Origin of the sequence: Peribacillus sp. NPDC046944, from assembly GCF_050272735.1 — a bacterium.
Classification (GTDB): domain Bacteria; phylum Bacillota; class Bacilli; order Bacillales; family DSM-1321; genus Peribacillus.
In genome coordinates this window covers 172,231-229,901 of the sequence record NZ_JBNNML010000001.1, presented here as the reverse complement: position 1 = coordinate 229,901, position 57,671 = coordinate 172,231, and the positions used below count along the sequence as shown (strand labels likewise).

At 40.2% G+C, this 57,671-nt stretch carries 54 protein-coding genes (1 of these 54 running past the window's edge); 37 read left to right on the top strand and 17 right to left on the bottom strand.

Annotated elements, in window-relative coordinates; genetic code table 11:
• The first annotated feature begins 105 nt into the window (after positions 1-105).
• The 4 genes from ACQKIC_RS01175 (at position 106) to ACQKIC_RS01160 (ending at position 2,713) form a co-directional block, all read left to right on the top strand.
• The gene (locus ACQKIC_RS01175) at positions 106-351 is read left to right on the top strand and encodes a hypothetical protein (RefSeq protein WP_402873921.1); all 246 of its coding nucleotides are present in this window, start codon (positions 106-108) and stop codon (positions 349-351) included.
• A 173-nt stretch (positions 352-524) separates the two neighbouring features.
• Entirely contained in the window at positions 525-962 is a 438-nt protein-coding gene (locus ACQKIC_RS01170) for a GNAT family N-acetyltransferase (RefSeq protein ID WP_402986902.1), read from the top strand.
• Positions 963-1,025: 63 nt separating this feature from the next.
• Positions 1,026-1,814 (top strand): class I SAM-dependent DNA methyltransferase, encoded by a 789-nt coding sequence (locus tag ACQKIC_RS01165; RefSeq protein WP_427590768.1) that lies wholly within the window; start codon positions 1,026-1,028, stop codon positions 1,812-1,814.
• Positions 1,815-1,882: 68 nt separating this feature from the next.
• Complete coding sequence (locus tag ACQKIC_RS01160) at positions 1,883-2,713, top strand: DUF1835 domain-containing protein (protein ID WP_427590766.1); 831 nt, start codon at positions 1,883-1,885, stop codon at positions 2,711-2,713.
• 106 nt (positions 2,714-2,819) lie between these two features.
• Here ACQKIC_RS01160 and ACQKIC_RS01155 read toward each other — a convergent pair whose 3' ends face one another.
• From ACQKIC_RS01155 to ACQKIC_RS01140, 4 genes are read right to left on the bottom strand one after another with little or no spacing between them, the layout of a single operon-like run.
• On the bottom strand, positions 2,820-3,500 hold the full coding sequence (locus ACQKIC_RS01155) for an N-acetylmannosamine-6-phosphate 2-epimerase (RefSeq protein ID WP_427590765.1): 681 nt from the start codon (positions 3,498-3,500) through the stop codon (positions 2,820-2,822).
• Entirely contained in the window at positions 3,494-4,378 is an 885-nt protein-coding gene (locus tag ACQKIC_RS01150; protein WP_402986895.1) for an ROK family protein, read from the bottom strand. Before ACQKIC_RS01150 ends, ACQKIC_RS01155 begins: the two co-directional genes overlap by 7 nt.
• Positions 4,379-4,388: 10 nt before the next feature.
• Positions 4,389-5,060 carry a FadR/GntR family transcriptional regulator gene (locus tag ACQKIC_RS01145; protein ID WP_402873557.1) on the bottom strand — a complete coding sequence of 224 codons (672 nt, stop codon included), beginning with the start codon at positions 5,058-5,060 and terminating at the stop codon, positions 4,389-4,391.
• Positions 5,047-5,748 carry a FadR/GntR family transcriptional regulator gene (locus ACQKIC_RS01140; protein WP_402873560.1) on the bottom strand — a complete coding sequence of 234 codons (702 nt, stop codon included), beginning with the start codon at positions 5,746-5,748 and terminating at the stop codon, positions 5,047-5,049. Before ACQKIC_RS01140 ends, ACQKIC_RS01145 begins: the two co-directional genes overlap by 14 nt.
• Before the next feature lie 173 nt (positions 5,749-5,921).
• Between ACQKIC_RS01140 and ACQKIC_RS01135 the strand changes: the two genes are divergently transcribed.
• The 11 genes from ACQKIC_RS01135 to ACQKIC_RS01085 all read left to right on the top strand — a co-directional run bounded on the left by ACQKIC_RS01135 (position 5,922) and on the right by ACQKIC_RS01085 (position 16,865).
• Entirely contained in the window at positions 5,922-6,791 is an 870-nt protein-coding gene (locus ACQKIC_RS01135; protein ID WP_402873563.1) for an N-acetylneuraminate lyase, read from the top strand.
• A 169-nt stretch (positions 6,792-6,960) separates the two neighbouring features.
• Positions 6,961-8,499 (top strand): sodium:solute symporter, encoded by a 1,539-nt coding sequence (locus tag ACQKIC_RS01130; RefSeq protein ID WP_402986893.1) that lies wholly within the window; start codon positions 6,961-6,963, stop codon positions 8,497-8,499.
• Positions 8,500-8,652: 153 nt separating this feature from the next.
• On the top strand, positions 8,653-9,846 hold the full coding sequence (gene nagA / locus ACQKIC_RS01125) for an N-acetylglucosamine-6-phosphate deacetylase (RefSeq protein WP_427590982.1): 1,194 nt from the start codon (positions 8,653-8,655) through the stop codon (positions 9,844-9,846).
• 1 nt (position 9,847) lies between these two features.
• Positions 9,848-10,585, top strand: coding sequence for a glucosamine-6-phosphate deaminase (nagB, locus tag ACQKIC_RS01120; protein ID WP_427590764.1), 738 nt, complete (start codon positions 9,848-9,850; stop codon positions 10,583-10,585).
• A 125-nt stretch (positions 10,586-10,710) separates the two neighbouring features.
• Positions 10,711-12,105: a right-handed parallel beta-helix repeat-containing protein gene (locus tag ACQKIC_RS01115; protein ID WP_427590763.1), complete on the top strand. Its 1,395-nt coding sequence runs from the start codon at positions 10,711-10,713 to the stop codon at positions 12,103-12,105.
• 141 nt (positions 12,106-12,246) lie between these two features.
• Positions 12,247-13,020 (top strand): class D beta-lactamase, encoded by a 774-nt coding sequence (blaOXA, locus tag ACQKIC_RS01110; protein ID WP_403122627.1) that lies wholly within the window; start codon positions 12,247-12,249, stop codon positions 13,018-13,020.
• Between the two features lie 90 nt (positions 13,021-13,110).
• Complete coding sequence (locus ACQKIC_RS01105) at positions 13,111-13,818, top strand: DNA alkylation repair protein (protein ID WP_427590762.1); 708 nt, start codon at positions 13,111-13,113, stop codon at positions 13,816-13,818.
• Between the two features lie 443 nt (positions 13,819-14,261).
• The gene (locus tag ACQKIC_RS01100; RefSeq protein ID WP_403122410.1) at positions 14,262-14,849 is read left to right on the top strand and encodes a DUF3997 domain-containing protein; all 588 of its coding nucleotides are present in this window, start codon (positions 14,262-14,264) and stop codon (positions 14,847-14,849) included.
• A 147-nt stretch (positions 14,850-14,996) separates the two neighbouring features.
• Positions 14,997-15,782, top strand: a complete 786-nt coding sequence (locus ACQKIC_RS01095; protein ID WP_402957641.1) for an SDR family oxidoreductase — start codon at positions 14,997-14,999, stop codon at positions 15,780-15,782.
• 112 nt (positions 15,783-15,894) lie between these two features.
• Positions 15,895-16,371, top strand: coding sequence for a hypothetical protein (locus ACQKIC_RS01090; protein ID WP_402986886.1), 477 nt, complete (start codon positions 15,895-15,897; stop codon positions 16,369-16,371).
• Between the two features lie 137 nt (positions 16,372-16,508).
• Entirely contained in the window at positions 16,509-16,865 is a 357-nt protein-coding gene (locus ACQKIC_RS01085) for a hypothetical protein (protein WP_427590761.1), read from the top strand.
• A gap of 224 nt (positions 16,866-17,089) precedes the next feature.
• Here the strand turns inward: ACQKIC_RS01085 and ACQKIC_RS01080 are convergent, their stop codons facing one another.
• The 5 genes from ACQKIC_RS01080 to ACQKIC_RS01060 are packed head-to-tail and all read right to left on the bottom strand — an operon-like array spanning position 17,090 to position 22,015.
• The gene (locus tag ACQKIC_RS01080) at positions 17,090-18,511 is read right to left on the bottom strand and encodes an MFS transporter (protein ID WP_427668500.1); all 1,422 of its coding nucleotides are present in this window, start codon (positions 18,509-18,511) and stop codon (positions 17,090-17,092) included.
• Positions 18,450-19,598, bottom strand: coding sequence for a galactonate dehydratase (dgoD, locus tag ACQKIC_RS01075; protein WP_427590758.1), 1,149 nt, complete (start codon positions 19,596-19,598; stop codon positions 18,450-18,452). Before dgoD ends, ACQKIC_RS01080 begins: the two co-directional genes overlap by 62 nt.
• A 42-nt stretch (positions 19,599-19,640) precedes the next feature.
• Entirely contained in the window at positions 19,641-20,267 is a 627-nt protein-coding gene (locus tag ACQKIC_RS01070; protein WP_427590757.1) for a bifunctional 4-hydroxy-2-oxoglutarate aldolase/2-dehydro-3-deoxy-phosphogluconate aldolase, read from the bottom strand.
• 15 nt (positions 20,268-20,282) lie between these two features.
• Positions 20,283-21,236 (bottom strand): sugar kinase, encoded by a 954-nt coding sequence (locus ACQKIC_RS01065; protein ID WP_427590756.1) that lies wholly within the window; start codon positions 21,234-21,236, stop codon positions 20,283-20,285.
• 23 nt (positions 21,237-21,259) lie between these two features.
• Entirely contained in the window at positions 21,260-22,015 is a 756-nt protein-coding gene (locus ACQKIC_RS01060; RefSeq protein ID WP_427590755.1) for an IclR family transcriptional regulator, read from the bottom strand.
• A gap of 457 nt (positions 22,016-22,472) precedes the next feature.
• Between ACQKIC_RS01060 and ACQKIC_RS01055 the strand changes: the two genes are divergently transcribed.
• Positions 22,473-22,706 carry a YkvA family protein gene (locus tag ACQKIC_RS01055; RefSeq protein ID WP_427668498.1) on the top strand — a complete coding sequence of 78 codons (234 nt, stop codon included), beginning with the start codon at positions 22,473-22,475 and terminating at the stop codon, positions 22,704-22,706.
• A gap of 91 nt (positions 22,707-22,797) precedes the next feature.
• On the opposite strand, the gene ACQKIC_RS01050 is transcribed toward ACQKIC_RS01055, so the two are convergent.
• Together ACQKIC_RS01050 and ACQKIC_RS01045 are read right to left on the bottom strand one after the other, a co-directional pair.
• Positions 22,798-27,123, bottom strand: a complete 4,326-nt coding sequence (locus ACQKIC_RS01050; RefSeq protein WP_427590754.1) for a S8 family serine peptidase — start codon at positions 27,121-27,123, stop codon at positions 22,798-22,800.
• Positions 27,124-27,532: 409 nt separating this feature from the next.
• The gene (locus tag ACQKIC_RS01045; RefSeq protein WP_427590981.1) at positions 27,533-27,928 is read right to left on the bottom strand and encodes a BclA C-terminal domain-containing protein; all 396 of its coding nucleotides are present in this window, start codon (positions 27,926-27,928) and stop codon (positions 27,533-27,535) included.
• Positions 27,929-28,129: 201 nt separating this feature from the next.
• On the opposite strand from ACQKIC_RS01045, the gene ACQKIC_RS01040 reads away from it, so the two are divergent.
• Positions 28,130-28,855 carry a ZIP family metal transporter gene (locus ACQKIC_RS01040; RefSeq protein WP_427590753.1) on the top strand — a complete coding sequence of 242 codons (726 nt, stop codon included), beginning with the start codon at positions 28,130-28,132 and terminating at the stop codon, positions 28,853-28,855.
• Positions 28,856-29,023: 168 nt separating this feature from the next.
• On the opposite strand, the gene ACQKIC_RS01035 is transcribed toward ACQKIC_RS01040, so the two are convergent.
• Both ACQKIC_RS01035 and ACQKIC_RS01030 read right to left on the bottom strand, forming a co-directional pair.
• Positions 29,024-29,368 carry a DUF2178 domain-containing protein gene (locus ACQKIC_RS01035; protein WP_402873601.1) on the bottom strand — a complete coding sequence of 115 codons (345 nt, stop codon included), beginning with the start codon at positions 29,366-29,368 and terminating at the stop codon, positions 29,024-29,026.
• Positions 29,358-29,621 carry a helix-turn-helix transcriptional regulator gene (locus ACQKIC_RS01030; RefSeq protein ID WP_402873604.1) on the bottom strand — a complete coding sequence of 88 codons (264 nt, stop codon included), beginning with the start codon at positions 29,619-29,621 and terminating at the stop codon, positions 29,358-29,360. The genes ACQKIC_RS01035 and ACQKIC_RS01030 overlap by 11 nt, the downstream gene beginning before the upstream one ends.
• 229 nt (positions 29,622-29,850) lie before the next feature.
• On the opposite strand from ACQKIC_RS01030, the gene ACQKIC_RS01025 reads away from it, so the two are divergent.
• Together ACQKIC_RS01025 and ACQKIC_RS01020 are read left to right on the top strand one after the other, a co-directional pair.
• A complete protein-coding gene (locus ACQKIC_RS01025) occupies positions 29,851-30,264 on the top strand; it encodes a DUF2500 domain-containing protein (protein ID WP_402873607.1) in 414 nt (137 codons plus the stop codon).
• A 28-nt stretch (positions 30,265-30,292) separates the two neighbouring features.
• Positions 30,293-30,496 (top strand): zinc ribbon domain-containing protein, encoded by a 204-nt coding sequence (locus tag ACQKIC_RS01020; protein ID WP_402873610.1) that lies wholly within the window; start codon positions 30,293-30,295, stop codon positions 30,494-30,496.
• Between the two features lie 162 nt (positions 30,497-30,658).
• Here ACQKIC_RS01020 and ACQKIC_RS01015 read toward each other — a convergent pair whose 3' ends face one another.
• The gene (locus tag ACQKIC_RS01015) at positions 30,659-31,270 is read right to left on the bottom strand and encodes a TetR/AcrR family transcriptional regulator (RefSeq protein ID WP_427590751.1); all 612 of its coding nucleotides are present in this window, start codon (positions 31,268-31,270) and stop codon (positions 30,659-30,661) included.
• A gap of 524 nt (positions 31,271-31,794) precedes the next feature.
• Here ACQKIC_RS01015 and ACQKIC_RS01010 point away from each other — a divergent pair.
• The 5 genes from ACQKIC_RS01010 to sfnG all read left to right on the top strand — a co-directional run bounded on the left by ACQKIC_RS01010 (position 31,795) and on the right by sfnG (position 37,375).
• Complete coding sequence (locus ACQKIC_RS01010) at positions 31,795-33,237, top strand: 4-hydroxyphenylacetate 3-hydroxylase family protein (protein WP_427590750.1); 1,443 nt, start codon at positions 31,795-31,797, stop codon at positions 33,235-33,237.
• An 87-nt stretch (positions 33,238-33,324) separates the two neighbouring features.
• Positions 33,325-33,675: a hypothetical protein gene (locus ACQKIC_RS01005; RefSeq protein WP_427590749.1), complete on the top strand. Its 351-nt coding sequence runs from the start codon at positions 33,325-33,327 to the stop codon at positions 33,673-33,675.
• A gap of 31 nt (positions 33,676-33,706) precedes the next feature.
• On the top strand, positions 33,707-34,894 hold the full coding sequence (locus ACQKIC_RS01000; RefSeq protein ID WP_427590748.1) for an acyl-CoA dehydrogenase family protein: 1,188 nt from the start codon (positions 33,707-33,709) through the stop codon (positions 34,892-34,894).
• A 111-nt stretch (positions 34,895-35,005) separates the two neighbouring features.
• A complete protein-coding gene (ssuD, locus tag ACQKIC_RS00995) occupies positions 35,006-36,133 on the top strand; it encodes an FMNH2-dependent alkanesulfonate monooxygenase (RefSeq protein WP_427590747.1) in 1,128 nt (375 codons plus the stop codon).
• A 177-nt stretch (positions 36,134-36,310) separates the two neighbouring features.
• Entirely contained in the window at positions 36,311-37,375 is a 1,065-nt protein-coding gene (sfnG, locus tag ACQKIC_RS00990) for a dimethylsulfone monooxygenase SfnG (protein ID WP_402873627.1), read from the top strand.
• Positions 37,376-37,647: 272 nt separating this feature from the next.
• Here the strand turns inward: sfnG and ACQKIC_RS00985 are convergent, their stop codons facing one another.
• On the bottom strand, positions 37,648-38,025 hold the full coding sequence (locus tag ACQKIC_RS00985; RefSeq protein ID WP_402986876.1) for an FAS1-like dehydratase domain-containing protein: 378 nt from the start codon (positions 38,023-38,025) through the stop codon (positions 37,648-37,650).
• Positions 38,026-39,033: 1,008 nt separating this feature from the next.
• On the opposite strand from ACQKIC_RS00985, the gene ACQKIC_RS00980 reads away from it, so the two are divergent.
• Complete coding sequence (locus tag ACQKIC_RS00980) at positions 39,034-39,708, top strand: nitroreductase (protein WP_402873635.1); 675 nt, start codon at positions 39,034-39,036, stop codon at positions 39,706-39,708.
• 104 nt (positions 39,709-39,812) lie between these two features.
• On the opposite strand, the gene ACQKIC_RS00975 is transcribed toward ACQKIC_RS00980, so the two are convergent.
• Positions 39,813-40,703 (bottom strand): LysR family transcriptional regulator, encoded by an 891-nt coding sequence (locus tag ACQKIC_RS00975; RefSeq protein ID WP_427590746.1) that lies wholly within the window; start codon positions 40,701-40,703, stop codon positions 39,813-39,815.
• A gap of 134 nt (positions 40,704-40,837) precedes the next feature.
• Here ACQKIC_RS00975 and ACQKIC_RS00970 point away from each other — a divergent pair, with 134 nt between their 5' ends.
• The 11 genes from ACQKIC_RS00970 (at position 40,838) to ACQKIC_RS00920 (ending at position 55,018) form a co-directional block, all read left to right on the top strand.
• The gene (locus ACQKIC_RS00970; RefSeq protein ID WP_403122378.1) at positions 40,838-41,539 is read left to right on the top strand and encodes a CoA transferase subunit A; all 702 of its coding nucleotides are present in this window, start codon (positions 40,838-40,840) and stop codon (positions 41,537-41,539) included.
• 27 nt (positions 41,540-41,566) lie between these two features.
• The gene (locus ACQKIC_RS00965) at positions 41,567-42,220 is read left to right on the top strand and encodes a 3-oxoacid CoA-transferase subunit B (protein WP_427590980.1); all 654 of its coding nucleotides are present in this window, start codon (positions 41,567-41,569) and stop codon (positions 42,218-42,220) included.
• A 233-nt stretch (positions 42,221-42,453) separates the two neighbouring features.
• Positions 42,454-43,437 carry a ring-cleaving dioxygenase gene (locus tag ACQKIC_RS00960; RefSeq protein ID WP_427590745.1) on the top strand — a complete coding sequence of 328 codons (984 nt, stop codon included), beginning with the start codon at positions 42,454-42,456 and terminating at the stop codon, positions 43,435-43,437.
• 139 nt (positions 43,438-43,576) lie between these two features.
• On the top strand, positions 43,577-44,521 hold the full coding sequence (locus ACQKIC_RS00955) for a ring-cleaving dioxygenase (protein WP_427590744.1): 945 nt from the start codon (positions 43,577-43,579) through the stop codon (positions 44,519-44,521).
• Positions 44,522-44,542: 21 nt separating this feature from the next.
• Positions 44,543-45,148, top strand: a complete 606-nt coding sequence (locus ACQKIC_RS00950; protein ID WP_402986864.1) for an alpha/beta hydrolase — start codon at positions 44,543-44,545, stop codon at positions 45,146-45,148.
• A 345-nt stretch (positions 45,149-45,493) separates the two neighbouring features.
• Positions 45,494-47,356, top strand: coding sequence for a ribonuclease YeeF family protein (locus ACQKIC_RS00945; protein ID WP_402986862.1), 1,863 nt, complete (start codon positions 45,494-45,496; stop codon positions 47,354-47,356).
• Between the two features lie 20 nt (positions 47,357-47,376).
• Positions 47,377-47,682: a contact-dependent growth inhibition system immunity protein gene (locus ACQKIC_RS00940; protein WP_402986861.1), complete on the top strand. Its 306-nt coding sequence runs from the start codon at positions 47,377-47,379 to the stop codon at positions 47,680-47,682.
• Positions 47,683-48,548: 866 nt separating this feature from the next.
• Positions 48,549-49,949, top strand: a complete 1,401-nt coding sequence (locus ACQKIC_RS00935; protein ID WP_427590742.1) for an MmgE/PrpD family protein — start codon at positions 48,549-48,551, stop codon at positions 49,947-49,949.
• Between the two features lie 326 nt (positions 49,950-50,275).
• Positions 50,276-51,571 carry an MFS transporter gene (locus ACQKIC_RS00930; RefSeq protein WP_427590741.1) on the top strand — a complete coding sequence of 432 codons (1,296 nt, stop codon included), beginning with the start codon at positions 50,276-50,278 and terminating at the stop codon, positions 51,569-51,571.
• Positions 51,572-52,102: 531 nt separating this feature from the next.
• Positions 52,103-53,578 carry an MFS transporter gene (locus ACQKIC_RS00925; RefSeq protein ID WP_402986855.1) on the top strand — a complete coding sequence of 492 codons (1,476 nt, stop codon included), beginning with the start codon at positions 52,103-52,105 and terminating at the stop codon, positions 53,576-53,578.
• Between the two features lie 456 nt (positions 53,579-54,034).
• The gene (locus ACQKIC_RS00920) at positions 54,035-55,018 is read left to right on the top strand and encodes a VOC family protein (protein ID WP_402986854.1); all 984 of its coding nucleotides are present in this window, start codon (positions 54,035-54,037) and stop codon (positions 55,016-55,018) included.
• Positions 55,019-55,108: 90 nt separating this feature from the next.
• On the opposite strand, the gene ACQKIC_RS00915 is transcribed toward ACQKIC_RS00920, so the two are convergent.
• On the bottom strand, positions 55,109-56,905 hold the full coding sequence (locus ACQKIC_RS00915; protein WP_427590739.1) for a V4R domain-containing protein: 1,797 nt from the start codon (positions 56,903-56,905) through the stop codon (positions 55,109-55,111).
• Between the two features lie 343 nt (positions 56,906-57,248).
• Between ACQKIC_RS00915 and ACQKIC_RS00910 the strand changes: the two genes are divergently transcribed.
• Positions 57,249-57,671: the beginning of an alpha/beta fold hydrolase gene (locus ACQKIC_RS00910; protein ID WP_402986850.1), read on the top strand. Its footprint extends 489 nt past the window's final position; 423 of the gene's 912 nt are visible here — the first part of the coding sequence; the start codon lies at positions 57,249-57,251; its stop codon lies beyond the right edge, outside the window.

Sequence of the window (57,671 nt, the reverse complement as noted above, 5' to 3'; positions counted from 1 at the left end):
TTCATAAAGAAGTATCTAAGAAAGGAGCTGGTTTACTTGGAACTAAAAGAAGTGACTTATCAAAAGAAGCATGGGGTCATTAGTATAACTTCAATTGTTCTAGGAATGATTTGTTTTTTTATAGTTTTTATCACGCCCACAAGAATAGCGAATATTGGTAGTTTGATTGGTGATTATCTAACATTTTTCCTTACTGGTTTAGGTATGATCATTTCTATTGTAGGTATCGTAAAGAAAACAGAAAAGAATACGCTCCCGATTATTGGGTTAATTCTGTCATCATCTTTTTTTATTTATTGGGTTATTATTATAATCATGCTGTTCACAGGTCAGATTGAATTTGGGCCATGATCCTATAAAAAAAGAGATAGTTCCCGAAACTATCTCTTTTTGGTTTATACGATCATCTCCAACACCGATTCGGGGTCTGTTAGCCGGATAAGGAATATTATGTGGTAGAATAATCCATATATAAACGACTAAGGTGGTTTTAATCATCCATTCAGCGATAAGGAGAATGTACCTTGGAATTTAAACGATTAGAAAAAAAGGACTTAATTAAGTGTACGGAAACATTTATGGAAGTATTCAATGATGCGCCTTGGAATGATGAGTGGATATTTACAAAGGCTGAAAAATATTTACTGAGTTTTTATGAGACACCCGGATTTTTAGGCGTTTTAGCGGTAGAAAACGAAGAAATTCTCGGCTTTATTTTGGGTGTAAATAGAGTATGGTGGAGCGGAGATGAGTTTTTCATTAATGAAATGTGTGTAAAAACACCATATCAAAATAAAGGTATTGGAAGAGCGATGTTAAATCATTTAATAAAGGAGCTTCATGGCAGGAATATAAGTAACATTACACTTCTCACAGATAGAGGTATACCTGCGGAAGAATTTTATAAGAAAAATGGTTTTGAAGAAATAGAAAGAATCATTTTCTTGCATAAGAACATTTAAACTAGAGGAAGAATGTACGTAAACTAAATATTAGTAATCTGCTATTTCTTGAAGGAGGCATGTATGGAGAATATAAATGGAAATACTGAAGAGTACGATGATCCGATTTTATATGATAAGGAAAATGAGTCCTATAGGCAAGACCTTCCTTATCTATTGAAATGGGCTTCGAAAACCGAAGGCCCCATCATCGATTTAGCTTGTGGGACAGGGCGGGCGACCATTCCTTTAGCGATTAAAGGATATGAACTTATCGGTGTGGATGTCCATAAAGGAATGCTAGACGAAGCAAAAAGGAAGTCGTTGGACTTGAATGTACATATTGAATGGATCGAACAGGATGCTAGAATGCTTACCTTGAATGTAAGAAGTCATTTGATCTTTTCAGTCGGGAATTCCTTTCAGCATTTTCTTACAAACGAAGATCAGGACGGATTCTTATCATCTGTAAATAAACATTTAGAACTTGATGGGCTATTCATCTTTGACACGAGGTTTCCAAGCACAGAAGAATTACTCCAACCTGACACGGAAGAATACTGGAGAACCATTGAAGATAAGGATACGCAAAAAAGGATCGATGTTTATACGAAAAGCACCTATGACTCACTCAGTCAGGTCCAACATTACACAACGATCAGAAAGTATGTAGATCAAAGTGGGGAAATAGTAGATGAACATAGAACGAACATACGGTTACGATACGTGTTTCCTAAAGAAATGGAACGCATTCTATCGAGTAACGGACTGGAGATTGTCCAAATCTTCGAGGATTGGAATGAAATACCTGTGATGAATGATAGTTATGGGATGGTCTATGTTTGTAAGAAAACAAGGGATATACGTAGATAGAGGGATGTGTATTTCTTCAAGCGTGGGTGGACGTATACAGGAGTGTAGGATAACGGAGGGGTTTTCCAGTGAAGCATATCTTATTTAATCAAGCAGCATTCGGTGCATTGAGCCATGCATTAAAAAGAGAAAATGTTGAGATCATCACGTTTCCGAATTTCTTTGGTGAAGGCCCCATCCATCGTTTATTAACGGAGAAAGGTTTTCTAGATAGGATGAAATGGCTACAGGAAGCCTATCGGTTTGATAAGAAGATGAGTGAACAGTATGTGGTCTTGTTTCATGATGCACTTAAAAGTCTTCAACAGATTAAAGAAGGCGAGCAAGTGATTGTTTGGACGTGTGAAAATGCGGCGGAACAATTTGGGTTACGCTTAGTAAGCCATCTATTGTCAGGCAAAAAATGTTCGATTTCCGTGTGCAATACATACTTTCCCATGCTTTATTTCCATGAAGATGAACATACACAATATGATATTCGCCATTCTGGTGATGTTAGCCCTTCGCAGATGAAGCGAATGCTAAAGCTGAATTTACTAGATCCACTTACTGAAGATGAGCTCGTTCTTTTACAGGCAGAAGCGCTTCAATTAATGGAGGGGCATTCAATAGTTCGTACATGGTTTAGGGGAAGGATTATCGAGGATGACGAGTCCAGGGATGATCAAGAGATTATCCGGTATGCTAGTGACATGCAATCCGAATACGGTATCGATAATTTTTACAACGCTGTTCGCTTGATTGGACATGTTTTAGGATGGAGTGAGCATGACATCAACGATACATGGATTGATTACCGTTTACGTATGTTGATAAAGAAAGGCGTCTTTGCATCTATCGGTCATTTACGTGAGATGCGTTCCTATCAAGTTCGATTGAACACTAGCCAAGATAAATGATATGTCCTTCGTAATAGAAGATGCTAAATAGTTATCATCGCACACCCAACCCTTTATGCACCAATGGGTTGAATGTGCGATGTCCACTTCAAACAGGTAAAGCCTATCATCCTTGAACTTGATTAACAAAAAGCTGTGTGATGTCTTTTGGACGTGTGATGGCCCCTCCGACGACACTTGAATGGGCGCCCAATTCCATGCACCTTTTATACATGTCGGGTGTCATGACATTTCCTTCCGCAATAACGGGGATGTTCACATGCTGGAGAACCTGTTTCAAGAATTCAAAATCATCATGATAGAGTTTCTTTCCATGTGTTTCTTCGGTGTAGCCATGTAATGTAGTGGAAATACAATCGAATCCGAGTTTTTCCGATTGTATGGCATCCTCTAAAGTAGCGATATCCGCCATGAGTTGAATGCTAGGATTCTTTTCTCTTACATAGTTGACCAGATCGCTTAAAAGAAGATTCTCCGGTCTTGTCCGATGGGTGGCATCCATGGCAATCATCTCGCAGCCACTAGCCAGTAACTCATCGATTTCCTTGCAAGTGGCGGTAATGAACACGGAGCTATCGTCATAGTCGCGTTTAACGATGCCGATAACGGGCAGGTCCACTTCTTTTTTTATCGCGATGATATCCACCTTGGAGTTTGCACGGATTCCTTTTGCACCGCCTTGTTTAGCGGCCAACGCCATTTTCGACATGATCAATGAGCTATGTAGAGGCTCATTTGGTAGGGCTTGACAAGATACGATTAATCCACCTTTAACTTCGTTTAACATTCTATATTTCCCCCTTTGAAAAATGGATGGACCGCCCCGAATAGGGAGGCATCATTATATAATTGAGCAATTTTTATTTCTGTCTTCAAAAAATCAGTAGGAAGATAAGTGGTGAGCTGCTTTTGGATATGGTTCAGTAAAAAGTCGCCTTGGCGGGAAATGCCGCCTCCTATCAGGATACACTTCGGATCGACTAACAGGATGATTTGCGCCAATCCCCTAGCCACTTCCTTACTCCATGCCTCAATCAAGGCTATGTATGGCTCTTCACCGAGTCTTGCTTTCTCAAAGACTTCCTTCGTGGAGACACCTTTACCAAACTCTTTTTCAATCGTTCTATTTAAAGCGGTTGTGGATGCTCTCATTTCATAATTCGTTTTTGTTTCTGGATCGTATAATAGATAGCCGACGGAGTTTGCCTGATGATGGGTTCCATCCATGATTCCGTCATGATAATAGGCCCCGCCGATGCCTGTCCCTAAGGTAATGCAAAACACATCGTTTTCCCCTTGGGCAGCGCCTTGCCAAAGCTCGCCGATCAAAGCGGCATTCACATCATTTTCTACAGAAATGGGGAAAGGGAATGTACGGGATAAATGGGCTTTGAATGCGGTACCTTTATAGTCCCGGATAGTGGGCCCCGCAAAGATGATTTCCCCTTTTTCCCGGTCGACGATCCCGGCAGTGCTGATGCCCACGCCGTTAATGGCCGTCTCATTGGAAACAGCGGAAATGATGGACTCCACCTGTTTCAGTATAGCCTGGTCGATGTTTTCTTTTGTTTTCACTTGTTGATGCCCATGCAGATGTTTCTGATCGTCCAAGAGGGCATATTTAATAAACGTACCGCCGATATCAATCGATAAATAATCAGCCATGGATATCCTCCTACACTTTCGTTTGTTTAATATGTTGAATGAGAAGTGTTTTTGCCTCATCGGCATTCCCCATCAGTAGCGCTTCGACAATATTCCTGTGTTCCTGGATGAGGCCTTTGAATTCTTCTAGGGAGAGATGGATATGTTGCACTTGGAAAAAATAACTGGTGATCATATTCGTCATTTGTATAAATAAATCATTATTCGTGGCTTGCAGAAGCTGCTTATGAAATAGGGTATCCGCTTCTTTGAATTCCTCTTGGGTCGTTGCCTTTTCGCTTTCTTCGACCACTTCCTTCAACATGTCCAAATCATCCATACTCTGATTTTTTACAATTTCATCAATGGCACTTGATTCAAATAGAATTCTCAAACCCAATATATCCCGGATATTCCCGCTGTTTATTTGCCATAAAAAGAAGAAGTTATCCAAAAGGTTTTCTATATTGGATTCATTGAGAAAAGCGCCCTGGCCCTGTCTGATGCGTATGACATCCGTATTTTCAAGGTAGCTCAACGCTTCCCTCACTACGGACCTGCTTACGCCAAACATTTCCGTGAACTTGCGCTCCGTTGGGAGTTGATCGCCCGCTTTTAAGTTTTGCGAAATGATATAGTTTTTAATTTCTTGAATGACCGTTTTCTTAAGTGGCTTTTTTTCTTCCATTTTAATGGGTTCCATTTGCTTCCTCCAAAGTAGTAATAAAACGAAAAATGGGTTGGAAATGTTCCTTTAGGACTTTTTGAGCCACTGGCAAATCTTTAATTTTTATAGCATCGATGATGTCTGCATGCTGTTTGAATGAATCAATCAGTGTGTCCTCTTTCTCGATAAAATCCATTCTAACCAGGGAAAAGTACTCACTGATCACTTCACTGAACTTGAAATAGGCTTCATTTTCCGTTGATTTAATTAAGGCTTGATGAAATAAACGGTCGAATTGTTTCGTGTCTTGTTTTTGGATGATCGTCTGATAATACGATTCATTTATGCTGATGAGATGATCAATATCGACATCCACTTGTTTCTCGATGATCAATCGCAATGCCCCTAATTCGATGACTTCCCGGATTTCCATCAATTCTTTCATTTTTACACCGTGCGTGTCGTAATAATGTTTAAGTATCGTATTGATTGAATCGAGTGTAGGCTCAGCTATATAGACACCACCACCGGGCTTCACGTTCAAGATCCCTACGGTTTGGAGCGAGATTAACGCTTCGCGTATAACCGTCCTGCTTACTTGCAACTGTTCGACCAGTTCTTTTTCTGTTAAAAACTTATCATTCGGTTTCAGATTATTTTCTAAGATATGGCTCTTAATTCTTTCAATCGCGATTGTGACCAATGAGGTCTTATGAATTGCCATGACGCCACCCCTTTATGTATGTCTACCATATTATAGAAATGGAGGAAAGGGATTACTGAAATTTGTTGACATTTTTATGAAAGGCTTTTATGATAAATTTGTAAATAAAAATTGGTCTGACAATATTATATCTTTGTTATCTGAATTTTTCAAACTAATTAGGGGGTTAAGATATGAAGGGGTTATTTTCAGCACTACTGATACCATTTGATGAAAATGGGAAGATTATCGAACAAGGCTTGCGTGAGATCGTTAGACAAAATATTGATGTTCAGAAAGTGGACGGACTATATGTGAATGGCAGCTCAGGTGAAAACTTCATGCTATCTACCGATCAAAAAAAGCGAATTTTCGAAATTGTCAGTGAAGAGAGTAAAGGGGAGGTCAAGCTAATCGCCCAGGTAGGATCGATCAATCTGGACGAAGCCGTTGAACTGGGTCAATTTGCAACAGAGCTTGGCTACGACAGTCTATCAGCCGTCACGCCGTTTTACTATAAGTTCAATTTTGAAGAGATCAAGCATTACTATGAAACCATCATTGATAATACAGGCAATAATATGATCATTTACGCCATTCCATTCTTAACGGGTGTATCGATGAACATGGATCAATTTGAGGAACTCTTTCAAAATGACAAAGTCATCGGCGTGAAATATACGGATGGAGACTTCTACTTATTGGAGCGACTTCGTAAAAGATTCCCAGATAAACTGATTTATTCTGGATTCGATGAAATGCTTATCTATGGAGCCATTTCAGGAGTGGATGGGGCAATCGGAAGTACATATAATATCAATGGAAAGCGATCTAGACAGATTTTGGAGTTGGCGCAAAGTGGCAAGGTAGCGGAGGCGTATGAGATTCAGCACGTCACCAATGACCTTATTGAAAGAGTGCTAGATTTGGGATTATATCAAACGTTGAAAGAAGTACTGAATGTAAAAGGCATCCAAGCAGGTACGGTCAAAAAACCGATGGCTCCATTTGATTCAAGCAAAAGGGAAGAAGTGGAACAACTCGTAAAAGATTTTAACTTATAAGATAGCTCATAGATAGAATGTGTTGGACACTTAACTATCTGATTTTTCTGTAATCACGATGTACCGCAAGGGCCGTGCCACTCTTTTTTTAAAAGAAGAGGGGGGCAGGCGCTTTTGTTACCTTTTAAGGAAGCTCTATAAAATGATTTTATGATGAGGGGTGTATTATATGGAGAAGATTAGTTTTGGCGTGGCTAACTGGGCTGTCATGGTGGTCTATCTACTAGCGATGCTAGCAGTGGGGCTTTATTTTACAAAGAAATCTGGTAAGAATACTGATGCGTTCTTTACCGCAGGCGGTAAGATTCCTGCTTGGGCCGCGGGTTTCAGTATCTATGCTACAACGTTAAGTGCGATTACGTATATGTCGACACCAGAACAGGCATTTTTATCTGATTGGACTTATGCAGCAGGTAATCTATCAATACTGGCCATCATACCTGTGTTGATCTATTTTTATATTCCTTTCTTTAGGAAGCTGAATGTCACGACGGCCTATGAATATTTAGAGGAGCGCTTCGGTGTATCTCTTCGCGTGATAGGAAGTTTACTCTTTACACTTTTCCACATTGGCCGTATAGCGATTGTCGTCTACTTGCCAACGCTTGCCATTACACTCGTTTCCGATATCAATCCCTTTATCATAGCGCTTGCGGTTGGAGGTTTATGTATTGTTTATACGTTCCTCGGGGGGATTGAAGGGGTCATTTGGAGCGATGTAATTCAAGGGATCATCCTTCTAGGCGGTGCCATTTTACTTGTGGTCCTTGGAATCTTCTCTATCGATGGCGGACTCTCGACAGTTATCGATGATGCGGTCAACAACAAGAAAGTGGTAACGGCAGACAGTTTCAAGTTCAGTGCCGTCACGGCAGCGATCCCGATTATCTTCTTAGGCTCCATCTTTAATAATCTACATCAATATACAGCCAGTCAAGACGTCGTACAACGTTATCAAACGACTAGTTCAATCAAAGAGACAAATAAGTCTTTGTGGACCAATGGAATCTTGGCTCTTATCACGATCCCTGTCTTTTTTGGATTTGGTACCGTCCTTTATAGTTACTATACGAATGTTGAAGCCCTTCCAGAAGGATTTAATACTTCAGCCATCGTGCCGTATTTCATCGTTTCAAGTTTACCAGCGGGGGTAGCGGGTTTACTGATCGCCGCCATATTTGCCGCTTGCCAATCTACAATCTCCTCTAGTTTAAATAGTATTTCCGCTTGTGTAACAGTCGATTTTAAACAAAGATTTTTAGGTGCAAATGAAAAAAGTGATGTATTATTGGCGAGAATTGTCATTATCGCGTCCGGTGTACTGGGTATGGCAGCCGCTTTATATCTCATTTCAAGCAATCAAGCTGAAACATGGAACTTGTTCTTGGCCATCACAGGATTATTCGGTGTTCCAATTGCCGGTATCTTTGCTCTTGGGATATTCACGAAACGTGCCAATACACCTGGAGTATTGATCGGTCTATTCTTAAGCGCGATTACCTCCTATTTCGTGCAACAAACAGACCTGACACCATTCGTCGTTAGTATCGTCTCGTTCATTACTTCCTTTGGATTTGGTTATGTTGTAAGTTTGCTGTTCCCGACATTCAACAAAAACACCACAGGATTGACCATTTATACGAAAAACGAAGAATATGTGAAGCCTCACCTACATCCAGAACCGCAATCAAAGTCTAAAGCAGTGTAAGAAAGTCTCATATAAGGATAGCCAGTCATGTTGATGATTGGCTATTTACTACATTTACATTTATCCAAAGCATGACGAAAATAAATAAAGGGTTTTTAACCTTGGATAGTGAACATAAATACATGGATAAGAGAAGGGGATTTTGTGAATAAAATGAAATGCATCATCCTTAAGAATATAACGATTTACAGTGAGAGAAAAACGATTGAATGTGGGTTTTTAATCGCGAAGGATGGGAAAATCGTTTCCTTTGGTTCTATGGATGATATTAATGACTTAGAGTTTAAGGGTGAGGTCATTGATTTTCATGCCCTGCCGGATTATAAGGTGATACCGGGAATGATCGACATTCATATTCATGGCGTAAATGGCGCCGATACCATGGACGCAACGCAGGAAGCGTTAAAGCGTATGGCTGCAGCTCTTCCTTGGGAAGGGACGACGAGTTTTTTAGCGACCACCATGACACAGGAACCCGAAGCCATCGAGAACGCGTTAATGAATGCCGGTCAGTACATCGATGACCATCAGCCACCGGGAATGGCCGAAATCGTTGGCATTCATTTAGAAGGGCCCTTCGTCAATCCAAAGATGGCAGGGGCGCAGCCAGCGCAATATATGATCGATCCAGATTTACACATCTTTAAAAAGTGGAATGAGTTATCGAATGATCATGTCAAAGTCGTTACGCTTGCACCGGAACAGCCAGGTGGAAGCGAATTAATCCGTTATTTAAAGGAACATGGAATTGTGGCTTCCATTGGCCATTCAGATGCAACATATGACGAAGTGGATCAAGCGATTTCGGATGGTGCAACGCAAGTCACGCATCTGTTTAATCAAATGAAAGGCCTACATCACCGTGAACCGGGAGTTGCCGGAGCGGCACTTTTACGTGATGAATTGAAAGCGGAAATGATTATGGATGGCATTCATGTCCGTCCAGAAATCATCAAGCTTGCCTATAAACAAAAGTCAAAAGAAGGGCTCCTATTAATTACTGATTCCATGCGGGCGAAGTGCCTGAAAAACGGAACCTACGATTTAGGGGGCCAAGACGTGACGGTGAAAGATGGGAAGGCGGTTCTTGCGGACGGGACACTGGCAGGAAGTATCCTGAAAATGGGGCAAGCGGTTAAGAACCTCTTATCCTATACAAATTGTCCGCTTGAAGATGCCATTGAAATGGCTGCCCTGAACCCAGCCAAGCAGCTTCAACTGGATGATAGAAAAGGAAGCATCAAAGTAGGGAAAGATGCGGACTTAGTCATTTTGAACGAGGAAAATGAAGTGGTCATGACCATCTGTAGAGGAGAAATGGCATATAGCATAATGGAGGTTGAATAATATGGAAATCATTGAAGCTCAAAACTACGATGAAATGAGCCAGAAAGCAGCACACCTTATTCTGGACAAGGTAAAACGGACACCTTCTCTTGTATTGGGCCTTGCGACTGGAGGAACGCCGGTCGGGACGTATCAACACTTAGTGAAGGATTATCAAGAAAATCAGACCTCCTATCGCCATGTTCATACCGTGAACCTGGACGAATATGTAGGAGTGGAAAAAGATCATCCCACTAGTTACCATACATATATGAAGGACCATCTCTTTAACCATATCGATATCCCAATCCAACAAACTCATTTGCCGGATACCATGGCACCAGACTTACAAGCAGAATGTCAAAGGTATGAAGAGCTCATTGAAAACCTTGGTGGAATAGACCTTCAGCTATTGGGGATTGGGGTGAATGGCCATATTGGATTCAATGAGCCAGGTACACCTTTTGCCTCCACCACGAATGTAGTGGAGCTTACAGCCTCCACAAGGGAAAAGAATGCCTGCTATTTTGATAATCCCTTCGACGTACCCAAACACGCGGTAACGATGGGAATCTCGACGATCATGAAGAGTAAACAAATCGTACTCCTCGTGTCCGGAAAGCAAAAGGCACATATTTTATACAAACTACTATCTGAACCAACCAATGAGCAAGTCCCAGCCTCCATCCTCAAACAGCATAACAATGTAATGATTATTGCCGATCAGGAAGCGTTGGCTGAACTCAAGCAGAACTGTTAACGGGGTTGTAATGTTCTTGCCGATCCGTATGATAAGGTTAACCAGTTTTTATTGGTTAATCTTTTTTTGTTGAAGATTCTTAGGATTTATTATGTAAGACAAACAGAAGATGAGGGGGCACGAACTTGAACAAGAAAAGAAGAGCCGTACTGTTTCTTTTGTTAGCCTTTTCTATTGGGCTTGTCCTGTATGGACTATCCGGGCCGACTACTCAAGAAAACAAATTGTATGTGTCTCCCGCTGGGGATGACAAAAATGTCGGAAGTAAGAAAGAACCTTTAAGAACCATACAGAAAGCCATCGATTTAGCAAAACCGGGTACAACTGTCCATGTTCGAAAAGGAGTCTACAATGAACAAGTCGTCATACGGAAATCAGGCAAAGAAAATGCCCCTATCACCATCAAGGCCTACCCAAAAGAAAAGGCGATCATCGATGGGAGGGGCCTAGAGGTTTCATGGGATGACCAGGGTTTAGTATCGATTCATAATCAAAGCTACGTTACCATCGATGGATTGGACATCCAACATTACAAAACCGAACAAGAGGATTTAGTGCCAATCGGAATATCCGTTAGCGGAAGCGGAAAGGGTATCCGTATTTTGCGTACTCATATTCATCATATTGAAACACTTCATGAAAACGGGAATGCCCATGGGATTGCTGTGTATGGCACCGAAGCACCGCAAGCGATTGAAGATATCATCCTTTCAGGCAATACACTAGAAGAGATGAAACTGGGTGCCAGTGAAACGTTGGTGCTGAATGGTAATATATCAAACTTCCAGGTTACAAATAACATCGTCAGGAGAAATGACAATATCGGAATCGATGTTATTGGGTTTGAAGGTGTGTCTCCTGTTGAAAAATTTGATCAGGCAAGGAACGGTTTCATCCGTAACAACACAGTCTATGAAATATCCAGTTACGGAAATCCAGCCTACGGAAACCAATATGCGGCTGGCGGAATCTATGTCGACGGTGGTAAAGATATCGTGATTGAGAAGAATAGGGTGTATAAAAACGACATAGGAATAGAAGCGGCTAGCGAGCATGATGGCAAAGTTACTAGTTCCATCACCATACAAAACAATTCGATTTATGAAAATAGAAGTGCGGGCATTGCAATAGGCGGGTATGACAGGAAAAGAGGAAGCACCATAAACAGTACAATTACCGACAACGTCCTGTATAAAAATGATACGGAATTTCAAGAGGGCGGACAGATTTTACTTCAATACCATACAAACCATAATAGAATCGAAAACAACATCATGGTCGCTGGTGAGTCCAATCTCCTTATCAGCAACCCTTTCAAGCAAAACAAAGGGAACATACTAGATAACAATGTCTACTACCTGCATGGGGGAGAGAAAGAAACGCGCTGGATATGGAAAACGGAAGATATCATGGGGTTCTCTGCCTTTAAAAAGAGAAGTCTTCAAGACACGAATAGTACGTTTCAGAAGCCGAAGTTCGTGAATGAAAGTAAACGTGATTTCCGGCTCAAGTCCAAATAAATTCGGTTAACGGTATAATAGCATCATTTTGGCTTTTCCATATTTTTGTTATATTTAAAGTGATAGATTGGCAGGAAATATAGTCAGAGGGAGGAAGGGAATATGAATAATAGAAGGAATTTGCTTTTTTTCTTAGCGTGCATGAGTGCAGTGGTTCTATTCATTACAAGTGTTCAACAGCCAAGTGAAGCGAACGCTGCCAAGGACAACCTGAATCTTAAGAAGCTGGAAGTCGATGAATTCTTTACGAACCATGACGGAACATTCATATTACGTGATCTGAAAAAAGAAAAGACATTCGTCTATAACCAGGAACGTGCGAATCAACGATTTGCACCGCAATCGACTTTTAAAGTGCCAAATTCTTTGATTGGGTTGCAAGTCGGAGCTGTAGAAGATGAATATGACATTAAGTATTGGGATGGTGTTGAGCGGGAGATTGAGGCCTGGAACCAAGATCATACGCTTGGGTCTGCAATGAGAAACTCTGTCGTTTGGTATTATCAAGCGATGGCTCGTGACATTGGAGAGAAGCAAATGGAGGAATGGGTTCGTACCATATCTTATGGCAACCAAGATATTAGTGGAGGCATCGACCAGTTCTGGTTAAGCAGTTCACTAGAAATTTCACCAATAGAACAAGTAGACTTTATGGAGAAACTATATAAAGAGAACCTTCCCTTTGATAAGGATGTCATGAAAACCGTGAAACGCATGATGATCCAGAAGGAAGGGGATGACTTTACCCTTTACGGGAAAACAGGGCAAGGGTCAGGTATAGGCTGGTATGTCGGTTTTATCAAAACAGACAATCATGCGTATAGTTTTGCTACGAATATTGCCGGAACAAGCACAGATGCTAAAGCCATCACAATGGACATTTTAAAGAAGTACAACGTAATGACAATGGAATGAAACCAAGAATTAGAGGATAGGATGTTGATAGAGGCATTTATCCTCTTTTTTTAGGATGGGATATGTATAAGCAGAAGGAAGGGTGAGAGGATGGATTTCAATACAGTGATGCAGGAGCTGGAAGCGTTGGGTAAGGACCGCACTAAAAAAATGTACATATCCAATGGGGCGCAGGAGCCTCTTTTTGGCGTAGCTACAGGAGCCATGAAACCAATCGCAAAGAAAATAAAAATAAATCAACCATTAGCCGAAGAGCTTTATGCCACGGGGAACTACGATGCGATGTACTTTGCAGGCATTATTGCAGACCCCAAAGCGATGAGTGAGTCGGATTTTAATCGGTGGATGGATGGAGCGTATTTCTATATGCTGTCCGATTTTGTGGTAGCGGTCACATTATCAGAATCAGATATAGCACAAGACCTTGCTGATACATGGATTGCAAGCGGTGACGAGCTGAGAATGTCAGCGGCCTGGAGTTGCTACTGCTGGCTTATAGGGAATCGCTCCGACCATGAATTTTCCCGAACGAAGCTTTCCCATATGCTTGATCAAGTGAAAAATTCCATTAAAGAATCACCGGAACGAACGAAATCCGCTATGAACAATTTTCTATACACCGTGGGAATTTCCTATTTGCCATTACATGAAAAGGCTAGCAAGACGGCCAATGAGGTAGGAATCGTGGAAGTCAAACGGGACAATAAAAAAAGCAATTTCCTAAACGCATACGAAAGTATTCAAAAAGAAATCGCTAGAGGCAGGCTTGGATTCAAACGAAAACATGTCCGATGTTAAAATCAGCTTTGCATTAGGGAGCTGATTCAAGAAGGATTGACATTCTTTTTTAATGGATCTGTTAAAGATTACTGTTGATTTTTGAACAAATAAAAAGGCCACCTAATAAGTGTCCAGCCTAAAATTTTATGGACATTTGTGGTGAAATAGTTACATAGAATGGGAGAGAATATTATTGACTATACATACTGATTCTATTGTAACTTTTATGATCATGTGGGGAATACCCGCATTCATGGTTGTTAGAGGTATTTAAAAATGAATACTGACGATAGGAAATCAGTCATTCATGATTTCAGGACCCCATGTTTTTTATTGACAATTGGCCTTTTTATAATCGGGGCTTTCGTAACACATTTATCAACTGTATTCCCCATACATACCATGAAAGGAATGGGTATAGCTTTATTGAGTATTGGCGGAATCATTTCAATAGTGAATTTGTGGAAGGAAAGCAAAATGAAAAGTATAGGATTATTTATAGTATTATCGTTTTTGATTTTCTTGATCATTCAACTACTAAAACTGTTCAAGCAGATATAGATATAACGGAGCTGTTTGATGAATTTTTGAATCATCGTGGATTGGAGAGTGTAATGCAAATTAAATTATTTCGTTATTTATTATTGAGCTTACTTTCACTCTTATTCTTAACAGGTTGTCCAGGCCCATCTGACTATGATATGGACCTACCTGGAGGATATTCTGTTATAAGAACATCAGCCGACGAAGTCAAGATTGCACCAAAAGTTAGTGAAGGTAGTTGGGGAACCGGCGTCATTCCTGCGAAAGTTACCGAAGTTGCTTGGGATGATAAATATATTATCGCAAAGCAGCTTGGTTTGAAAAATGACGACAACGGCCATCAAATTCCTGATGAAAAGAACGTGAGCTTTTGGATACTGGAAATGATTACAGACGAAGTGACTGGACCTTTAGATGGTAAAAGTTTCACAGAGAAAAAAGCTGAATTTGGAATATCCAATGATATTGTGCTACAAGAAATAGATGACATTAGGGGAGATGGATAGGCGTTCCCTCTTAAAGAAGCTTTTCCGTGTTCCTTCATTTATTTTGACAATTTTTACAGTGAATATGATCTGAAAAACGAATGACTGAAACCAGGTAGGGAAGAATATCAGCGAGTCTGATTACTTTTTTTAAATGGAGGTATGAACATGAACAATCGTTTTGATGATAAAGTCGTGTTGATTACAGGAGCCGGGTCCGGACTGGGACAGGCTTCTGCCCTGCAAGTGGCCAAAGAAGGGGCGAAACTTTCCTTGGTGGATGTGAAAAGTGATTCTTTGGAAACCACGGAAAAATTGATTCGCGAAGCGGTGCCCAAGGCGGAAGTGCACTTGATTACGGCGGACGTTTCAAAGGAAGGTGATGTGAAGAAGTATGTGGATGAAACGGTGGATCGATTCGGCCGCATCGACAGTTTCTTCAATAACGCCGGGATCGAAGGAAAACAGAACCTGACGGAGGATTATGGAATCGATGAGTTCCGCAGAGTGGTGGGTGTGAACCTGAACGGGGTTTTCTTCGGGATGAAGTATGTACTGGAAATCATGAAAAAGCAGAAATTCGGCACAATTGTCAATACGGCATCTGTCGGTGGAATCCGCGGCGTGGGGAACCAATCAGGCTATGCGGCAAGTAAGCATGGTGTCGTCGGACTGACGCGAAACTCCGGAATCGAGTATGGCCAATACGGCATCAGCATCAAGGCGATTGCCCCGGGTGCGATCATGACGCCGATGGTCGAAGCTTCCTTGAAACAGATGGGTGGCGAGAATTGGGAGGCAGCCGGTAAGGAATTCGTCAGCGTCAACCCGATGAAACGCTTTGGAAAACCGGAAGAGGTCGGGTACTTGGTCGCTTTCCTGCTTTCCGAACAAGCAACCTTCATCAATGCCGCCGTCATCCCAATCGACGGTGGACAGTCGTATAAATATTAAGTAGTAAAAACTGATCTTTTCGCTTAAGCGAAAGGGTCTTTTTTATAGAATTGCTTTCCTTCTATTAATAAGGTATGAATTATTAAAGGGCGATTTCAAATGGGGGACGGGCATGGATACGACAATCCTGTATTATAAAAGATATGAAGGAAAAGCAAAGCCTATTGATTATGTTAATTGGGCTTATCAAAAATTAACGGATGATTCTTCGGTGAACTCATTAAAAATCCTAGCATCCTTTAGAGAACCTCTTAACCAATTCGAGGTAGAAGATTATTTTCAAAGGGTTATAAAAGAATGGGAAATGCCAGTGCCTACGCATGAAGAGTGTGCCAAAGCCTACTTATATCACTTATTAAGACAAATCTTAGGGGAAGATAAACATGTCGCCCATATAGCTTACGAAGTGTATGAAGTGGTTCGCGAACACTTTAATGAGCTGAATGTATGGTATGACATAAGTGAAATGATAGACGAATTTCAGTGTGGGGAAAATAGACTAAGAGAGAACCTAACGTGGGAGCAGTTTCTTTCCATGATCAAGCTTGAAGCAGAGAAACAATTAGAAAATGAATTCTTCCTCCAGTAAAGGGCTATAGACTTACCGATAGACCATTTTTTGTAGGGAGGATTTCCTTTGTTGGAGGAAACGTAGAAAACTTTTCAATTCTTCCGTCCAAGTGGCATATACATATAAGCGATCTTGTAATGAGAAGGAGGATTGCTTTGGACGGAGTTACGTTATATGATATCTTCTTCATCGTGGCGACAGAAATCATCTTGCTTGCGACAGTGGTGCTTACCTTACTTTGGGTCATCCGGGCACGGAAGGAAAAGGTTCATTTTCTACTTGCATTTATCATTATTGCTTTTCAGCTTGTATGGAATGTCGCATCCAACTATTTCATGATGACCGCGATTTTGATTCCAGGTGTATCGGTGGTTCTGATGCTGACCTGGAGGCTTTTCATCCGGGATGAATACACGAAAAGCCGGTTGTTCAGTGCTGCGCTTCTGCTACAGGGTATCTGGTTTGTTTTGTATATCGTCGTGCTAATCGAAAACTGGTTCTATGTTGCGTGACCGGAAGGGGTAGTCTTATAAGTCCTTTTTTAAGTGAAATTACGCAATAGTGAAGAAGTGGAATCTTGTTAAATCAATGTTTCTGCTTTTTAATATACATTTAATTTCGGCTTAATTAACCCTTGTATAAGAAGTTTTCTTTCCTATTCTTTGAACTATAAACAACAAAGCAGTGATCCCAATTTTCGGGATGCACTGCTTTGTTTAGGTATTTTACGCACTCATCATAAGTTCGATAACTTCTTATCAGTGGTTACATTAATATCTGCATAATCCTGAACCCTTTCGATTTTACCAACTAAGAAAATGTAGGACAGGGCTCCAGCAAAGGCTATACAAGCAATAAAGGTAAGTGCAGGTGCAAAGTCACCGCCCTTTGCCAGGAAGCCAATTACAATCGGTATAATAATTGATGCTGTACCACCAATGAAATTGAAGGTACCTCCAGCAATCCCAATCAACCTTTTTGGGGCAAGCAATGAAACAAAAACCCAGGTGATTGAAGCGAAACCGTTTCCAAAAAAGGCGATACACATGAATAAAATAACTAGATTAGTATTGTCAACGAAATTCGCTCCAATGATTGAAGTGGAAAGCAATAATCCTGATATTACCGGAACTTTTCTTGCAATATCTGCAGATACTCCTTTTTTAACAAGGAAATCAGATAGGAAACCTGCTAGTAAAACGCCGACAAATGCCGCTAAGAATGGTAGGGAAGCCAGAAGACCAGACTTAATGAATGTTAAGCCTCTATATTCAACAAGGTAAGTAGGGAACCATGTTAAGAAAAACCATAGGGTGGAAGCTACTGCAAACTGCCCTAAATATATTCCCCAAAGTTTTTTGCTAGTCAGAACAGCCAAGAAATCTTTTTTGCCTATTTTTCTAACAGGTGAATCATCATTTCCAGAAGAAGATTCAACGATAGCTCCACCTTTTTTGATATAATCCATTTCAGCCTCGTTAATTCTCTTACTATGTTGTGGATCTCTATATAAAACATACCATAGAATGGACCATGCCACCCCTATGATACCTGTTATAATGAAAAGCCCTCGCCAGCCTACTGACTGTTGGAGAAACACTAATGTTGGAGTTAAAAAAGCCAGTCCTACAAATTGACCGGATGTGTAGATGGAGATGGCTCTTGCTCGTTCGTTTTCTGGAAACCAGCTAGCCGCAACCTTACTGTTGGTTGGGAACGCAGGAGCTTCGAACGCTCCAAGCCCGATTCGCAACAAGAAAAAGCCTGAGAAGCCGCTTGCAAATCCCTGTAAAAGCGTTGCGATAGAAAATCCTGCAATTCCGTAAGCGTGAGTTCTACGATTCCCTAGTTTTTCTAAAATCCACCCACCTGGAATCTGCAAAGCACAATAAGTCCAGCCGAATGCAGAAAAAATTAACCCCATACTTACGGAATCTAATCCTAGTTCCTTAGAAATAAAAGGTGCTGCAATGGAAATATTGCTTCGATCCATGTAGTTAATAATTACGGTGAAAAATAGCATCATTACAATTCCGTATCGAACTTGTGTCATTTTCTTATTCACTGTATTCACCTTCTTCACTTGAGGTTTTGTTTTACCACTCCGCGATACTACCGTCCTTGTGTCTCCAAACAGGATTTCTCCAATTATGACCAATCTCCGTCATTTTTTTCACATGGTCCTCATTTATCTCGATTCCCAGTCCTGCGCCATCCGGTATCTTTACATAGCCTTCCTCGTATTTGAACACTTCATTATCAACTATGTAATCAAGTAAATCGCTACCTTGGTTATAATGAATGCCCAGGCTTTGTTCTTGGATAAACGCATTATGGCACGTAGCATCCACTTGTAGGCAAGCTGCCAAAGCAATTGGTCCTAATGGACAATGAGGAGCAGCTGCCACATCAAAAGCCTCAGCCATCGAGATGATTTTCTTGCATTCTGTTATACCCCCAGCATGCGATAAATCAGGCTGAATAATGTCGGCATATCCATCTGTAAGCAACTTTTTAAAATCCCACTTAGAGTACATTCTTTCACCAGTTGCAATCGGAATCGCAGTATGATTCACAATTTCCCGCAAAGCTTCATTATTCTCTGGTAATACAGGCTCTTCAATGAACATCGGTCTGTATGCTTCCAGCTCTTTTACAAGGATTTTGGCCATTGGTTTATGGACCCTTCCGTGAAAGTCAATTCCGATTCCAATATGTGGGCCAACTGATTCACGTACAGTAGCAATTCGCTCTATCACCTGATCAATTTTTTCATAGGAGTCCACATATTGGAGTTCCTCAGTTCCATTCATTTTAACCGCTGTGAATCCTTTAGATACCACATCCTTAGCTGCTTCTCCAACATCGGAAGGACGGTCTCCTCCAATCCAAGAATAAACCTTAATGGAATTTCTAGCTTTTCCACCAAGCAGCTGATGGATCGGGGCGTTATAATATTTCCCTTTAATATCCCAAAGAGCTTGGTCAATACCAGAAATAGCACTCATTAAGATTGGGCCTCCACGATAGAATCCTGCTCTGTACATGAGATTCCAATGATCTTCAATATTAAGTGGATCTTTACCAATCAGGTTTTCCATTAATTCATCAACTGCTGCTTTAACCGTTGCAGCTTTCCCCTCGATTACGGGTTCTCCCCAGCCTACAATGCCTTCGTCTGTTTCTATTTTTAAAAATAACCAACGAGGTGGTACTTGGAATAATTCATAGCTTTTAATTTTCATAGTGAATCGCTCCTTTATAGTTTCATTAGTGGCTGATAGGCATTAAGAACGAATAGCAGAAACAAACGATCTGGCTTTTTGAGTCAATTCCATTAAGTACTTTTCATTTACTTCCTGTTTTGTGTCGACGAGCGAGCTGCCAATTCCGAAACCCACAACTCCAGCTTTTTGGAACTCGGCTATATTATCTAGATTAACTCCCCCTGTAGGTAAAAGAGGGATATGAGGTAACGGACCACGAATATCATTAAAATAACCGGGACCAACACTTGCCGGGAAAACCTTGATAATATCGCCTCCAAATTCATATGCTGTTAAAATTTCTGTAGGGGTGTAAGCTCCTGGTATACTAACCGCACCATATCTTTTCGTCATTTTAATTGTTTCTAGATGAACGGTTGGAGATAAGATGAATTTTGAACCTGCGAGGAGGGCTGCTCGGGCTGTTTCAGGGTCTAATACCGTACCAGCACCTACCAGCATTTCCTCGCCAAGCTCTCGGGAAACTAGTTCAATAGATTCTAAAGCATTTGGAGAGTTAAGTGTGATCTCAATTAATTTGATCCCACCATCCCGTAAAGCCTTTGCAATTTTTAATGTATCCTCTGGCTTAGCCCCACGGACAATGGATATGATTTTATTTTCAAAAATACGAGTAAGCGTATTCATTCTAAACACTCCTTTTTAACGGATTACATCCTCTATATTGGTTTGGTTCATATATACTTCAAGTGTTTCTTTATCTGGAAGCCCTTCAATATCACCATTTACAGTTGCAACTATTGATCCTATCGCACAACCACGCTTTACTGCTTCATGAATAGGCAATCCATCCAATATCCCGGATAATACGCCAGCAGCGAATCCATCCCCAGCACCAATAGGATCAATTACCGTTTCGACCTTATAGGGTTGAACATAATCAGAAGTATCAGAAGTAGAATAGTAGGCCCCTTTTTCTCCTAGCTTCACGATTACCATTTCAGCACCTAATTGTTTACATTCTCTCGCTATCTGTTCACAATCTGTTGACTTGAATAAGTAGTATCCTTCCGAGATTCCTGGAAGAATGATATCGGACTTTGCTGCTATTTCCAATATTGTTTCTCTACCTGTTTTATCATCAAGAAGCGACTTGCGTACATTGGGGTCAAATACGATTTTTTGACCATTTTTCTTGGCAAGCTCTATTGCATGTAAAACGGTATTTTTACAAGAATCACTAAGTGCGGGAGTGATTCCAGTAATATATAGGAACTTTGCTTTGGCTATATAGCTTTCTTCTATATCTGCAGGGACCATTTTACTGGCAGCAGATTGATCTCGGTAATAGAAGACTCTTGAACTATTGATAGTTGTTCTTTCTCTTAAAAACAAACCCGTAGGTGCGCTTTCATCTTCTTTTACAAAAGAAGTGTCTACGCCTTCCCCCCGTATACTCGAAAGGATACGTTTTCCAAGTTCATCCTTGCCTACTCTGCTTATCCAGCCTGTTTGATAGCCAAGTTTCGCTAATCCAATAAGTGTATTTGTTTCAGCACCGGCAACTCTCGAAGTGAAGTTCCGGTTGTAGCGTAATTGACCTGTTTCTTCAGCAGAAAATAGGATCATCGTTTCCCCTAAACTTACAACATCCATATGAACACCTCGTTTCATTAAAACTAACTATTCTCTGCATTTCCAATACTGGTTGCAACGTCTTTTGCGGTGGTAATCAATTTTCCTACGATAAAGTCCTTTTGCTTAATCATCCTTTCTTTTGGACCCGCCACACTGATGGCTGCTTGAATAGTATGGTTGGTTCCATAAATCGGAGCAGCCAGACAGAATAAACCATCTTCATTTTCTTCATCATCTATCGAATAACCAAGCTCATTGAACAATGTTAGCTGCTGTTCCAGTAGCTTTTTGTCTGTGATGGTGTGCTCGGTGATAGGGCGTAATTCAAGACTATCTAAGATAGTAGTCCTTTGTTGATGAGGTAAAAAGGCCAAAAAAGCCTTTCCGAGACCTGTGCAATATAATGGTTTTTGACTTCCAGGCTGTGCGGTAGTACGAATAGAACGGTTGTTGTCAATTTTCGCAACATATACCAGTTCATTCTCTGATAACACCGCCATGAATACCGTTTCTTGAACATCCTCCATCAATTTTTTTAAGTAAGGCAAGCCTTGAGAGGAAATATCCAATGAATCCATAGCAGCGCTGCCAATTTGAATCAGCTTTGGTCCTAACTTATATTTATTATAGGAATCGAGAGAGAGGTACCCCTCATTTAACAACGTTCTAATAAGACCAGAAGTACTGCTTTGTGGAAAAGACAAAGACTCACTAATTTCCTTGATGGTTAAACCATGCTGTTCCTGGCTTAATAATTCAAATACTCTTAAAACTCTTTCTGCAGATTTAACGGACATTTGTTTACTCCCTTTTAAATCACATATATGATATAAAATCCCATATATGATTTGATGATTTAATATTAACATAGGGATATTAAATATCAAGATTTAAATCTAATTTTTCAAAAAATTAAATTAAATAATTATAGAATTAAAATATTCAGAACCCTTTTGTAAACAAACTGAGGGGCTGTCCCAAAAGGTGTAATTACACCGAAATTGAATAAATAGTAAAAGGCAGAAACGTTGATTTAACAACATTTCTGCCTCTTTATTTTTGCGAAATTCACTGGAATAAGAACTTATTAGACAGCCCCTTTCTTTAAGGCTTCTTTAGACTGACGGTCGAATTATTAGCGTTGATGGTTGAATTATCAGCTTGTATGGTCGAATTAATCGTATCCGTGGTTGAATTATACCGATTTCAGCTCTGTTTAAGAATCGATTTTACGTGAATTGTGCGCTATACTGAATGAAACTCGTCTTAAAGGAGATTGACCAGCCCGTGTTTAATAGATTAACGAAGAAAACAAAGGTAGCTCTAGTAGCTTCCATCTTATATGTGATTGTACCGACGGATCTCATTCCGGATTTTATAGTAGGTTTCGGACAGGTTGATGACGCAGCTGTACTGCTCTACCTAGGCAAGTGTTTATACACAGATTTGTTTACCAAGAAATCTCGTCCTGACGTCATAAAAGGTTAGTAGATTAATAGGTAAACAGTTACTTAATCGTTTTCATAAAAAAAAAGCCATGCTCCTAGCCGGTTAGGCTAGAAGGCATGGCTTTTTCCTTTTACTTTTGAGCGTTAATCCAAAGCTTACCTGTTGCTCTTTGTGTTGTAACATTACCATAGCTATCTTCGGCTTTAACCTCAACGACGGCACCTGGTGCTTTTACATTCGTTGTGGCAGTGTAATAGCCGACATAATGTCCTGATGATGTTTCTTTCATTGGTAATTCCGTTGCATTGGCAACGCCTCCTGCATTTGTCAAAGGCATCAAGATGGAGAAGTCTGCGGATAAGCCTGGTTCACTGTCAAATTCGATTTTGACGGATTCCCCATTTTTTAAGACCTTATCCTGATTTGGCACTAAACCAGAGATTTCTGGAGCTGTGAATTTCACATCGATGGAAATGGTTTTCGTGACTGAATTGCCTGCCTTATCAAGAGCGACTACCTTGATTTTATTGATTCCTTCATCAAGTAGAAGGCGATAAGAGAAGGTGTTATCTTTCACATCGGCTTTCTTCCCGTTCACTTTAACTGAATCCAGGTTTTCATCCGAGATGGTACCCTTCACGGTTACCGTTTCGCGGTTTACTTTGCTGCCATCAGTTGGTGAAGTAATGGCGAGTGTTGGCTTTTTCGTATCCAATATCACCGTTACAGGAGCGGATGCCTCAGTTGTGCCTTGGCTAGTCCGTGCTTTTGCAGTCAACGTATTTTCCCCGTTGTTTAATGTGACAGGAACGGAGAAGGTTCCTTCATTCGTAGAATCTGTCGTTGCTACTTTTTCCCCTTTGTTGAAAATATCCACTTTCGTTGTCGGTGCGGATGTACCTTCAACAGTTACTTCTTTTTGATTCGAATAAGAACCGTCTTTAGGAGAGGTGATGACAGGTTCTTTTACTTCGTAATCGACCGTTGCCCGAATCATGTAATTTCCTTCTTCAGTTGGGGCTGGTGACCAAGCACCGCTTACACCCTGCCAGCTTCGTCCTGCATTCGGTCCATCTTCATCTGTAGCTAGACCTGGTGCATTCGGATTGGCTTTTGTTTGGGTATAAACCATAAAGAAATCGCCTTCAACCATGATTCCATGTTCGCTAAGATCAACATGTGTCCATTGACCGTTACGTAAGGCTGTTTCGGTGAAAGGACCTGCGATTTTCTTGCCAGGTGATCCGTCTGTTCCTGAAGCATCATATACGGAAACTTGGAACTCAGTCCCACCTGGGGTAGGCCATGTTGTATCCCAGAAGCGTAAAAGAGCGCCGGTTACATTGGCCGTTTTATTCCCTGAAGCCAAGGACATTTTTACAGCCCAGCTGTTGCCTGCCGCATTATAGGCACGAGCGTTTTCAGCTGTTCCATCATCATACTTGATTTCATCTGGGTACCCGATGAACGGTTTTAGTTCGATATTTTTCGTGCTAGTTTCTTCAGAAATCGTCACGGATGCTTCATTGCCGTAATAAGAAGGAGCCATGACTTTTAACGTGTAATTTCCTTCATAAGCAGTTAGTGAGTACTCACCGTCTGCATTTGTCGTTACTGGTTGGATAGCCGCATCCTCTAGAAGGTAAACGGTAGCACCAGAGACGGGTTCACCAGTAACCTTGTTGGTGATGGTACCATTGATTGTTCCTTTAGGGATTTCTTGAAGAGTAAAGTTAGCTGTTGATGTTGCATCTTGTTCGATGTTGACTGGCGCTGTTTGTGAACGATACCCATATGTTTCTGCTTGCATCGTATACGAGCCTGTTGCATGTGTAAGTTGGTATGAACCATCTTGTGGGTTTGTATATACTGAACGTCCTGTTTCTAAAACACTTACCTGTGCTTGTAATGGAAGAAGCACTGGTGCCGGTTGTTCTTTTTCAGGTTCTTTTTGTTCTTTTTCCATAACTGGCTTGATTTTATCAGGATTGACTTGCGGTTTAGCCGATACCGAAGAATCAGACTTATTGACGCCTAATCCTGCTTTTGCTTTTGTCGTTGGTAGAATCGAAGTATTGGCCAATTTAACATCATCGATATACCAGCCCGGTTTTTGGACGGAACTATCTGATGTGACATTAAAGGCGATGTAGATCCGTTCTCCAGCATATTCGCTTAGGTTTACTTCACCATCGATCCAAGTATTTGACTTATCATTGAAACGGGCAGCTTGGACCCAGTTTGTTTCGTCTGTGGAAATGAAGACATGACCGAAATCATAGTTCCTTTCCAGTTCATACCAGTGCTTGAATTGTAAATAGCTTGTGCCTTCTGGTACATCGACCGGAGGCATGGCTAGGCTCATATTGGCGCTATTTGCATAGTTTCCAGCCAGGTTTGTAGCATAGACCTTCTGACCGGATGCTGCTGATCCAGGTCCGCTTGTCGGAATGCCCCATTCCCAGTTATTGTTTGTGCCATAAGAATTCCATCCAGTTGGATTTTCTTCAAAATCCTCTGTATAGCCCACGCTGATTCCAGGCAATAGCTCAGTGGAATAAGCATCGGAAGTAGTGACGGATCCACCAAAATCGGTTGCAATCCATTTATAAGTGACTGTATTTCCAGTCAGATCAGAACCTGGAATCGTGGCTTCGTACGTTCCAGACTTATAATCACCATTCTTTCTCTCTGCCTTGACTTCAGCCCAGCTTCCGTCCGCTTTTTTGTAGCTGAGTTTAACGGCAGTGACACTTACATTATCTGATACTTCAGCTTGAAGCTTTAGGTTCATTTTTTTATACGAATTTTCTGGTACTTCATGGGAAATGACTGCTGCTTCTGTGTCATCACCAGACTTGGTTACTTGACCTTCGATTTTACCCAGTCCGCTTACAACGGAAGAGACCGCGTCAAACGCGTTTACTAGGCCATAACCATATGCATGATTAGGCGTTGTCGGGTAATTGCTGTCTGTCAAAGGAGTCGCCGTTGTCAGTAAAATTTCCTCAAGTTGGTCAACAGTTAAGCTGGCATTTACCTGTCTTAATAGAGCAGCGACTGCTGTGACATGAGGGCCAGCCATCGATGTTCCATTCCATCCGCCTTCATAGCCTCCACCAGGAACAGCAGAACGGATGTTAACGCCAGGTGCCGAAATATCCGGTTTGATTTCCCCGTATGGAGATGGACCCCGTAAAGAGAAACTTCCGACTACGTTGTTAATGTCTGTTGCACCAGTGGCAAAAGACTCTGGGTAGTTGGCTGGGTTAGCTACTGAACCAGCTCCGCCGGGATTCGTTAATGTCGTATTTCCAGCAGAAAATTCAGGGAAGATTTCAGCTGCTTTCCAAGCTTGTACCATTGGACGGTACCACTCGTCAAGACCAGCTCCGCCTCCCCAAGAGTTATTGACAACATCCGGTGCTTTCTCAGGATGTGGATTACCTGCCGCATCTTTTGGGGCAATTATCCATTCACCGGCTTCCAATAAATCAATATCTGAACCTCCATTTGCAGAAAACGCCTTAACTGCGATGAATTTAGCGCCTGGAGCCACACCGATTTGATTGGCACCATTTGGTTCAGAACCTACCATTGTACCGATTGTGTGAGTTCCATGATCTAAGTCATCATATGGAGAAGCTTGTCCGCTCACCGCATCAAACCAGTTGTATTCATTGTTTGCGACATCCGGGTTCGCAGGGTTATATCCGCGGTACTTGGTTTTTAATGACGGATGGTTCCATTGGACGCCTGTATCGATAGAAGCAATAACGGTTCCTGCTCCATCAATGCCCATATCCCATACAGCCGGAGCCCCGATTTTTTCGATATTCCACTCAATGGAAGATGTGTCTGCTTTGGTTTTACTTGATTTTGGGATTGTAACAGCTTTAGAAGCGACGGTCTTGCTTGCCGGTTTAATAAGCTGTCTTGTTTCATTCGGCATGATTTTATCTACTTCCGGAAGAATGGCGATTTGCTCCATTACTTCCTTCGTGGCTGTTACGGCAATCGCGTTAACGATATAAAAAGATTGAATATCTTTTGCATTGCCGGCTTTTTCTTGCTTTTCTAAGTAGTTCTTGATATCGACTTGTGTTTCAAGAGCAGTAGCACGAAGCTCCGAGACAACACTCGAACGTTTAAGTAACTTTGCATTATTTGCAGATAGTTTTTGAGATTTTGCTGTTTTGGCAGCTTTTGAGGATACGTCCTTGGTGTCTACTTGTTTTTTGAGTTTAACGAGAAAGGTTACCTTTTCATCTTTTTCAAACTGTTTAAGGACCTTAGAGGCCACTTTCTTTTGATTCTTTCCCGCTAACTCATCTTTAGCAGAGGTGTGGAGTTTGTTTGTAGATGCAGCGATGGAGTTCGTTGGAATGATCAGTGATCCAATAAGCATGATGACAAATGCTATCGCTAACCACTTCGTCCTTCGTTTCTTTCGCAAGTTAATTCCCCCTTATTCTATTTTCAAAGAGCAGCACCTTTGGCCAATCTAACAGGTACATTACACCTCCATTCTTTTTAGTTGGCCAGTATGTAGAACACAGATGTTCCCATAATGATAGCAAACAGATGAATGAGAAAAATGTCGGATTATAGGGCGATAAACTCGAATCAGCCAAAATGAATAGTTTGTAGGAACACCGATTCTGGAAAAATAAGGATTAATACCTTCTCCTTTTCACGTAATGGTGGTAAATTATAGAAAAAACATGCTAATTTACGAGTGTCTAAAGAACTTTGCTTGTATGGGATATTGAAAAATGGTAAAAAAATACTGTTTAGTGCAGGTGGAGAGAAGGGTTTCAAGGAAAAACTCCCCATCATAAACAATGGGGAGTTTATATAGAGTATTAAGCAGTTGCATCCAACTTTTTAAGAATAATAGAAGCGTTCGTGTTACCTGCTGCGCCCCCTGTTCCAGTCGGAAGAGTGATAGACGAATTTGTGACGTTTCGTAGGGTGAGAACATCCCCATCAGCTAAGGTGACCAGAGCCTGGCCGGTAATTTCCTGGCTACCTGAACCGGATCCATAAACGGAACCTGGAACCAATGTGTCATTTACTAATAAACCAAATTGGTTAGGTTCTAAAGTCGATACCGAGAAAGTAACTTCGTAGGTTCCTGGTGTGGTAACGGTTATATCGGGTGAACCTGCTGTATGCGTAATACCCGGTGTAATTGTTCCATTTGTATCAAAAGTAACATCCGTTCCAGCAGCCACTGTTTGAGCTGCTGTGTTGTAAATAAATCCGAACTCTGCTAAACCAGTACCACAGTGATTCCAGTAGGTTCAGTAGCACCCATTGGTCCTACAAAGTTATTGGGATGGGTACATGACATGAAATATGCATTTTTTTATAAGTGACCCTTAAACTTCTAAATTTCCTGTTCGTTTGGCACAGGGCCATCTTGGGTACTAATTTATAAAAAGAAAAGAGGAAGATCCATGTGGAACGCAGTCTTATGGGGTGGAGTTTCAGGTTCGGCCGTTTTGCTCGGGGCGCTTATGGCTTTATTTATTCCAATTAAAAAGAAAGCGATCGGTTACATCATGGCATTTGGGACGGGTGTCTTGATCGGGGCAGCCGCCTATGAGCTTTTAGGCGATTCCGTTCGGGATGGGGGAATCATGGCGACGTCTATAGGTTTCATAGCGGGTGCAGCAGTGTTTACCGGTTTGGATTTTCTTGTTTCCAAAAAGGGGGCATCTAAAAGGAAACGCTCCAATCATGCTTATTCGAAGGAAGCGGGGCTGGCAATCTTTATTGGGACCGTGATGGATGCGATACCGGAGTCGATCATGATCGGCGCCAGCTTGATCAGCGGCGGGGCGGTCAGTTGGTTGCTTGTCATCGCCATTTTTATCAGCAACATTCCGGAAGGACTTTCCAGTACGACGGGGTTAGTGAATAGTCACTATTCGAAGAAGAAAATCATGGCTCTCTGGTTTTCCGTATTGATGATTTCGGCCATGTCGTCACTGGGGGGCTATCTCTTCCTCGATCAAGCATCGGAAGCGATGATGGCAGGAATGGCAGCCTTTGCAGGTGGAGGAATCATTGCCATGGTTGCGTCCACCATGATGCCTGAAGCGTATGAAGACTCAGGTCCAATCACTGGAATCTTCGCTTCAGCGGGGCTGCTCGTTTCACTGGTTCTGGATTCGATGTGAGTGTAATAGAATGCGTTTAATAAAATGGATAAGCGTATCCGTACTATTTTAGTTGTCATCAACTCATTTAAAACAGCCACCTCCAGAAAGGAAGTGGCTGTTTTGTTATGGAAGAAACGTCACTGTTGTACGTTCTCTTATTTATGTTCAAGTCCATCTAGAACAATATTAGTTTAAAAAGTCCTTTTTATATCGAAAAGCTAGATATATTCCGGAAGCTATGAAAGCAAGAGAATATTTAAATAAGAAGAAAATTTGCCACATATATTCTTTCGGGAAGATGATGTCGCATAAAATGATTCCATATAGCATAATGAGGGCGCCTTTTAAAGATATTTGAATGGTCCTTTCGTCAGCCGCACCCATTTTTTTATAGAATACATAGATGAGGATCACTCCGACTATAAGCAATACAAAGCTGATACCAATAAGCATATTCCAATTGCCAGTTGATTCATCTGTCCAGGTTTTTAAAGGATAAAAGACTGAATTTGATAGTTCTTCAATTTTCATTTTGTTCACTCCCTTTCACATAAATAAAGATATCGTTTACCTCTACGTTAAAGAAATCAGCTATTCGAAAAGCTAAAACAAGAGAAGGTGAGTAATTATTCTTTTCCATCACATAAATGGTTTGTTTGGATACTCCCACAGCGGCAGCCAATTCTTTTTGAGACAATCTTTTTAAAACCCGGTGTTCATATACTTTATTTTCAACATAATCCTCAACTGCTTTCTTCAAAGTCGTCACCTTCCTTTTTACCATAATCTTACAGTACATTATACTTATAGAAAAGTAAAGTAAACTTATATAAAAGATAAATATTATTATGCAATTTGAGATATAAAAAGTAAAAACGCTTGGGGACCCCAAGCGTTTTTCAATGGAAACTATCATGTTATTTGAGTGTCAAAAAATACATTTATTGGATGTTTGTTGAAACTTTCTTTCAGATTATCCGTATAGCTTATTATCAAAACAAGGAGGATATCATATGTACGATGTGGATGTTGGTGGAGGGGATGGACTTTTCACAGCGGCACCAGTATTTATAGGAATTATTTTTGTTATCATTCTCATACTATTCATAGTGAATGTATTCAATGGCCTTAGCCAGTGGAAGGAAAACGAAGAGTCGCCTCGTTTATCTGTTCCGGCACATGTCATAAGTAAACGGACGAATGTCACAAGGCATAATCATTTCCATGATAACGATGTCCATTCGCATTCTTCCTCTACGACCTACTTTATAACATGTGAATTTGACAGTGGTGATCGAACGGAATTTCGTATTTCAGGCAAGGAGTTTGGTTTGCTTGCTGAAGGAGATATCGGCACGTTAACCTTCCAGGGAACAAGATTTATAGATTTTTCTAGGAAAAAGCAGACGGAAGAAAACTTACATTGAATGAAATTGGATTGGGAGATGAGGAATCATGAGTGAAAAAGGATGTATAAAATGCGGTAGTGATGATGCGGCTAAGAAGGACGTGGCAATGACGGGAACAGGATTGTCGAAGATGTTCGATGTCCAAAATAATCAATTTACGGTTGTGTATTGCAAGAAGTGCGGGTACTCGGAATTTTATAATAGGCAATCGTCCACAGGAAGTAACCTGCTCGATTTATTCTTTGGTTGATCTTTGGAAGAGAAGGGGCTGCCCCAAAAGGCGGGAATGTCGATCACAACATTTCTGCCTTTTTTCTTTTGCGTTTTTTCACTGGAAAAAGGGACTTTTGAAAAGGCTACTTGTTTGGTATGTTAAGATTTCTATCCGATAGTCATTATTTTAAGAAAGTATTTAATTCACTTTTCCCATTGCTCTATAAAGGCTGACAATCGCTAAACGAGTTAATTGTAAGGCCATGTAATGAGGGCTGTAAATCATGTTTTTTTCCACCCATACCTTAGTGATTCCTATGATGGATGAACTACTATAATCAAGCAATATATCTAAGGGGACCAATAATCTTTGTTCCTTACTCATGCTTGAAATGCGAAGGTAAAGGTTCTCCCTAATCACTTTATATAGGTTTTGAAGAAATTCTTCGGATTTTATTTTAGTGAACATGGTGTGGTAGAACTTTTGGTTTGTAGCTATATTTTCAAAGAATGACTCATAGTAGGGATCAGCCATTTCAAGATTAGACTGGTCATTTCCATGGTTCGGCATGGACTTCATCAAGGATTCTTTTAATTCTGATAATTTTTCTTGGACCGTTTTATCTAACCAATCATATTTGTCTTGATAATGTGCATAAAACGTAGAACGGCTGATATTGGCTTGATTGGTGATGTCCTTGACAGATATTCGTGAAAATTCCTTTTCGGATAGTAGAGAAATAACAGTTTCATAGATGACTTCACGAGTCCGGATGATTCGTCGATCTGTAATCGGTTGATGGCTTTCCATTTTTTCCTCCTAAAGATTGAAAGTAGAACGTAAAGTGATAATGGGTTTGTTGACGCCTCTATGCTTTTATTCGTATCAATGCTGTATTAATATAATAGACCATCAATTCATATATAATCAATAGGAATTGTTAGATTTGTGATTGGAGCTTGTCCAAACTGTACGTTCGGTTGATCTTTAAGCATGGACCAGAATGGGTGGAACATGAAAAATACAATATGAATCATAATGTGGTTTTACTTTACTTAATCGAACATATCGTTGTTCAATGTCTTCTAAACGTCAAAAAGACCTTAATTGTTTGTTGCAACGGAGTGGAGTCTTGCTATAATAAATATCAAATTCCGATTTTATTCATGTGATTTATAGGTGTATGTTAGAACTTGTCTAATTTTATATGTCGACTGGACTACCAGAGACTTTTATGTAAGCTTAAATCCCCTGATGTTTAAGCAAACAATAAAGGTGTCTGTTTTTTTGTATGCTTACGGTTTGATTGAAATTGGATGAAAAGAGGTTCGTAAGTGCTGAGCAGAGGAGATCGCTTTATTCAAAGCTTAAATGATGAACGTAGCGTATTACTTGAAGGGGAAAAGTTAACCGATTTGGCCGGGCATCCCGCGTTTAAAGGAACGCTCGAAACCATTACACATCTCTTTAATATGCTCGATGATCCCAACGAGAGAGAGAACGTTGGTTTTAAATTGCCTGGTAGAGAGTCATATGCACATAGCTCATTTTTAGTCCCCTATACACAAGAAGATTTACAAAAGCGTAGCCGGGCCTTTCATTATTGGTCTAAAGAGACTCATGGCATGATGAGCAGGTTGTCCGATTATGCACGATCCATGATTACGGGATGGTATGCGGCCAGGAAGCAATTGGGTGTTCTTGATCCCCATTTCGAATCGAAGATCACAGCTTACTATTCAGAGGCAAGGGATCATGATTTGTTCCTAACAACTGCCATTGTCGATCCGCAAATTGATCGCTCGAGTGGTCTGGAGGATGTCAGAGTGGCAGACAGGTTTCTCCATATTGTTAGAGAAACAAGTGATGGAATGATTGTGCGCGGTGCAAAAATGATTGCGACGGGTGCTCCCTATGCCCATGATTTTATCATCTCGTCCTTTCTGAAATTCAAACCGGAACAGACCAAACACGCACATGTTCTGATTGTTCCAGCAAACTCCAAGGGTCTTCATATTGTTTGTCGCGAATCCTTTGCTGATCTGAGGAAAAGCGACCATATTTTAAGTGCTAGATATGACGAAATGGACTCCGTTCTATTTTTCGATGATGTCTTCATTCCTTGGGAAAGGGTCTTGCTTCATGGCAATTCAGAGAATGTATTAGCACTTCGAGCCAACGAAACGGCTAATTCCCTTGCTTTTCATCAGAATATTGTTCGGTACGTGGCAAAGCTGGAATTCGTGACGGGGGTGGCCTTTGCGGTAGCGGAGGCAATAGGTGTGAATGAATATTTGCATGTGCAGGAAAAACTTGGTGAGCTACTTACCCAGGTTGATACCATGAAAGCACTCGTGATTGCCTCAGAAGTTCAAGCTAAGCCGGATGAGGCGGGAGTGCTAGTACCAAACCTATCCTATATCCATACAGCTCGAAACATCGGAACCCGTTTTTACCCGAGGGCCATCGAGATTTTACAACAAATAGGCGGTGGGGGATTTGTTCAGGTTCCCTCCAGGTTCGAAGATTTCTTTGGAGTGATTTCAAACCACATGCAACACTACTTTGAAGGAAAGACGGTCAGTGCGGAGAAAAAAGTACAGTTATTTAAACTGGCCTGGGATTTAATTGGGAGTCCTTTAGGGTCCCGGCATGAACTGTATGAACGATTCTATGCGGGAGATCCCGTTCGTGCTTTTGCCAGTCAGTATAGTGAAGCAGACCACGCTTCCTTCACGGAGCCGATTTGGCGGTTATTATGGGAAACAAGTAAGTAGGGGGAAGTAAGCTAAAGAGATTGAACCCGTCCATCATAGTCTTGCTAGTGAACGTTCTAAACCAACAATGATTAAGGAGCATTCAGTATGAATGATGAGAAATTAAGCATATTCGAACTTTCTGAACATCCCATACAAAAGAGAAATCTGGAAAAAAGCGAGTATCTGAACTTACCGGATATCGAGTTTTTTCTATTGTGTCAGCAGCAATATAGGGTGAATAAAGGGGTGTATAACACGATAGATAAATGGTTTCACCATGATGGAATCGTTAATATTATTCACCGTCGAATCTATCTTCTAGCCTTTTTGGACTTTGTATCAGAAGAGAATGCGAAAGATGGCCACCATAAATATATCCGATTCGGGAATGGCGGATTAACTAAAAAGCTCAACGAATTTATGAAGGAAACGGAAACCCATAAATATATGATTTAAACCCGGTCCATTTGAAGGAGGATCCTCATTCATGAATATAGCTGAAAAAGGAACAGAACTGGATTATCTTGAAATCGCCCAATCATTAGCAAATGAATTCGCAAAAACTGCCGTACAACGAGATAAACAAGGTGGAACGGCAAGAGTGGAACGTGATTTACTTCGCAAAAGTGGATTACTCTCTCTTAACGTTCCCGAGCATTTGGGGGGACATGGTGAGAACTGGGAAACCATTTTTCGAATAACCCGTGAACTGGCTAAAGTCGATGGCTCGATGGCTCATTTATTCGGTTACCACTTTTTGTGCCTGACGTCGGTTCATTTATACGGATCTGAACAGCAGAAGGAAAAGCTTTATAGAGAAACAGCCGAACATAATTGGTTCTGGGGCAATGCCTTTAATCCACGTGACGAGGGGTTAGTAGTAAGACAAGAAGGGAATTCATTGCGATTGAATGGAAAGAAATCCTTCTGTTCCGGTGCCACGGACTCGGACCGATTGCTTATCTCAGCCAAAAGCCCGGAACATAAACGACCTGTTATTGCTGTTATTCCGACTAAACGAACAGGTATAGTTGTCGGGGGCGATTGGGATAGCTTCGGTCAACGCCAAACAGACAGCGGAACCGTGATGTTCAACGATGTGCTGCTAGAAAAAGAAGAAGTACTGAGTTTTTACGAACAACATCAGGATGGCTTATTTCCCACTTTACGCACACATATCGCTCAGACGATTTTAGTTCAGGTTCTCCTTGGTGTGACGGAAGGAGCGTTTGAAGAAGCCAAAAAGTACACCAGAAGCGTTTCTCGCCCTTGGTTGACTTCCGGTGTTGAGCAAGCAACTCTTGACCCCTATACCATTCGTCACTATGGGGATTTCTTCATACAGATAAAAGCTTCTGAAGCATTGGCTCAAAATGCGGTAGTGGCATTACAAGAAGCGTGGGACAACGAGTGGTCACTAACAGAACAGGAGCGAGGTGAGTGTGGGATCATGATTGCAACAGCTAAAGCTTCCGTTGCAAAAACGGCATTAGAGGTGACAAGTCGCATGTTTGAGGTTATGGGAGCAAGGGCCACTTCAGCACAGTATGGATTTGACCGATTTTGGCGTAATGTAAGGACGCACACCTTGCATGATCCGATTGAATACAAAGTTCGGGATCTCGGAAACTGGGCTTTAAATGGTCAGGTACCTGAGATTACCCCCTATTCTTAAATAGTACGTAACAACTGCTTTTTAAAGAATTTACTGAAGCGTCTACCAAAAGAAGAAACAGTAAAACCAGTTAAATAAAACTTGATTTTAGAGAAAGAGGTTGATTAATAAATGGAAATCTTTTGGTTTATCCCTACAAACGGTGACTTTCGTCAATTAAATAATAGTGAAGGCGCTCGTCCTGCCACGTATAACTATTGTAAGCAAATTGCAGAAGCGGTTGATGATCTAGGCTATTCAGGGGTGTTAATTCCAACAGGAAAAACATGCGAAGAAGGATTCATTGTGGCGTCTACACTTGTACCTGTAACAAAAAATCTAAAATACCTGGTAGCTGTACGCCCAGGTTTAATGTCACCAAGCTTTGCGGCACGTATGTCTGCCACATTAGATCGGTTTTCTGATGGTCGGTTGTTAATTAATGTGGTAGCGGGGGGCGATCCTGTAGAAATGGCAGGAGAAGGTGTCTTTTTAGATCATGATGAACGGTATGAGCTAACTGATGAGTTTTTAACAATTTGGCGACAATTACTTGCAGAAGAAGAAGAGGTAGGCTTCAAAGGTGACCATTTACGAATTGAAGGGGGACAATTACCATACCCTACGGTGCAAAAACCATATCCGCCCCTTTATTTTGGAGGATCTTCGCCCGTTGCCATGGACGTGGCAGCAGAACATGTTGATGTCTATTTAACATGGGGAGAGCCACCAGCTCAAGTGGAGAAAAAAATCAATAAAATGCGTGAACTTGCAGCTAGGCAAGGAAGAACATTGAAATTCGGAATAAGACTTCATGTGATTGTTCGACCAACAGAAGAGGAAGCATGGGAAGCAGCGAATAAGCTCATTGAACACGTGGATGACGAAACCATTGCACAAGCACAAAAAGTATTTAAGCGGATGGATTCGGAAGGTCAACGTTTGATGACGAGCCTACATGAAGGAGACCGAGACCGATTAGAAGTAAGCCCTAATCTATGGGCAGGAGTGGGATTAGTGCGAACAGGTGCCGGCACGGCTCTTGTAGGAGATCCGGATACGGTAGCGGCGCGTATGAAGGAATATGCTGATTTAGGCATCGAAACCTTTATTTTATCAGGCTACCCGCATTTAGAAGAAGCCTATACCGTATCGGAATTATTATTCCCTAGGTTGCCAATTGAAAGGAAGGATACTTCTAATCAAAAAACATTCCTTAGTCCATTCGGCGGTGACATCAAGCCGGCTGCTGTTAAATAACTATTCTTCTTCATTTGGAAGAAAGAATCTCCATTTGATGTTCTTACTAGGTTCATAACATTTACACTACATCACTTTTTAATAGTGCCCACTGGACGACCAGAGGCTCGTATCGATTCCTTTCCTTTGGGATGTTGATAGGGCCTTTTGATTTCTGAATATAAAGGAGGAAAAAGGATGAGTTTACAATTTGCTTATTGGGCTCCAAATGTTAGCGGGGGCTTAGTCGTTTCTCAGATCCCACAAAAAACAGGTTGGTCTTTTGAAGATAATAAACGCTACGCTCAAATTGCTGAAGAAATTGGTTTTGATTATGTGCTACTGCAAACAAGGTTTTTCGCTAGCTATGGGGCTGAAAACCAATTAGAAGCAGCTACTCTTGCTTCAGCTCTTGCCGCTGTGACGAACAAACTGAACATCATTACGGCTGTATTGCCTGGTTTATGGCACCCAGGTGTAATGGCAAAAATCATCTCGACGATTGACCATATTAGTAACGGGCGTGTGTCTGTCAATATCGTCAGCGGCTGGTTTAAAGGGGAATTCCATGGCTATGGAGAACCATGGTTGGATCATGACGAACGGTATCGTCGTTCTGAAGAATTTATCGAGGTTCTCAAGGAAATGTGGACACAAGAAAAGGCTAATTATCGAGGCGACTTTTACCGATTGAACGACACGCCCTTAAAACCAAAACCTATTAACCCTCCGAAAATCTTTCAAGGAGGGAATTCTCGAGCTGCCAAAGAAATGGCCGGACGCGTATCGGACGTCTATTTCATGAATGGCGGGACCCTTGAAAAAATAAAGGAACAAATTGAGGAAGTAAAGGCGCTAAGAAAGGCGAATGGTGAAGGCGACATCCAGTTTGGCGTGAATGGTTTCGTCATTGTCCGCGATACAGAAGAAGAGGCAAAACAAGTGTTGCGGGATATTGTCGAAAATGCGGATCGAGAAGCGGTGGAAGGGTTTAGAAAATCAGTCAAAACCGCAGGGGCAGCTTCTCCCGATGGAAAAGGAATGTGGGCTGAATCCACCTTTGAAGACATTGTCCAATATAATGATGGATTTAAGACAGGACTAATCGGAACAGCTGAACAAGTAGCGGACCGGATTATGGAACTGAAAAAAATCGGTGTGGATATCGTGCTGACAGGATTTCTTCACTATGAAGAAGACTTGAGAGCCTTCGGTGAAAAGGTCATCCCTATGGTCAGAGAAAAAGAATTGGTATTTGCCTGAGAATAGCAAACTTCCACGGGCTAGACTATTCTGCTCTTTTATAAATTAAGTCGAGTGGTCGAATTAGTGCCTGGCGTGGTTGAATAATCAGCTTGCATGGTTGAATTAATCCGATTCGTGGTCGAATGATAAAGAGGTATTTAAAGAAGCATAAATGAATGACAGAGTAATGGAACTAAGTCCGGCAATTGGTACATAATGAATCCATTTCGATCAATCGAAATGGATTCATTTTATTTACCATTTTACTAAGCCCCTAGTTTAAGAAAGATTCAAAGGATGATACCTGAAAAAGCTCCTTTTAACACTTCTTTTTCATGTTGATTCTTACATGAGAACAAGGCCATAAGGGCTGTTCGATTATTTTCTTGCCTTTCATATTGATCGATTTGAACTTCACACATTATTGTATCCCCCGTAAATACAGGTCGTATAAACTCAAAATTCATGGTGCGAGCCAGTACGTTATGGTCCCCACCTACTTTTGTTGGTAAGGTAGCCGTCAATAACCCTTGAATGACAAGCCTCCCCTGTTCATCTGGGGTTATGTGATGATTCCCTTCATCCCCCGAAATCTCCGTGAATAATTCAACATCCCTCACTGTAAACGTCCGTTCAAACGTAATGATATCTCCTACTTGTAAAGACATATAAATCTCCTCCGGAAAGTTTTTTTGATAGAATATCTCTTTTTGAATTTCCTTTCTTGTTATATCGTTAAGGAATATATTCGGGGTGAAAAATACAAATCCCTTCTTCCACTGCCTTGCCGTTCATGACCAGTACGATGAAGGTAAGTAAGGAAGGAAATTCGGGGTAGAAATCTAGGGAAATAAGCGTACTAAACGAGTTCTGTAGCGAAATACCATGCTATAATTGACTAAAAAAGGTGATGTGTTTTGAAAGTACTAATTATTTCTGTATATCTAATTCCTACTCTTATCGCACTCTTTTTTGCTGGACCTTTTTCTCCATTAGTAGGACTTGCAATCGGATTTCCAGTCCACATTCTAGTAGTACTTTCAAACATATCCAGAACTCTTGATGAAATAGCCAAGAAGCTTTATGAATAAAAGGAAACTGTCTAATAGGTCTTACGGGGGCAATAGCTTCAAATCAAGGCTGTTAATGTGCAGTCTTTTTTTATGTTTAGGAAGAGAGGGTTAAGAGTTTAATTGAATGGGAAGGAAGGAAAAAGGTGAAGGGCAAACCGACTTTTTCCTACTTTTTAATCATATTGTTTCTTTTAAATACTGATGCTAAATATACCGATACACATATTTTTTCATTAATGATTATAACAATATCCATATTAATTATTTTAATGAATAGACTGAGAGCATCGGAAAAAGAAGATTTTAAATTTAGACATCTAATGATAGGGATGGTATGTGCACATGGAATCTATTATTTAGAAGAATTCATAAGGAATTAGTAGAGGATATACAAGTATTAAGATAAACATTTTTACTAATTGTATAATAGGAAACCTAGTACATATGTATCTATCCATTTCTTAATAGAAAGAATGGACTTTAAGCGATAATCCATCAAACAGGATGTTTGAGAATAAATGAATTCTCATTTAGTATGACTATACAGGGTTCTTTTGTAATAATTAACGGCTTTGGAAGTTCATACTAAAGGAGAGGTGTTTGTTGGATAATCATTCTTTTCAAGAAGTTATACGCAGTCGAAGATCTATACGTCAATTTCTTTCTACACCAGTGGAAGAAGAAGTTCTTCGTGAAATTCTAGAGGATGCTCAAGCTACCCCATCGAATTGCAATACTCAGCCTTGGGATGTTCATATCGTTTCAGGTGCAAAGAAAGAGGAATTGAAGAAGGCCCTCTTAAATACGAGCGAACAAGGGCAAGCCACGCCCGATTTTACATTTGATTTACATCACTATTATGGACGTTATGCTGAACGACAAATAGAACAGGCCCAAACATTCTATGGGGAATTGCAGATAGCTAGGGAGGATCACGAAGCCCGTCAAAAGGAAGTCATGCGAAATCTATCATTCTTCGATGCACCGCATGTTGCGTTCCTATTCATGCCTTCATTTGGAGATAATGTGCGTGTCGCTTCTGATATTGGCATGTATGCTCAGTCGTTCCTTTTATCACTGACTGCACGCGGGATAGGAAGTGTTCCTCAGACAATCTTGGGCTTTCACGCTGACACGGTTCGCCAAGTACTTGGCATTTCCGATGACATGAAGTTATTGTTTGGCATTTCCTTTGGTTATCCTGATCAAGAAGCAAAAGTAAATAGTTTTCGTGTGGGACGTGACCCCATCGAATCCAATGTAACCTTGCATAACTAGACTAACGAGAAAGGGCGTAATCAACGATTAAGTGGATTACGCCCTTTTTATAGTGAGTAGGAAATTAATCGTTTCTTGAAGAAGGAGAACTTAGCTCCCTTTCCCTACATAACCCCATCCGTTTTCATCTCCAATACCTTCAATAACTCTTTCACTGCAAACGAGTGATAGGACCCTTTCTTTGTAATAATCCCGAGTTTCCAAAGGAGTGTGGCGTTTTCAATCGGGATGATTTTAACATCACTGTTGGTTTGCTTTTCATATATCAATTTGGGTAATAATGCAATGCCCAGCCTGGATGAGACCAATTCGACGATTAAGTCCCATTGTGAACTTTGGTACGAGATGATGGGGCTGAATCCCTTTTCTTCGCATGCTTGTATCACATAGTCGTGCAAAGTGAAGTCCTTCGTAAATAAGATGAACTTTTCTTCTTTTAGTTCGGTCAAGGAGACGGATGATTGATGTGCGAGCGGATGGTCGTCGTGGACAAATAAAACGAATTCATCCTGAATGAACGGGTAGATGTCGAATTTTGCCTCATTCGCTGGCATGACAATGAGGCCAAGGTCAATTCGTCCATCTTCGACAAGTTGACCAATCAACTTGGCGCCAAGTTCAACTAATTCAATTGAGACATTCGGATGTTGTTGGTGAAAACGACGGGCGATTCCCGGAAAGAAAAGGGTACCGATCAGAGGGGGCATCCCGATTTTAATTTCCCCTGTCGCAATGTCTTTGAGGTCATCTAATAGGACGTCCAATTCTGACAAGGCCTGTAGCGCTTTTTGACCTTGCTGATAGACGATTCGTCCAGCATCGGTCAAGCGGAGGTGCCTTGTAGATCGATCGAACAGTTCAACATGAAGCTCCTGTTCAAGCTTTTTGATCGCTTTGCTAAGTGAGGGTTGTGTCAAGTAGGAATGGGCGGCAGCTTTTGTAAAACTGTTATGGTTCGCAACCTCGATAAAAGATTGTAAGTCTCGTAGTTCCATCGTTATTTCTCCTATTTATTCTTTATTTTCATACAATATATTCTATTTATGTATTTTACTTATAGGAAAGATAAATGTAAACTTTAAACAAGAAGATTATTCAGAATATTTACGATATTAAAGGGGGCGACCATATGAAAAAAGGAAAAGTGATCCATTCATTTTTGGAAGCGGTTTCAGATATTAAGGACGGTTCCACTATAATCGTTGGCGGTTTTGGATTGTCAGGCATCCCGGAGTACTCCATACAGGCACTGAAGGAGCAAGGCACGAAAGACTTGACGGTTGTCAGTAATAATTGTGGCGTCGATGACTGGGGGCTGGGGCTGTTGCTTCAGAATAAGCAGATAAAAAAGATGGTGTCATCTTACGTGGGGGAAAATAAAATATTTGAACAGCAATACTTGAGTAAGGAACTCGAAGTCGAATTAACGCCTCAAGGTACACTGGCGGAGCGAATCCGGGCTGGTGGGGCAGGCATCCCTGGTTTTTATACAGCGACGGGCGTCGGTACACCTATAGAAGAAGGAAAGGAAACGAAGGTGTTTGATGGCAAGAAGTATCTATTGGAAAGAGGAATTGTTGGGGACTTTGCCCTTGTAAAAGCGTGGAAAGCCGACACGCTTGGGAATCTTGTGTACCGTAAAACAGCGCGGAATTTTAATCCACTTGCGGCGATGGCTGGGAAAATCACGATTGCGGAGGTAGAAGAGATCGTCGAACCAGGTGAATTGGACCCCGATGAAATTCATACACCAGGTATTTATGTACAGCGGATCTTGCTTGGGTCCAATTATCAAAAACGAATCGAACGGCGGACGGTTGCACAAGGATAAAATTTAATGGGAATGGGGTGTCTGATGATGAAGGATACACGTATGGTTATCGTAAAAAGGGCGGTTGTGGAAATTGAAGACGGCATGAATGTCAATCTGGGCATTGGGATGCCGACACTTATTGCCAATGAGATCCCGGATGATTTCAATGTTTTACTTCAATCAGAGAATGGCTTGCTTGGCATTGGTCCATATCCACGGGAAGAGGAGATAGATCCAGATTTGATCAATGCAGGAAAAGAAACGGTCACGGCCGTTCCGGGATCGGCCTTTTTTGACAGCGCAGAATCGTTCGCCATGATTCGTGGCGGCCATATCGATCTTGCCATCCTTGGGGGAATGGAAGTATCTGAAACAGGGGATTTGGCCAACTGGATGATTCCCGGGAAAATGGTGAAAGGGATGGGCGGTGCGATGGACCTCGTTAATGGGGCCAAGCGGGTGGTCGTGATTATGGAACATGTGAACAAACATGGAGAATCTAAAATCAAAAAAACATGTTCGCTGCCATTGACTGGTCAAAAAGTTGTGCATCGTTTAATCACCGATCTAGCCGTGTTTGATTTTACCCCTGAAGGAATGGTGCTAATCGAGACGCAAGGAGATGTTTCCGTAGAAGAAGTGAAACAAAAGACGGAAGCTCAATTTTCTGTGGCACCTGAATGTTTAGCTAACAACTAAAAGTGTGGACTTGTGTTCAATCCTAATTTTCTCTTTGCATGTTGAAGGGGAATTAGGATTGTGTGTAAGGCAAAAATCATTTGCAGAAGATATAGATATGTGATATTATTATCTCGAATTAAATATATTTTAATTAAGAACAATGGGTCAATAGATCTCATTTATTTTTTATACAATATCTCGAATTCAAGATAAATTGAAAAATGAAGCACGATGAAAAGGGGCGGAAGTTGATGAATCATATTAAAGGAATTCACCATGTAACAGCCATAACAAGCAGTGCAGAAAAAAACTATGAGTTTTTCACATTCGTATTGGGCATGCGTTTGGTCAAGAAGACGGTAAACCAAGATGATATTCAAACCTATCACTTATTCTTTGCGGATGACAAAGGAAGTGCTGGGACGGACATGACATTCTTCGATTTTCCAGGTATTCCAAAAGGAACGCATGGTACGAATGAGATTTTTAAGACGGGATTCCGAGTACCGACAGATGCCGCTCTCGAATATTGGGTCAAACGTTTTGACAAGCTACAAGTGAAACATACAGGCATTCAAGATCTTTTCGGGAAAAAGTCTTTATCATTCGTTGATTTCGACGATCAACAGTATCAATTCGTATCAGACGAGTTGAATGAGGGCGTGGCTTCAGGCACACCATGGCAAAAAGGACCGATTCCGCTTGAATTTGCGATTACAGGATTAGGACCGATTCATGTACGGGTTGACCAATTTGACTATTTTAAAGAAGTGCTGGAGAAAGTCATGGCATTCCGTGAAATCGCCAAAGAAGGGTCGCTTCATTTATTTGAAGTCGGTGAAGGGGGAAACGGGGCACAAGTCATCGTCGAACATAATACGGTCTTGCCACGTGGACGCCAAGGCTTCGGTACGGTGCACCATGCAGCCTTCCGCGTGGAAGATACAAGTGTATTGAAGGAATGGATCGACCGTATGGAAAGTTTCGGATTCAGTACTTCCGGCTATGTGGACCGTTTCTTCTTTGAATCGCTTTATGCACGCGTCGCAACTGGCATCCTGTTTGAATGGGCAACAGACGGTCCAGGATTCATGGGCGATGAGCCATATGAAACGGTGGGTGAAATTCTTTCATTGCCGCCATTTTTAGAACCAAAACGGGAACAAATCGAGAAGATGGTCCGCCCAATCGATACGGTTCGCAGTACGATGAAGATTGAGAAAGAATACTTGTAAGCAGTTCCGTTCACACCATGTGCACGGAGTACGTGTACATGGTGTGTTCTAAAAAAAAAGAGAATGTTGAGCAAATGGGTTAAATCAATTTGTTTGAACTATGTGCTCAGCATTCATCTAAAATAGGGAGGAAACGAAGATGAAAAAACAGACGGCAGGGATTCACCATATCAGTGCCATTGTCGGCCATCCGCAGGAAAACATCGATTTTTATTCAGGTGTACTGGGCTTACGCTTGGTGAAGCAAACGGTAAACTTCGATGACCCTGGCACGTATCATTTATACTTCGGTGACGGAGGGGGAAATCCGGGGACCATCATTACCTTTTTCCCTTGGGCAAATGCTCGTCAGGGTCGGATTGGCGATGGACAAGTGGGTGTGACATCGTACGTCGTGCCAACAGGAGCTCTGGACTTTTGGGAAAAACGGTTAACGACGTTTCATGTGAAGGTTGAAAAAGTGAAACGTTTTGGCGAAACCTCTCTACAATTTGACGATCCGCATGGCCTTCACCTTGAACTTGTCGCTCGTGGGGCGGGTGAAGAGAATGCTTGGGCAGTGGACGATGTGACAAGGGAAGTGGCGATAATAGGATTTGGAGGCGCCACCCTTTATTCAAGCGCACCAGATGAAACGGCCGCTACATTAACGGATGTGTTAGGTCTGGAAATGATGGGTGTAGAAGGCGATTACACACGGTTCAGAGCTCTAGCTGATATCGGCAATATCATCGATTTAAAAATGGTCACAGGCGTTCGGGGCACAATAGGTGCCGGTACGGTGCACCATATCGCATGGCGTGCGAACGACAAAGCCGACCACTTGGAGTGGCAAGAGTATGCAATGAATCATGGACAGCACGTGACCGAAGTGAAGGATCGTAACTACTTCGATGCGATTTATTTCCGTGAATCAGGAAAGATCTTATTCGAAATCGCGACAGACCTGCCAGGATTCGCGATTGACGAAAGTCCTGAAACGATGGGGACGAAACTTATGTTGCCGCCACAATTCGAGCAGCAACGTGAGCATCTCGTTCAATCACTGATTCCCATTCAAGTACCACCCAATAAAGTGAGATGATAAGGAAAGGGAGAATATAGAATGAACCATATCTTTAAGCCAGGAACGAATCCGAATAAACCAGTCTTATTGCTTTTACATGGAACGGGCGGGAATGAAAATGATTTGCTTCCGCTAGCTGACATCGTGGATCCAGAAGCTTCTATACTAAGTGTAAGAGGGAATGTATCGGAAAACGGGATGCCCCGATTCTTTAGACGTTTGGCGGAGGGGATATTTGACGAAGAAGATTTGATTTTCCGTACGAATGAACTGAATAGCTTCCTGGATGAAGCGTCCACTACCTATGCATTTGATCGTCAAAATATCATTGCAATCGGGTATTCAAATGGAGCGAACATCGCGGCGAGCCTATTATTCCACTTTAAAGATGCCTTAAAGGGTGCGATTTTACATCATCCGATGGTGCCAAGACGTGGAATTGATTTACCTGATTTAACAGGTACAAACGTCTTCATCGCAGCCGGAGTCAATGACCCGATTTGTCCACAGCAAGAATCCATCGACCTTAAAGAATTATTAGAAGCGGCACATGCCTCGGTAGATGTACAATGGGAAAATAACGGACATCAATTATCGATGAATGAAGTGAACGCCGCGAAACAGTGGTATCAAGAAAAATACTAATCAATGATCAATCAAGAAATCCACCTACAATTTGTATGGTGGATTTTTTGTGTTATCAAATCATTTTGGCCCATTCATTACCCTCTATTACTATCTGAAATTATATGCGGAGAGGGTATAAAGTCTTAGTGGTATTCGTGGATAGATGAGGATTATATCCTGGTCAATCGGGTAATTAGCATATTTATCCCTATTTATCTCCCTGACTATATTCCTTATAATTATATAATATGAAAAATATACCAATAATAATGAGGTGTTTCTTTTGGATATAGGACAGGAGAAAGCTCAGATTTATTTTTTGCAAAGCACCGTCCCCCTTTCCCTACAGAGGGATGAGCCATTATGACAATCTTCGAAGCCAAACCTCTGAAGTCGGCAGTCAAGTCACGGGCCAAGCAATATGAAGACCTATTGGGGCAAGTAGAGACACTGAAAAAGGAATTTCAGGGAATCGTCGATTTGGATGAAGAGCTGGCCGGAGCCGGGGCGACGGCCATCAAGAACTTTTATCGAGCACAAGTAGAGGTGGCCAATGCCTGGATCGAATTATTCACGACCCAAATCAGCTTTCTGAAAGGGATTCCGGCCATATTGGAAGACGCCGACCTATCCGGTGAAACCGTGGTCGAGGTGCCGTTTTTAGAGGGGGAAGTGACCCACGGTCTCTCCAACGCCAAATCGATGGTGAACCAGCAGTCCACCGATCTCCAAAAGATATTCCAGAACATTGATGATATCCTCTCACTACAGGTGTTCGACCAAGGCGATTTCCATGAGAAAATGGAAAAGGCCGAAAAAGAAAAGAACGATACCATCAAGAAAGTGCACGAAGTAGATAATAAATTAGTAGAAGAATACCAAGTGACCGAAGCCCAGGAAAGTGTAGCCATTAGCCTTTTCCAGGCCTTACTTGAAGCCACCAGTCAGGATGGCACCGTTTCCCCGATGAACTTCAACCAAAGTGCCTTTCAAGCGAGTCAAGCTTATCAAGTGAAGGATGAAGTGGCCGAGAATATGCAAGGATACCGGGACTTCAAGAAGCAAGAAGAGGAAGCGCGGAAACTCGAACAGGAAATGGAAGAACTCGAGAACCGCCCATGGTATGAAAAAGCCTGGGACACGACAAAAACCTTTACAGGGGAAATCACGGGGTATTATGATTCAGTAAGAGCGACAACGGGAGTCGATCCCGTAACAGGCCGTAAACTTTCCGAAGCTGAACGAATCGCCGCGGGCGCGATGGCCGCGGCCGGATTCATCCCCATCGTCGGCTGGGCTGGGCGTGCGGTCAAGGGTGGAAGTGCCGTCTACAAAACCGTGAAGGGACTTAACGCTGCAGACCATGCATTGGATGCCTATAAATCTAGTAAAGGGCTGGATGTCCTCAAGCAAACCGAATACGGTCTATACGGATTAACCGCCGCCAACGGACTCGGCGAAGCCGTCACCGGCAAGGACATGTTCGGAAATGAACTCACTAAAGAACAGCGCCAAAACAGCCTGATGAACGCCCTTGGTATCGCCGGAGTTGCCGGGGCAGCTAAGGTCGCAGACAAAATGGCCAGCGGAACAAAGTTCATCCCCTACAGCAAAGAATATGTGCAAAAACAAGTCCAGAAAGCTCAAGGCTCGATCAAGGATATGGGTAAGGCCATCGGTAAAACGGAAGTGCCAACTGGATTCAAGGTCAGGGAAGTAGCCGATACGACTGGAAGTACTCACAAAATTATTGAAGTGGATAAGACAACGATAAAGGATCTTGCGCAGAAGATTACGGCGAAGGGTGAAGGTAGTAATGGTAAATCAGGAGAAAAGAGTTCTCTTACACCTGGTGGAGGATTGGCTGCACATGAGGTAAAAGGTGGGCATTTGATTGAAAGACATGTTGGAAAAACTGATGAAGAGTTATTAGAAAGAATAAGAAATAATCCTAGAATTAATGGGTCTTCTACTTTTAAAGATAGGGCTATTGCTGAGAAAGTTGTTAGTACAGCCTTAAGCGAAATTAATAACAAAAATGCGATTGAATCTTGGATGAGTAATTCTCAAAGTAAGTCAAACTTAGTTTTGACTTATGAAGGAACCGAAGTTATTGGGCGTGGAGTAAAAAGAGGTTCTACTAATGTTGAAAATATGACAAATGCTAGAATTATTTTGAAAAAGGATGGAGAAGGAAATTACATTTTAACTGGCTATCCAAATTAATACTCAAGAGGTGAGATTTTATGTTGTCTTCTAACAAACTAGAAGAACCGGTTTTTCAGTTCTTGGCCGGAACTTTTCATCAAGATATTGATTCTCCAGAAGTGGCATTACAAGAATTATTAACAGAAGAAAGTATAGAATATCTAAAATCTGCTATTGTCTTTTTAACAGATTTTATTAGAAGTAGTAAGTATTCAGATATTCAAAAGAATGAATATATTCAAACTTGTGCAGATGGTGTATACTTTCCTGCTCTTGGTTTACAACCACTTCAGTGGCTCTATCAAGTAATTGAACAAATAGAAGAAGCTGTTAAAGAAAAATAACTTTATTAAAAAAACTTGATTGGTTAAAAGCCTTTCAAGTTTTTTTGTGGGATGGAGTGTAACTATCTAGCTTGAAAAATAGAGTGATTGCAGATTGGGAAGAAAAAACCATACAAAAGTGGCCTACATATACAGAAGAGGTGTTTCCATGTAACAGATACTCATAAAAAAGTACCTCGTTGTTCGGGTTTCCCAGATAAAAAACTAAAGAGTTCTTATTGAAGGATTAGAAGCTCTTGAAATTTGTTGAAAAGGAAGAAATAGATATATTCGATGTAGGAAGAAATTCTATATTATAAGTATAATTCAAACCTTGATAATGCTCTTCAAGGTTTTTTATTATGATTTAAAGTGACAAGTCTGGAAGGGTATCAACTTCTTTACGAGAACATGCAAGGATACCGGGACTTCAAGAAGCAAGAAGAGGAAGCGCGGAAACTCGAAAAGGAAATGGAAGTAATGGTGAATTGAGTTGTATAGATATTGTGGTTCCAGACCATGGCTAGTTTTCTACTTAATCTGAAAATATAGGAATTTAATTGAGCGATGAGAATCAAATTTAAAATTTTTTGCAGGAGGAAATGCTATATGAAACAATGAAAAAAAATGTTTTGGATAGATATTTTAATGAAAAAACCTATTATATTTCTGATGAAAACATATTAAGATTTGCATAGTGAAAAAATTTTTTTAATCGAGAGAGAATTATAGGCTTTATAAATTTGTGTCCCTATGACTTTGTGGTTTTCACAATTTTCATGAAAGGGCTTACAATATCTGAAGTCTAAAAGTTCCAAAAAGATATCGATAGGGTTTATAAAAAAGTACTGATGACTTTTGTTAATTACCGAGAGGAGGAAATGGTTATGAGTTCTACAAAGCAATACACTAACGCTAGCAGATTATTTAGTCAAGTTATGTTTGATACTAAATATGAGGATTTAGATAAATCTTTAATCGAGCGTATGAAGATTCGTATGGCGGATAGTATTGGCGTAACCGCTGCGGGAGTGCATGGTGTAGGTGTAGATATGACTTACGCTATGCTTTCGGAATATGGAGGGAGAGAAGAAGCTTCTGTTTATAATCTAGGTGGTAAAATGCCTGCAGCTAATGCTGCATTTTTAAATAGTTTACAATTGCGGTCAAATGATTTTGAACCTTGTCATGCAGATGATAAAAGTGGAAAAGGACGTCCTGCGCATATTACAAGTAGCCTCTTCCCAGCGGTTTTTGCTGTAGGTGAACGTGAAAAAGCATCAGGTAAGGATATAATGGCTGCAATCGCTGTCGGTGAGGACCTTGGTTCACGCCTTAGTGCTGCTATTGGCTTTAATACAAATGCCCTTTTTGATAGTAATGGTACCGTTAATGGGATGGCTTCGGCAGCTTCCGTAGCGAAAGTATCGGGGCTAGACAATGAAAAAATCCATAATACTTTAGGTATCGCATTTAATACATTAGGTGGTCCCATGGCTTCAACTATGGAACACTCTTGGTTGTTTAAATTCCCAAATGCGAATTCAGCGCGTAACGCTATTTTCGCTGCTGATATGGCACGCCATGGCTTTACTGGAATTGAGGATCCAATTCTCGGAAAAAAATGCTTTGTTGATATGTTTTCAGTTACGCCTGATATAGATTCCTTATTTGAAGATATTGGGAGGATTCGCTATGGAGAAGTTTTAATTAAGCCTTATTCTAGTTGTTGTGCGACTCATCACTCTATCAAAGCTGCTCTAATTGCTACAGGTGAGCGAGGGTATGCTCCAGATGAAGTTAAAGAAATTCGTGTGCATATGCTTGAATCCAAGGTTCCTATCGTAGGTGGTTTGTGGGAGCCTGGAGAAGCTTCGCAACCATTTGCATCATTTAGTGTCCAGGCAACTGTTTGTAATGCAATTTTACATGGAGGAGTGTATCCAGAGCATCAAACACCAGAGGCGCTTTCAGATGAGCCGTTCCAAACGATGCTAAAAAAATATAAACAGATACCGGATTTACAAGAAACAGACGACTTTGTTGCTCATGTTGAGATAGAATTATTAGATGGTACAATTCTTTCTGGTAAATGTGATGAAGTACGTCCTGGGAATATGTTAGATCGTGATTCTTTATCTTTAGATTACATCTATGGCAAGTATTTACGAAACATGAAGTTTGGTGCGAGGATACCATTGTCTCGCGCTGAGGAGATTTGGGATATTTGCATGAATTTTGAGCAGCTTGATAGCATGCAAAGACTTGCTAAATTATTAGTTCCCTAAGATTAGATTAGTGAACTTTAATGCGTAAAAGTGCTTTTAGGCATTAATAGACAATAGTATAATATGTTATCTTTCTATAACTTACAGGAGATACAGGATAAATGGAAATAGACCTAAAATCAATGTGTAAAAAACTTTGGGTCTATTTTTCGTTTACTTTTAAATGGTGGATTTCATTAATATAGCAGCTAAGAATAATAGGGCATTAGCTTTAAAAATGAAAGAAATAAAGTAAATTAAACAACGTTTTGTAAGTGTTAACAAACCATTAATAAAATGAGATAAGTGGGAATAAGTAAATGCTTTAATACAAAGGGGACGTTATTATGAGATGGATTGTATTGGGGTTCCTTTTCTTGCTGTCAGTTTTAAACTACACAGATAAGTCTGTATTAGGAATAGCGGCACAACCAATTATGGATGAACTTAATTTATCATATGATCAATTTGGTTTAATAGGGAGTAGCTTCTTTGTTACATACGCTTGTGGAGGCGTGATCATAGGTATATTAACATATCGTATTAATACTAAGTATTTATTAATAATAATTGCATTAGGTTGGACAGCTTCATTGGTAACTGCTTATTTTGTAGAGACATTTGCGCATTTAATATTCCTTCGTGCTATTTTGGGGTTCTTTGAAGGTGGAACTTACAGTTTGTGCGTAGTGCATCTTGCACGATGGTTTACTAGTTCAGAACGGGGCTTTACTTCAGCCATTATGACTTCTGGTACAGTAGTGGGTACGTATGTAGCTGCCCCATTGATTGTACTGGGGATTATCAATTTAGGCTGGCAACATACTTTTGCTTTATTAGGGCTCGCAAGCTTAGTATGGGCAACGATGTTCTTCTTTATGAAGGATGAACCCAAAAGACCATTAATTGAAGATGTAAAATCTTTAGCGTCAAACAAAGAAGTGCCCTTTAAAGATGTTTTAAAGGTATTCCTTAATCCATATGTGTTATCAACTTTAGTGATTAGTTTTGTATCAATGTGGATAGCTACTTGGGTTTTGACATGGGCACCAACATATTTAACACAAATTGTTGGGCTTGAACCTCAACAAATGAGTTTAATCTTTGCAGCAATGGGGATTACAGGTGCAATCTTTGCCATTTGTATAGGTAAGTTTACGGACTCTTTATTTAAGAAGAATAGGAGTCTCCTTAAATCTTATGATCGAGTATTAATAACGATATTGCTTATCGGATCGGTATCGTATTTAATGACAACAATTGTATCCTCACCAGTTTTAGCATGTATTTTCTTAGGACTGGGATTAGTAATGAATGCAAGTTTATTACCATTAAATACGGCCATTAAATCCATGGTAATTCCAAAAAACTTAGTAGGTAGTGTATTAGGTATCGCATTGCCAATTTCAAGTATGGCAGGCGTTATTAGCCCATGGATGACGGGTTACTTGCTTAAAATCTCAGGTGAAGATATTCGTGCAGGATTTAATTCGGGTGTATTAATAGTCGTTGTTTTATATATTTTGGCTGCGCTTATTTTATTAAGCACGCGTAAGTTTAAGATTACAACAAGTGAAAAAGAAGATGCCCGTCGTGTAAACGAGGAAGAGAATTTACAAATAAATGTTGCACTAAATAAATAGTCCTTGTTGGCCCATGGCTCATAATCTACCGAAGATAGCTGGTTTGCTTCAGCTGCTTTCAATGAATAATTATAAGAAAAGGAAAAAAATTTAGACAGCCCCTTCTTTGGAATATCTGGTTTTTGGCAACTTGAATTTTTTTAATCTTAAATATAGAAAACAATGAAACTAATTTTTTAATGAATATTTTTAATGAAAATACACATTATATTTTTCAAAGAATATATTTAAAATTTGTATATTAACACACAATACTTTAATCAAAATAGAGAGATCCCTAAAAATATATTTGATTTAAGGTATTTGCGAGTTGATTTAGAAAAGTGTGGAGAGTAAATTGAAGATTTATTCTTGCTTGTTTAAAAATATAAGAAGGGACCGATTTTATTGACAATAGTAGATTGAAGGGAATACTTTGTACAAGAAATGAAAGCGGTAACATTTATTGTCGTATCTATTCTTTACAGAGGTTATCTAAATAAGTAAGTTTCCATCAAATCTATCTTTCTTTAAAGGATAAGGAGGAATTGAATGTCTACTCAAAAAAGTAAAGATTTTCAAAAATGGGGTGTACTTCTTACAACGTTAGTTGCTTCTGTCACGGTTATTATGAATGCGTCATTACAAAATGTTGCAGTACCACAATATATTAAGACGTTTGACATTACCACTGTAAAAGCACAATGGATTATATCGCTTTTCTCATTATGTTTTTTAATTGCAATGACGGTAGCACCGTATTTTGCTAAAAAATATGGTTATCGGAACATTTTCTTAGGTGGTATTGTATTTTTAACAGGAGGCGCGTTTGTTGGCGGTTTTGCTCCAACGTTTGAAATTATGTTATTAGCTCGTATATTCCAAGGGTTGGGTGGTGGTTTAATTACGCCGATTTGTTTGGTACTCATCCGTGAAAATTTTGGAATTGAAAAGCAAGGTTTTGCAATGGGATTATGGTCATTTTCAAATATGCTTGCCCCAGCCATTGCTCCGATAGTAGGTGGTTTAATTTTAGAAAATAGTTCTTGGAATTACTTATTCTTTGCGAATATTCCAGCTATCGTACTTTGTTTTATTTCAGTATTAATTTTTCTTAGAGGTTATAATAAAAAGTCAACAGAAGTAAATATTTTCGACTGGTTAGGCTTCATTTTAATCTCAATAGGGTTAGTTTCGTTAGTTTTCGCTATTGAGCAAGTACAAAAACCAGTACAGCCGTACATGCCATATGTACTGTTTACGGTAGCTATTGTATGCCTAACATCATTTGTATTCCATTCGTTAAAAGGTAAGCAACCGTTATTAAATGTACGTATTTTAAAAAATACCCTATTTACGTCAAGTCTTATTATCGTAGCTTGCTGTTCGTTTACCATGACAAGTCTTACATTTATCGTCCCCATTTTAATGCAACAAGTATTAGGTGTAGGTCCAACGCTTTCTGGAATGGCAACACTTCCACATGCCCTGATGGTTGGTGTGTTTGGTATTGTGGGTGGTACATTATTGGACAAATATGGCCCGAAAACAGCTATCTACCCAGGCTTGTTGGTTTTATTAGGTGCAGCATTCTTCATTTTCTTCACATTGGATACATTACCAATTTGGGCAATTATCGTATGTATAGGTATGATCGGTGTTGGTAATGGTATGCTAAGTACGACTACAGTAGCAACTGCCTTAAGTAAAGTGAATCAAAACCAGTTACGTGAAGGTGCGTCGATGGTTAATATTGTGAAACACATCGGTAAAGTAATTATTGTCGTAGTTGTTGCCTTTATTTACGATGGCCGTAAAGTACATTATTTAGCAGGGAATTATGCAGAAGGCCAAGCTGGCATGGCAGCTATCCAAGACGTTTATTTATTCCTTGGAGGGTTCTTACTATTAATGCTTCCTGTTGTTTGGCTGATTTGTAAAAAATATAAAGAGCAAGTTACCTATAGTTCTTTAAGTGAAGATGAACTATTTGTAGAAAAGGATTCAAAACCGATATTACAAAGATAATATAAAATAGCAAAAGAGATGTCTGGAAATTGATTAGGGACATCTCTTTTTGTTTAGGAATTTAACCAGACTACATTTATAGTTTGCTAGCACATAAATACCTTAATTTTTTAATGTTTTTTCCTTTTTAATAATTCTAAATAATTATGAATATTTTTTTAATGAAAAGTGATATGATATTTGAATTTTTTAGCCTTTATACTTTAAACAAGAAATGTAATTATGCGTCGCCTGGAGATTTATAACTACAATCAATAAAGGTCAAAGGTATTTCTTATTTAGCGCTAGATATATAGGAAATTGTAAGTTGAGGCGTAATAGTAGTTGAATAGCACTGATGATTTGTAAGCGGTATCAATTAATTGATTTTTATTTATTGAAAACTATGGAATGGGGCTTCTTTGTGAAGGGTTAGTAAAGGATCTTGTTATTACAAAAAAATGAGGTGGGTTTTAAATGGAAAAATTTTTATATGCTCCAGAAATTGCAAAATTAGGGCACGTGGCTTTAGTTTCTGAAAACCTTGAAAAATCACTGTGGTTCTTTAGAGATGTTATTGGTCTTGAAGAAACTGAAGAAGTAAACGGTACCCATTATTTACGCGCATGGGGTGATTTTGAGCACCACACGCTATCGATTACTGCGGGTGAAACATCGTATATCGATCACATTGGTTGGAAAGCAAAGCGCCGTGAAGATGTTAATACGTTTGCTACACTTTTACAAGAAGCTGATACAGAAGTACGTTGGGTTGCAGCAGGTGAAGAAACTGCACAGGGTGAAGCAATTCGCTTTGAATTACCGTCTGGCCACCGATTCGAAATTTATTATGATATGGAAAAAACGCCAGCAGATGATGCACGTAAATCGGTTCTTAAAAACCAAACATATAAAGCATGGCGCAAAGGCATTTCACCACGTCGTATCGACCATGTAAACTTACAAACAAGTATGGAGAACTCTGAGATTGTTCAATACTTAAAAGAAAAACTAGGGTTTAAACTACGTGAATACTTTATGAATCCAAATGACGTGCAAACAGCTAGCTGGTTATCGGTAACAAACTTAGTGCATGATATTGCAGTTGTTTCAACTGAGCGTTCAACGGCCCCAAACCAAATGCACCACATTGCTTATTGGTTAGACAACTCTCAAGACATATTACGTGCAGCTGATATTTTATGCGAAACAGAAATGAAATTCACAGGTCCTGGAAAGCATGGTGTTTCACAAGCAATGTTTATTTACGTAATCGATCCAGGTAGTGGCTTACGATTAGAAATCTTCACAAACGGTTACTTGATTTTCGAGCCAGATTGGGAGCCAATCGCGTGGAATTACGAAGAATTCATTAAACATGGTTCTACTTACTGGGGTGACCACCGCCGTGATGATGTGGATCGTGAAAAACAGTTGCGTGAACTTATTCAATCTCGATAATTTAGATAGTATAGTAAGACCACTCTGAACGTCAGAGTGGTCTTTTTTCTTGAGCCAAGTTACGAATGTATGGACATATTTGATTACTTATCACGAGAATTGTAGCTCATCTAATAGAATTAGTGATTCTAAAATAAGGAGCAAATACGCTGAGAAAGAAGAATCTTTTAAGCTTTTTTGGAGTAAGCTTTCAATGCGTTTAATACGATATTGCAACCCACCCATTGAAATGGACAGTGCTTCCATAGTTTCTTTTAATTTTTGTCCATTTGATAAATATTTGTATAGTGTGTAGAGCAAATCTTTCTTTTTGATATCATTGAAATCATATAATTCCTTTAGCAATTCTTTAGCGGTGGCATGCAATTGGGTGGCATTCATGTTGGCTATAAAGTTGCCGAGGAAGCCCAAATCTTCGTAATATTTAATTTGATCTTGATTGGATATCCTTGCAGAGATGGTTGCTTCTTTAAGTGATTCTTCAAATTCCATTAGGTCCTTATAAGAGTTACTAATGCCAATGGAATAAAGGTAATTCGAATTTCGTTTTTCTATATATTGAATAATAGATTTTAGAGACTTTGCAAAGCGTTTTTTGTCAGTATATTGCGTATTTAAGATGACAATATTTTCTCCAAGAATTGAAAAAAGAGACGGTACAGAGTATGTATTAAAATGTTTTGAAAAGAGTAATAGTTGCTCATGCAAATCGATTAACAAATCGGATTTTTGCTTTTGAGAAATCTGAATTACAGTGGTGGAAAATGGTGATTTAATTTTAAAAGGGAAGAATTTCAAATATGATTCAAGGTCATTCATACTATCGAATTTTTTATGAATTAATCGATCGAAAAGAGTATGTGTAAGATGCTCTTGTTCTTCGATTTTTGCATTTTCATATAACAAGCAGAGTGATACGACATTAGATAAACGGTCAAGGTATAGATGGTCATTTTCATCCATGGATTGAGAAGATAAGTATATAAATGAACAATTAGCATAGTGCTTTTTATTGATTAGTACGGGTGAAATTAGTTTTGAATGGATAGGGGACTGGTAAAAAGAGTTATTCGAATATTTTTGAGTATATCTTAAACTATGTTGCTTATCCTTAATTAGTTGGAGCTGCTTTTCAGAAAGACCTATTTGTAAAATTTCATCACCATGTAGGTTTTCAATGAGGATAGGAATGTGTAAAACATCATAAGCTGATTGGATAATTTCTTGTAAAGATAGTTTTTCGGTTACACTTTGTGTGAGGTTATTATGAAATGTTGAAATTTTATCTAGTAACTGTTTGTGATGTAGTAATGCATCATATGTTGTCTCTAATTCATTAATAATATTCGCAGATTTATAAACTTTGATATTGTCTGGACTCCAATTTTCTTCTAGGCGAACCTCAAATTCACAACATGAATCCCCCTTAGCCACACACTTTGTCTCAACAGCAACGAGCGGATGATTGTATTTTGTCGATAAAAATCCACTAACGTATCCACATAATGTGAAACATTCACATTGGGTAGAAGGTTCAAAGTATTTTTTATGTAAGCTAGCCTCAAATGAATCAATCCATTGTCCTTTAATGTGCTTAGCACTTCCATTTAATAGTTTATTAAAGTTAGGATCGATGATTACATCTCTAACATGACCATACATGGCATGCATACTTTTAGAGCCGCGGTGGGAAGATTGATCTTTTTGTAATTCTTTGGCATTCGCAGCAGAGACCCCGATTTCATAACTAAAACGGAATAAGAACCCCTTGGTTTTATATGAACCGATATTTTCTAATAATGTTTTTTTTAAAGTGACAAAAGAACTTGTAGATACTAACAGATTATTTGAATCTAGTAATAAATTTGAAGTGGTGTTTAATCCCATATATACGCCTCCGTTGTTGTATCTATAGTGCCATAGTAAATTAATTCTAATTGATAGCTTGATAATTTTCAATATTCAAAACAATAAATAAACATTTTTAGAAACGGATTTTTAATGAAAAACCATATTATATTCTCGTCTGAGAAATTATAAGCTGTTGTTAGAAGTAAGGAAGATTATTTTAGAGGGGAGGACATCAATAATTATGAAAGCGGTATCAGTGAATGGGGTTTAATTATAATTTACATGTTACCTAAAACTTTTATATAACTATAAACGATTTCTGGATTGCTAAAAAAACTTATAAATTATAAATAATAAATAATGAGGGGCTGACAATGGTATGCGTCTAGGTAACGATTATTATGATGGATGGGTGTTAGCAAATGGTGTGAAAACGCATTATTGTTGGGCTGGAACAGAAGGTCCGGCTGTCATTTTATTACATGGGGCTGGACCAGGTGTTTCTGGTGAGGCAGGTTGGCGATATATGTTACCTGCCTTAGCAAAAGCAGGGTTCCGTGCGTATGCAATTGATCAAATATCAATGGGTTATACGGATAAACGCCCGCATGCATGGCCTACTAGAGGTCATCAAAGCCTCGTAGATCATGTAGCAGACTTTGTTGAAGCACTTTGTTTAGATGAAGTGTTTATCGTAGGTAATTCACAAGGGGCATATGTAGCAGCGAAGTATGCAATTGATCATCCCGAGCGGGTGAAAAGAGTTGTACTCATTGCTAGTGCATTAGTTGCTAGATCAATG

What these genes read in the sequence shown, in the direction of transcription:
- ACQKIC_RS00920 (WP_402986854.1), top strand. Translation starts at nt 54,035, where the DNA reads ATGGAAAAATTTTTATATGCTCCAGAAATTGCAAAATTAGGGCACGTG.
- ACQKIC_RS00935 (WP_427590742.1), top strand. Translation starts at nt 48,549, where the DNA reads ATGAGTTCTACAAAGCAATACACTAACGCTAGCAGATTATTTAGTCAA.
- ACQKIC_RS01040 (WP_427590753.1), top strand. Translation starts at nt 28,130, where the DNA reads ATGTGGAACGCAGTCTTATGGGGTGGAGTTTCAGGTTCGGCCGTTTTG.
- ACQKIC_RS00985 (WP_402986876.1), bottom strand. Translation starts at nt 38,025, where the DNA reads ATGTCTTTACAAGTAGGAGATATCATTACGTTTGAACGGACGTTTACA.
- ACQKIC_RS00930 (WP_427590741.1), top strand. Translation starts at nt 50,276, where the DNA reads ATGAGATGGATTGTATTGGGGTTCCTTTTCTTGCTGTCAGTTTTAAAC.
- ACQKIC_RS00955 (WP_427590744.1), top strand. Translation starts at nt 43,577, where the DNA reads ATGAAAAAACAGACGGCAGGGATTCACCATATCAGTGCCATTGTCGGC.
- ACQKIC_RS01035 (WP_402873601.1), bottom strand. Translation starts at nt 29,368, where the DNA reads ATGAAAATTGAAGAACTATCAAATTCAGTCTTTTATCCTTTAAAAACC.
- ACQKIC_RS00915 (WP_427590739.1), bottom strand. Translation starts at nt 56,905, where the DNA reads ATGGGATTAAACACCACTTCAAATTTATTACTAGATTCAAATAATCTG.
- ACQKIC_RS00975 (WP_427590746.1), bottom strand. Translation starts at nt 40,703, where the DNA reads ATGGAACTACGAGACTTACAATCTTTTATCGAGGTTGCGAACCATAAC.
- ACQKIC_RS01090 (WP_402986886.1), top strand. Translation starts at nt 15,895, where the DNA reads ATGGATACGACAATCCTGTATTATAAAAGATATGAAGGAAAAGCAAAG.
- ACQKIC_RS01175 (WP_402873921.1), top strand. Translation starts at nt 106, where the DNA reads ATGATTTGTTTTTTTATAGTTTTTATCACGCCCACAAGAATAGCGAAT.
- sfnG (WP_402873627.1), top strand. Translation starts at nt 36,311, where the DNA reads ATGAGTTTACAATTTGCTTATTGGGCTCCAAATGTTAGCGGGGGCTTA.
- ACQKIC_RS01105 (WP_427590762.1), top strand. Translation starts at nt 13,111, where the DNA reads ATGGATTTCAATACAGTGATGCAGGAGCTGGAAGCGTTGGGTAAGGAC.
- ACQKIC_RS00970 (WP_403122378.1), top strand. Translation starts at nt 40,838, where the DNA reads ATGAAAAAAGGAAAAGTGATCCATTCATTTTTGGAAGCGGTTTCAGAT.
- dgoD (WP_427590758.1), bottom strand. Translation starts at nt 19,598, where the DNA reads ATGAAAATTAAAAGCTATGAATTATTCCAAGTACCACCTCGTTGGTTA.
- ACQKIC_RS01005 (WP_427590749.1), top strand. Translation starts at nt 33,325, where the DNA reads ATGAATGATGAGAAATTAAGCATATTCGAACTTTCTGAACATCCCATA.
- ACQKIC_RS00925 (WP_402986855.1), top strand. Translation starts at nt 52,103, where the DNA reads ATGTCTACTCAAAAAAGTAAAGATTTTCAAAAATGGGGTGTACTTCTT.
- ACQKIC_RS01145 (WP_402873557.1), bottom strand. Translation starts at nt 5,060, where the DNA reads ATGGAACCCATTAAAATGGAAGAAAAAAAGCCACTTAAGAAAACGGTC.
- ACQKIC_RS00950 (WP_402986864.1), top strand. Translation starts at nt 44,543, where the DNA reads ATGAACCATATCTTTAAGCCAGGAACGAATCCGAATAAACCAGTCTTA.
- ACQKIC_RS00965 (WP_427590980.1), top strand. Translation starts at nt 41,567, where the DNA reads ATGAAGGATACACGTATGGTTATCGTAAAAAGGGCGGTTGTGGAAATT.
- ACQKIC_RS01055 (WP_427668498.1), top strand. Translation starts at nt 22,473, where the DNA reads ATGAAACTCGTCTTAAAGGAGATTGACCAGCCCGTGTTTAATAGATTA.
- nagA (WP_427590982.1), top strand. Translation starts at nt 8,653, where the DNA reads ATGAAATGCATCATCCTTAAGAATATAACGATTTACAGTGAGAGAAAA.
- ACQKIC_RS01095 (WP_402957641.1), top strand. Translation starts at nt 14,997, where the DNA reads ATGAACAATCGTTTTGATGATAAAGTCGTGTTGATTACAGGAGCCGGG.
- ACQKIC_RS01135 (WP_402873563.1), top strand. Translation starts at nt 5,922, where the DNA reads ATGAAGGGGTTATTTTCAGCACTACTGATACCATTTGATGAAAATGGG.
- ACQKIC_RS00940 (WP_402986861.1), top strand. Translation starts at nt 47,377, where the DNA reads ATGTTGTCTTCTAACAAACTAGAAGAACCGGTTTTTCAGTTCTTGGCC.
- nagB (WP_427590764.1), top strand. Translation starts at nt 9,848, where the DNA reads ATGGAAATCATTGAAGCTCAAAACTACGATGAAATGAGCCAGAAAGCA.
- ACQKIC_RS01000 (WP_427590748.1), top strand. Translation starts at nt 33,707, where the DNA reads ATGAATATAGCTGAAAAAGGAACAGAACTGGATTATCTTGAAATCGCC.
- ACQKIC_RS01130 (WP_402986893.1), top strand. Translation starts at nt 6,961, where the DNA reads ATGGAGAAGATTAGTTTTGGCGTGGCTAACTGGGCTGTCATGGTGGTC.
- ACQKIC_RS01150 (WP_402986895.1), bottom strand. Translation starts at nt 4,378, where the DNA reads ATGGCTGATTATTTATCGATTGATATCGGCGGTACGTTTATTAAATAT.
- ACQKIC_RS00945 (WP_402986862.1), top strand. Translation starts at nt 45,494, where the DNA reads ATGACAATCTTCGAAGCCAAACCTCTGAAGTCGGCAGTCAAGTCACGG.
- blaOXA (WP_403122627.1), top strand. Translation starts at nt 12,247, where the DNA reads ATGAGTGCAGTGGTTCTATTCATTACAAGTGTTCAACAGCCAAGTGAA.
- ssuD (WP_427590747.1), top strand. Translation starts at nt 35,006, where the DNA reads ATGGAAATCTTTTGGTTTATCCCTACAAACGGTGACTTTCGTCAATTA.
- ACQKIC_RS01070 (WP_427590757.1), bottom strand. Translation starts at nt 20,267, where the DNA reads ATGAATACGCTTACTCGTATTTTTGAAAATAAAATCATATCCATTGTC.
- ACQKIC_RS01140 (WP_402873560.1), bottom strand. Translation starts at nt 5,748, where the DNA reads ATGGCAATTCATAAGACCTCATTGGTCACAATCGCGATTGAAAGAATT.
- ACQKIC_RS01020 (WP_402873610.1), top strand. Translation starts at nt 30,293, where the DNA reads ATGAGTGAAAAAGGATGTATAAAATGCGGTAGTGATGATGCGGCTAAG.
- ACQKIC_RS01065 (WP_427590756.1), bottom strand. Translation starts at nt 21,236, where the DNA reads ATGGATGTTGTAAGTTTAGGGGAAACGATGATCCTATTTTCTGCTGAA.
- ACQKIC_RS01015 (WP_427590751.1), bottom strand. Translation starts at nt 31,270, where the DNA reads ATGGAAAGCCATCAACCGATTACAGATCGACGAATCATCCGGACTCGT.
- ACQKIC_RS00960 (WP_427590745.1), top strand. Translation starts at nt 42,454, where the DNA reads ATGAATCATATTAAAGGAATTCACCATGTAACAGCCATAACAAGCAGT.
- ACQKIC_RS01165 (WP_427590768.1), top strand. Translation starts at nt 1,026, where the DNA reads ATGGAGAATATAAATGGAAATACTGAAGAGTACGATGATCCGATTTTA.
- ACQKIC_RS01155 (WP_427590765.1), bottom strand. Translation starts at nt 3,500, where the DNA reads ATGTTAAACGAAGTTAAAGGTGGATTAATCGTATCTTGTCAAGCCCTA.
- ACQKIC_RS01030 (WP_402873604.1), bottom strand. Translation starts at nt 29,621, where the DNA reads ATGGTAAAAAGGAAGGTGACGACTTTGAAGAAAGCAGTTGAGGATTAT.
- ACQKIC_RS01025 (WP_402873607.1), top strand. Translation starts at nt 29,851, where the DNA reads ATGTACGATGTGGATGTTGGTGGAGGGGATGGACTTTTCACAGCGGCA.
- ACQKIC_RS01060 (WP_427590755.1), bottom strand. Translation starts at nt 22,015, where the DNA reads ATGTCCGTTAAATCTGCAGAAAGAGTTTTAAGAGTATTTGAATTATTA.